General features: G+C 65.2%; 37 protein-coding genes. 18 read left to right on the top strand and 19 right to left on the bottom strand.

What is annotated here, in order from left to right; translation table 11 throughout:
* Nucleotides 1-190 precede the first annotated feature (190 nt).
* A complete protein-coding gene (locus AKL29_RS04500) occupies nucleotides 191-2752 on the bottom strand; it encodes a fused MFS/spermidine synthase (RefSeq protein WP_160321710.1) in 2562 nt (853 codons plus the stop codon).
* Between the two features lie 185 nt (nucleotides 2753-2937).
* Nucleotides 2938-3249: a hypothetical protein gene (locus AKL29_RS04495; protein WP_016847487.1), complete on the bottom strand. Its 312-nt coding sequence runs from the start codon at nucleotides 3247-3249 to the stop codon at nucleotides 2938-2940.
* Between the two features lie 436 nt (nucleotides 3250-3685).
* Between AKL29_RS04495 and AKL29_RS04490 the strand changes: the two genes are divergently transcribed.
* The 5 genes from AKL29_RS04490 to AKL29_RS04470 all read left to right on the top strand — a co-directional run bounded on the left by AKL29_RS04490 (nucleotide 3686) and on the right by AKL29_RS04470 (nucleotide 7435).
* Nucleotides 3686-4024 (top strand): hypothetical protein, encoded by a 339-nt coding sequence (locus AKL29_RS04490; protein ID WP_050383271.1) that lies wholly within the window; start codon nucleotides 3686-3688, stop codon nucleotides 4022-4024.
* A 159-nt stretch (nucleotides 4025-4183) separates the two neighbouring features.
* Nucleotides 4184-4729, top strand: a complete 546-nt coding sequence (gene mobB, locus AKL29_RS04485; protein ID WP_152977427.1) for a molybdopterin-guanine dinucleotide biosynthesis protein B — start codon at nucleotides 4184-4186, stop codon at nucleotides 4727-4729.
* A 54-nt stretch (nucleotides 4730-4783) separates the two neighbouring features.
* On the top strand, nucleotides 4784-5053 hold the full coding sequence (locus AKL29_RS04480; protein WP_028332714.1) for a sulfurtransferase TusA family protein: 270 nt from the start codon (nucleotides 4784-4786) through the stop codon (nucleotides 5051-5053).
* Nucleotides 5054-5377: 324 nt separating this feature from the next.
* The gene (locus tag AKL29_RS04475; RefSeq protein ID WP_028332713.1) at nucleotides 5378-7033 is read left to right on the top strand and encodes an OFA family MFS transporter; all 1656 of its coding nucleotides are present in this window, start codon (nucleotides 5378-5380) and stop codon (nucleotides 7031-7033) included.
* A 153-nt stretch (nucleotides 7034-7186) separates the two neighbouring features.
* A complete protein-coding gene (locus tag AKL29_RS04470) occupies nucleotides 7187-7435 on the top strand; it encodes a hypothetical protein (protein WP_028332712.1) in 249 nt (82 codons plus the stop codon).
* 81 nt (nucleotides 7436-7516) lie between these two features.
* Here the strand turns inward: AKL29_RS04470 and lon are convergent, their stop codons facing one another.
* From lon to corA, 3 genes are all read right to left on the bottom strand, one after another.
* Nucleotides 7517-9895, bottom strand: a complete 2379-nt coding sequence (gene lon, locus AKL29_RS04465; protein WP_028332711.1) for an endopeptidase La — start codon at nucleotides 9893-9895, stop codon at nucleotides 7517-7519.
* Nucleotides 9896-9906: 11 nt separating this feature from the next.
* Nucleotides 9907-10314, bottom strand: coding sequence for an Hsp20/alpha crystallin family protein (locus AKL29_RS04460; protein ID WP_028332710.1), 408 nt, complete (start codon nucleotides 10312-10314; stop codon nucleotides 9907-9909).
* A gap of 151 nt (nucleotides 10315-10465) precedes the next feature.
* Nucleotides 10466-11482, bottom strand: coding sequence for a magnesium/cobalt transporter CorA (gene corA / locus AKL29_RS04455; protein ID WP_050383269.1), 1017 nt, complete (start codon nucleotides 11480-11482; stop codon nucleotides 10466-10468).
* Between the two features lie 254 nt (nucleotides 11483-11736).
* Here corA and AKL29_RS04450 point away from each other — a divergent pair, with 254 nt between their 5' ends.
* Together AKL29_RS04450 and AKL29_RS42705 are read left to right on the top strand one after the other, a co-directional pair.
* The gene (locus AKL29_RS04450; RefSeq protein WP_152977426.1) at nucleotides 11737-12018 is read left to right on the top strand and encodes a hypothetical protein; all 282 of its coding nucleotides are present in this window, start codon (nucleotides 11737-11739) and stop codon (nucleotides 12016-12018) included.
* A gap of 1 nt (nucleotide 12019) precedes the next feature.
* Entirely contained in the window at nucleotides 12020-12184 is a 165-nt protein-coding gene (locus AKL29_RS42705; RefSeq protein WP_157345484.1) for a hypothetical protein, read from the top strand.
* Nucleotides 12185-12480: 296 nt separating this feature from the next.
* Here AKL29_RS42705 and AKL29_RS04445 read toward each other — a convergent pair whose 3' ends face one another.
* The 6 genes from AKL29_RS04445 to AKL29_RS04420 form a co-directional block, all read right to left on the bottom strand.
* Entirely contained in the window at nucleotides 12481-13242 is a 762-nt protein-coding gene (locus tag AKL29_RS04445; protein ID WP_028332707.1) for a slipin family protein, read from the bottom strand.
* Nucleotides 13239-14663 (bottom strand): NfeD family protein, encoded by a 1425-nt coding sequence (locus AKL29_RS04440; protein ID WP_038377250.1) that lies wholly within the window; start codon nucleotides 14661-14663, stop codon nucleotides 13239-13241. Before AKL29_RS04440 ends, AKL29_RS04445 begins: the two co-directional genes overlap by 4 nt.
* Nucleotides 14664-14762: 99 nt before the next feature.
* The gene (gene dapA / locus AKL29_RS04435; RefSeq protein ID WP_050383267.1) at nucleotides 14763-15692 is read right to left on the bottom strand and encodes a 4-hydroxy-tetrahydrodipicolinate synthase; all 930 of its coding nucleotides are present in this window, start codon (nucleotides 15690-15692) and stop codon (nucleotides 14763-14765) included.
* 7 nt (nucleotides 15693-15699) lie between these two features.
* Entirely contained in the window at nucleotides 15700-15954 is a 255-nt protein-coding gene (locus AKL29_RS04430; RefSeq protein WP_028352033.1) for a hypothetical protein, read from the bottom strand.
* A 174-nt stretch (nucleotides 15955-16128) separates the two neighbouring features.
* Nucleotides 16129-16404 carry a hypothetical protein gene (locus AKL29_RS04425; RefSeq protein ID WP_028332704.1) on the bottom strand — a complete coding sequence of 92 codons (276 nt, stop codon included), beginning with the start codon at nucleotides 16402-16404 and terminating at the stop codon, nucleotides 16129-16131.
* A gap of 13 nt (nucleotides 16405-16417) precedes the next feature.
* Nucleotides 16418-16882, bottom strand: a complete 465-nt coding sequence (locus AKL29_RS04420) for a hypothetical protein (protein ID WP_050383266.1) — start codon at nucleotides 16880-16882, stop codon at nucleotides 16418-16420.
* A gap of 484 nt (nucleotides 16883-17366) precedes the next feature.
* On the opposite strand from AKL29_RS04420, the gene AKL29_RS04415 reads away from it, so the two are divergent.
* The 7 genes from AKL29_RS04415 (at nucleotide 17367) to AKL29_RS04385 (ending at nucleotide 25792) form a co-directional block, all read left to right on the top strand.
* A complete protein-coding gene (locus AKL29_RS04415) occupies nucleotides 17367-17456 on the top strand; it encodes a K(+)-transporting ATPase subunit F (RefSeq protein WP_016846764.1) in 90 nt (29 codons plus the stop codon).
* 119 nt (nucleotides 17457-17575) lie between these two features.
* Complete coding sequence (gene kdpA, locus AKL29_RS04410; protein ID WP_028332702.1) at nucleotides 17576-19279, top strand: potassium-transporting ATPase subunit KdpA; 1704 nt, start codon at nucleotides 17576-17578, stop codon at nucleotides 19277-19279.
* A gap of 22 nt (nucleotides 19280-19301) precedes the next feature.
* Complete coding sequence (gene kdpB / locus AKL29_RS04405; protein WP_028332701.1) at nucleotides 19302-21413, top strand: potassium-transporting ATPase subunit KdpB; 2112 nt, start codon at nucleotides 19302-19304, stop codon at nucleotides 21411-21413.
* A gap of 12 nt (nucleotides 21414-21425) precedes the next feature.
* Complete coding sequence (locus AKL29_RS04400; protein ID WP_050383265.1) at nucleotides 21426-22031, top strand: K(+)-transporting ATPase subunit C; 606 nt, start codon at nucleotides 21426-21428, stop codon at nucleotides 22029-22031.
* Nucleotides 22032-22070: 39 nt separating this feature from the next.
* On the top strand, nucleotides 22071-24782 hold the full coding sequence (locus AKL29_RS04395) for a sensor histidine kinase (RefSeq protein WP_028332699.1): 2712 nt from the start codon (nucleotides 22071-22073) through the stop codon (nucleotides 24780-24782).
* Nucleotides 24779-25468: a response regulator gene (locus AKL29_RS04390; protein WP_028332698.1), complete on the top strand. Its 690-nt coding sequence runs from the start codon at nucleotides 24779-24781 to the stop codon at nucleotides 25466-25468. Before AKL29_RS04395 ends, AKL29_RS04390 begins: the two co-directional genes overlap by 4 nt.
* 84 nt (nucleotides 25469-25552) lie before the next feature.
* Complete coding sequence (locus AKL29_RS04385) at nucleotides 25553-25792, top strand: DUF6496 domain-containing protein (protein WP_028332697.1); 240 nt, start codon at nucleotides 25553-25555, stop codon at nucleotides 25790-25792.
* Nucleotides 25793-25901: 109 nt separating this feature from the next.
* On the opposite strand, the gene ku is transcribed toward AKL29_RS04385, so the two are convergent.
* A complete protein-coding gene (gene ku, locus AKL29_RS04380) occupies nucleotides 25902-26789 on the bottom strand; it encodes a non-homologous end joining protein Ku (protein WP_028332696.1) in 888 nt (295 codons plus the stop codon).
* 115 nt (nucleotides 26790-26904) lie between these two features.
* Here ku and ligD point away from each other — a divergent pair, with 115 nt between their 5' ends.
* Nucleotides 26905-29547, top strand: a complete 2643-nt coding sequence (gene ligD / locus AKL29_RS04375) for a DNA ligase D (RefSeq protein WP_050383264.1) — start codon at nucleotides 26905-26907, stop codon at nucleotides 29545-29547.
* 175 nt (nucleotides 29548-29722) lie between these two features.
* On the opposite strand, the gene AKL29_RS40300 is transcribed toward ligD, so the two are convergent.
* Complete coding sequence (locus AKL29_RS40300) at nucleotides 29723-29887, bottom strand: DUF3309 family protein (RefSeq protein ID WP_082190472.1); 165 nt, start codon at nucleotides 29885-29887, stop codon at nucleotides 29723-29725.
* 168 nt (nucleotides 29888-30055) lie between these two features.
* Between AKL29_RS40300 and AKL29_RS04370 the strand changes: the two genes are divergently transcribed.
* Nucleotides 30056-30364 carry a polyhydroxyalkanoic acid system family protein gene (locus AKL29_RS04370; protein WP_028332694.1) on the top strand — a complete coding sequence of 103 codons (309 nt, stop codon included), beginning with the start codon at nucleotides 30056-30058 and terminating at the stop codon, nucleotides 30362-30364.
* Between the two features lie 9 nt (nucleotides 30365-30373).
* Here AKL29_RS04370 and treY read toward each other — a convergent pair whose 3' ends face one another.
* Genes treY through AKL29_RS04340 form a run of 6 tightly spaced genes read right to left on the bottom strand, consistent with a single transcriptional unit; the run spans nucleotide 30374 to nucleotide 44392 of the window.
* Nucleotides 30374-33154: a malto-oligosyltrehalose synthase gene (gene treY, locus AKL29_RS04365; protein WP_050383263.1), complete on the bottom strand. Its 2781-nt coding sequence runs from the start codon at nucleotides 33152-33154 to the stop codon at nucleotides 30374-30376.
* A gap of 4 nt (nucleotides 33155-33158) precedes the next feature.
* Nucleotides 33159-34910: a malto-oligosyltrehalose trehalohydrolase gene (gene treZ, locus AKL29_RS04360; RefSeq protein ID WP_050383262.1), complete on the bottom strand. Its 1752-nt coding sequence runs from the start codon at nucleotides 34908-34910 to the stop codon at nucleotides 33159-33161.
* Nucleotides 34907-36979: a glycogen debranching protein GlgX gene (gene glgX / locus AKL29_RS04355; RefSeq protein WP_050383279.1), complete on the bottom strand. Its 2073-nt coding sequence runs from the start codon at nucleotides 36977-36979 to the stop codon at nucleotides 34907-34909. Before glgX ends, treZ begins: the two co-directional genes overlap by 4 nt.
* A 3-nt stretch (nucleotides 36980-36982) precedes the next feature.
* Nucleotides 36983-39130, bottom strand: coding sequence for a 1,4-alpha-glucan branching protein GlgB (gene glgB, locus AKL29_RS04350; RefSeq protein ID WP_050383261.1), 2148 nt, complete (start codon nucleotides 39128-39130; stop codon nucleotides 36983-36985).
* Complete coding sequence (gene treS, locus AKL29_RS04345; protein WP_050383260.1) at nucleotides 39127-42432, bottom strand: maltose alpha-D-glucosyltransferase; 3306 nt, start codon at nucleotides 42430-42432, stop codon at nucleotides 39127-39129. The genes glgB and treS overlap by 4 nt, the downstream gene beginning before the upstream one ends.
* A 10-nt stretch (nucleotides 42433-42442) precedes the next feature.
* Entirely contained in the window at nucleotides 42443-44392 is a 1950-nt protein-coding gene (locus AKL29_RS04340) for an alpha-1,4-glucan--maltose-1-phosphate maltosyltransferase (protein WP_050383259.1), read from the bottom strand.
* 203 nt (nucleotides 44393-44595) lie between these two features.
* On the opposite strand from AKL29_RS04340, the gene malQ reads away from it, so the two are divergent.
* Nucleotides 44596-46542, top strand: a complete 1947-nt coding sequence (malQ, locus tag AKL29_RS04335) for a 4-alpha-glucanotransferase (RefSeq protein ID WP_050383257.1) — start codon at nucleotides 44596-44598, stop codon at nucleotides 46540-46542.
* A gap of 18 nt (nucleotides 46543-46560) precedes the next feature.
* Complete coding sequence (locus AKL29_RS04330; protein ID WP_050383256.1) at nucleotides 46561-48369, top strand: glycoside hydrolase family 15 protein; 1809 nt, start codon at nucleotides 46561-46563, stop codon at nucleotides 48367-48369.
* Nucleotides 48370-48450: the final 81 nt, after the last annotated feature.

The raw sequence follows: 48450 nt of genomic DNA, 5'->3' as shown, positions 1-48450 counted from the left end.
ATGCGCAGCGCCCCTCGATCGGGTGAGACGTACATATTGAACATCTGAGTTGGGTCGAATGCCAAGCGGAATATTTTCTTATCGCGGGATTGACAGGTTTTGCTGAGTTGCCCGTCGGGCTGTCTTGCCGCACCAAACTAACCATCGACGTCATTCCGGGGCGACGCCACCGGAATGACGGGGGACTTCATCACTCGCTTAGCTTGCGGTCCAGGAAGTCGACATAGGAATTGTCCGGGTCCAGTTTGACGGCCAGGCGAAGCGCTGCCCGGGCGGCGGACTTGTCGCCGTCGGCCGTGGCCTTGTGCTCGTCCAGGATCGCATTGGCCACCGTGCGCGCGGTGTCGAGACGGGCCTCGTCGATGGAACGGTCGGCAAGATAGTTTTCCACCGGCTCGCGGAGGCGCTTCAGTTCGTCCACGCTGACCGAACCCAGCGGATACCAGTTGTAATATTCGAGACGTGGCCGATCATCCGTGAGGCTCGGCACGTCCCCGACAAAGGCCGCGAGTTTTTCATCGGCGGCGATGAACGTCGCCAGGAATTCCTCGGGCGAGCCGAGGCCGTTTGCCGTCAGGTCTTCAGCCACCGCGGGCTTCGACATGCGCATGGCGAGCTCGCGCGGATCGATGTTCAACGGTTCATCGGAGGCGATCGCCACGCCTTCCATTCTGGACGGCAGCCACAGCGAGACATGCTTGAACTGGCCCATCATGGCCTTGAGTATCATCTTCGGAAGAATGCCGCGGTTGAAATCCAGCGGCACCCATTGCGCGAGAACGCCGCCGGGACGCATCTTCTGCTTTGCCAGCGCATAGAATTCCTCCGTGTAGAGGTTGATGACGCCGGCATCATGGGGCGGTGGCGGCTCGAGCGTGATGACGTCAAATGTCTCCTTGGTCCCCAGCAGGAAGTGGCGCCCGTCCGCGACGATCTGATGGACTTTGGGATTTTGATAGAACTGCTTGTTGATCGGCACGAAGTGGGGCGCAAATTCGAACACGGTCGATGCCAGATCGACCGCGTCGATCGATTGCAATTCCTCGTGGGTGCTCACCGCTCCCACCGTGGTTCCGGTCCCGATGCAAATGACGACAGCCGCTTCAACCGGGCCCTGGTGCAGCAGAATGGGATAGTGCCCCATCGCGGCCATGTAGCGTCTGCCCTCGGGACGGTTGTTGGCATAGCTCTTCGAATTCACCACCAACTGCTGATAGGTGCCCGCCGCCTTCTCGCGATACTCGACCACCGCAAACGTCGCTTGCCGGGTTTCCCGCAACTCGAGCACATTGGCGCCTTCGATCGCGGTCAGGACCCGCTCCAGATAGTGCGGGGTGAAGAGCAGCAGCGCTACGGCGATGACGCTCGCGGCGATCGTCCCTTGCCGCCACAGGCTCCGTTCTCTCAGAAGATCCGGCTGCGACATGGTCGTCGCGACGAACAGCAGGACGTTCACGGCAATCAGCGCGGTGAGCGCGCCCTGGCTACCCAGATACGGGATCAGCAGAAACCCCGCCGCCAGCGAGCCCACGACGCCGCCAATCGTGTTCAGGGCGTAGAGCGTGCCGATCCTGCGGCCGAGCGCGCTCATCTGCATCACGGTCAATTCGCTGGCCAGCGGAAAGCTGATGCCGATCAGCGTGGTCGGCAGCAACAGGGCAACAGCGCAGACCAGGAAGAATGAAACGTCACCTCCCAACAGCTCCTGCACCGGGACTGGAAGCAGGCCCGATACGACGGGAGACAGCGCTACTCCCATGGTCCGAGCCTTGCCGAGTATTCCGACGGTCAGCGTGGCCGCAACCGCGATCAGCAGCTGCGTCACGGCGAAGTATCGCAGCAATTGATCCTTGCGGGGGGCGAGCAGCCTGGCGCAGATCAGGGCGCCGATCACGAGCCCCAGCAAGTAAACGCCGAGCATGCCCGAGAAGGCGTAGACACTCGAGGTGCTGACATTGGTCAGGAATCGGAACCAGACGACCTCATAGGCGATCGATACAAAACCGGAGCACGCGAAAATCCAGATCAGGATCGACGTCCTGTCACTCGCGGTCGTGGCGGTTTGCACCGGTGCCTGTGCCGCGACCGGCAAGAGCGGGCTTGCGCCGCGCGCAACTAACAGGGCAACGACGCCGACGCAGACATACAACGCTGCCGCAACCAGGCTCGATCCCGCGATGCCCCAAAGGCCCATCAGCACAAAGCCGACCGCCAGGGTGCCGATGGCGGCGCCCAGGGTGTTGAACCCGTAGAGCAGACCGATGCGATTGGCGAGATCGGTTTGTGTGCGGGTCAGGAATTTCACCAGGAAGGGCAGGGTCGCGCCCATCAACATCGTTGGCAGCGACAGGATGGCGAGCGACACGGCGACCATGAGAGGCAGCCGGAAGGAAGACTCCAGGTCCAGCATCGGTGACAGCCAGCCCACCCATGTCGGCCAATGCGACAGGAACGCGGTGACCGCGAGAGAAACGAGGGCGAGGGCGAGTTCGAGCAACCCGTAGATTTTCAGGGGGTGGCTGACGACGTCGGCGATCCGGCCTCCCAGGGCGCTGCCCAGCGAGAGGCCGAAAAAGAAGCTTGCCACCGTGACGCTGACGGAGACGGTCGCGCTTCCCAGCACGAATTGCAGTTGCTTGAACCAGAGGACCTGCAGGATCAGCGATGCCGCGCCCGATGCCAAAAAGATCGCCGTGACCAGAACCCGGCTTTTCAGGCTTACGGCATCTCGAACGCCACCACGATTGTGCACTGGACCGGTCTCCCGTTGAACGGGAGAACAGGTAAGGCAAATGCTCTTAATTATTGCCTTATGGCGGAGCGGCGCTGCGAGGCAGCCGGATCGCGTTGAGATTGCTAGAAAAATTGCCGTTTGGCGGATTCTTGCCGGGCCGAACGATCGCGCTGTGAGAGGGCCTTCTGCGTTGCCGATCCAGCTCAGTGCCGCATGGCCGTCTCCACGAACTCCAGCACGGAGCGCGGGACCTCTTCGTATTCGACGAAACGGCGCCGAAGCTCGTCGGCAATGTCGGTCGTGACGTCGCGCGACCATCCTTCGTTGGTATTGAAGGCCACGATGCGGACCGGGCGGCTGTACTGGTCATCCAGGAGACGCCGGATCAGCGTTTTCCGGTCAGTGCCTTCTTCGTCGGTTTCGCTCCAGGCACGGCCCAGTCGGCCAAAATCGTTCAGCACCAGATAGGTGTCGTGATCGATTGAATGCGGCACAATCGAAGGCGAGCGAGGCATACACAGTCCTCCATGGTGCACATTATCGTGTTCCGATCGCCCTGCGTATTGGAAATTTCGAGGTAAATCCGCTGGATAGCGGGATTGCGCGTGACGTGAGCGGGGGCTGCAACATGCATAGGAGCAAACCGTCCCGTCGCTGGTTATCTCCCATCACCGACATGGGCCCTGTTGTGGATGTCGGTGGTTGAACGACCGATGGGGCTCCCACCCGCTCGAGGAGCGGAGCGATGTTAAGAAGGCTTCGTTTTAGGAATACAACGCTGGAAGAAGTGCTGGCAGTCGATACGCAGCGGCCGCGGAAGAGGCTACGGATGCGTGACCAGCCCCCGAGAGAGAGCCGATCGGCAAGGCTGGCCAAGCCGGGGCGGGCGGTCGGTCAACGAACCGACTGACCCTGCGGATAGCGAGCCGAGCGCAACTTGCGCGGCGGCCCGTGAACTGGTTCGCCGATTGCGGCGACCAATCGATCATGGCACTCGACACCGTCAATTTTCGCAAGATTGCCGCGCTCGTCGCGGCGGCCGGCACCTTGTTCTGGCTCTACACCTTCTACGCCATCGCCCATGTGCCGCCTGGCGACGGCACCGGCTTCCAGCGGCTGGCGGTGTTTCCACTCGGCATGGTGTTCGGCCTGTTCTTCCTGCCGGCCTGGCTGCTCGTCGCCATCGGCCGATTGCCGAGATTCACCGCGGCGCTTGCGGTCTGCGGCCTGATCGCGTTCGCGGTGCTTTGGGCACAGCTGCTGCAGGAGTTTCCGAGGGCGGTCCTCTAGCGAGCCAGTCGATCCTCATCCGCCGGCAAGCCTGGCATGACATTGCTTCAAGGCTGATATAAGCAGCGTTGGGCGCAAGTCGCGGCTTTCCGTCGTCACGGCTGGTCCCGGCCATCCATGTCGGGCGGAACCGCAGGCGTGGATACCCTAACGATTGGCATGTCTTCGGAGACGCGTATGAAAGTGATTGGCCTCGCGGGCTGGAGCGGTGCCGGCAAGACCACCCTGCTGTCGCGGGTGATCCCCTGCCTGCTGGGCCGCGGCCTGCGTGTCTCCGTGATCAAGCACGCCCACCATGAATTCGATGTCGACGTGCCCGGCAAGGACTCCTGGGTGCACCGGCAGTCCGGTGCGATTGAGGTGCTGGTGTCCTCGACGCGGCGCTGGGCGCTGATGCACGAGCTGCGCGGCGCCGATGAGCCGAGGCTGCCGGAGCTGCTCGCCAAGATGGCGCAGGTCGACCTGGTGGTGGTCGAAGGCTTCAAGCGCGAGCCGGTCAACAAGATCGAGGTGTACCGCGCCGCCAACGGCAAGCCGCTGCTGTTTCCCGACGACCCGCGCGTGGTCGGGATTGCCAGCGACGTCGCCGTTGCAACCACGCTGCCGGTCGCGCATCTCGACGACATCGAGGACGTTGCCGAATTGATGCTGCGCGCCGCGATCCCCGTCGACGACGTGCTCGGGTCGGCTCCGGCCGAAGGCTGAAGCGGATGAGGAGGCGGCGTTGACGACGCAGGACGGCTTCGCCATGGTCGAACCATGACGACGACGAAGCTCGATCTCACCGGCCTGAAATGCCCGCTGCCGGCGCTGAAGACGCGCAAGGCCCTCAGGAGCGTGACGGCGGGAGATTTCCTCGAGGTGCATTGCACCGATCCGCTTTCGGTGATCGATATCCCGGCTCTCATCCAGGAGACCGGCGACAAGGTCGAGATCACCGAACGAAGCGACGCCCGGATCGTTTTCTTGATCGAGAAGATCAATGGAGCGATAGGCAATTCGAATGCTGCGTTGCCGCGTACCAGCTAGATGCAGCTTGATATCTACCTTTTGCCTATCGACACCTATTTTCCATTCTGCGCGAATTGATAATGTCCGCCGGGTTGTGGTGATGGAGTTGTGCTCGAGTGTGGGCGCATCGACGGACAACGACTGGGCCTGTGTCCAGATCACGGGCTGCACGGCCGGCATATCCGGTCGTATTGGGGGTTAGCATTTCCGGAATGTGCGTGGTTGGTCCCGACGCATTGAGGAAATGTGCGGAGCTGCCGGCTGACGCTGGCCGCAAGGGGCTGAGACGGGATCGAAGACGCAGATGCGCCTGTCGTAATGGCGGCTGCAGGGGAGGTGTCAATGACCACAGTGAGCAGCGCCGGACGCGTATCCGCGTCAGGTGCAGGTTTCCTCGACAAGGAACATACAATCGCGACAGCCGGCTTCAACCGCTGGCTGGTGCCGCCGGCCGCGCTCTGCATCCATCTGTGCATCGGCATGGCTTACGGCTTCTCGGTGTTCTGGCTGCCGCTGTCGCGCGCGATCGGCCTGACCGCGCCGAAGGCGTGCCCCGACATCTCGCTGGTGCAGGAGCTGTTCACCACCACCTGCGACTGGAAGGTCGCGAGCCTCGGGTGGATGTACACGCTGTTCTTCGTGCTGCTCGGCGTCTCCGCCGCGATCTGGGGCGGCTGGCTCGAGAAGGTCGGTCCGCGCAAGGCCGGCTTCGTCGCGGCGCTGTGCTGGGCCGGCGGTCTCGTCATCGGCGCGCTCGGCGTCTACACGCACCAGCTCTGGCTGATGTGGCTCGGCTCCGGCGTGATCGGCGGCGTCGGCCTCGGCCTCGGCTACATCTCGCCGGTGTCGACGCTGGTGAAATGGTTCCCCGACCGGCGCGGCATGGCGACCGGCATGGCGATCATGGGCTTCGGCGGCGGCGCGATGATCGGCGCCCCGCTCGCCGACAGGCTGATGAACTACTTCAAGACCCCGACCTCGGTCGGCGTCTGGGAGACCTTCCTCGCCATGGGCGCGATCTACTTCGTGTTCATGATGATCGGCGCGTTCCGCTATCGCATTCCGCCGGCCGGCTGGCAGCCCGAGGGCTGGACGCCGCCGACGAAGGCCAACGCGATGATCTCGAGCAAGCACGTCCATCTCGACAACGCGCACAAGACGCCGCAATTCTGGCTGATCTGGTGGGTGCTCTGCCTGAACGTGTCGGCGGGCATCGGCGTGATCGGCATGGCCTCGCCGATGTTGCAGGAGATCTTCGCGGGCAAGCTGATCGGCCTGCCCAATGTCGGCTTCAACCAGCTCGATGCCGGACAGAAGGCGCAGATCGCGGCGATCGCGGCCGGCTTTGCCGGATTGCTGTCGCTGTTCAACATCGGCGGCCGCTTCTTCTGGGCGTCGCTGTCGGACAAGATCGGCCGCAAGAACACCTACTACACGTTCTTTATCCTCGGCATCGCGCTCTACGCGCTGGCGCCGACCTTCGCAGCGATGGGATCGAAGCTGTTATTCGTGCTCGGCTTCGGCATCATCCTGTCGATGTATGGCGGCGGCTTCGCCACCGTGCCAGCCTATCTCGCCGACATGTTCGGCACCCAGTTCGTCGGCGCCATCCACGGCCGTCTGCTGACGGCATGGTCGACCGCCGGCATCATCGGTCCTGTCGTGGTGAACTACATCCGCGAGTTCCAGCTGGCCGCCGGCGTGCCGCGCGACCAGCTCTACAACACCACGATGTATATCCTGTGCGCCATGCTGATCGCGGGCCTGATCTGCAACTACCTGATCAAGCCGGTCGATCCGAAATGGCATATGAGCGACGCCGAGGTCGCCAAGCTGCAGGATGCGAGCGCCAGCGCCGCGGCGGCCGGCCCACACGGTTCCTACGGAATCGGGTTCGGCGGGCTCGACGCCAAGGCGGCGCTGTTCTGGCTGTTCGTCGGCATTCCGCTGGCGTGGGGCGTCTACATGACGCTGCTCAGCGCGGTCAAAATCCTCTGATCGCAGTTCAGGCCGCGCGCGGGACATCTGGCATCCCGCGCGCGGCCTGAAGCGTTTTCGAGCGAAGTGGATGCCGGTTCGCGCGAAGAAGACGCGTCAAACAAGAAGCTCTACGCCGTTCAATTCAACAGATAATCAAGGAACTTTTCAGTCATGTTTCGTACCGCAAGCTGTCTTGTGGCCGCCCTGCTTCTCGCCGGCTCGCTGCACACCGCGTCAGCCCAGACCACCGAGGCCAAGCCGTCGAAGGTCAAGCTCACCATGCAGAAGCTGAAGGACATGAAGGCGAAGTGGAAGGCCAACAAGCCAAAGCTGAAGGTCTGCCGCGCCGAGGTGAAGTCGAAGGGCCTGACCGGCGACGACCGCTGGTTCTACATCGAAGAATGCATGGGCAAGAGCTGAGCGGCACCGCTCCGCTATCTGCAACGCAAGAGGGCGTGACGGCGATCGCTGTCATGCCCTCTTGTTGCGTTCGAGACGCGATCACTCCGCGGCGGCGGGCGTCGTCTTGGCGGCCTCCAGCGCGGCTGCGATCGCTTCGTCGACCCGTTCGAGCCAGATGAACTCCAGCTTGGCGCGGGCGCCGGCGGGGATGTCGTCGAAGTCGCGCTTATTGCGCGCCGGCAGCATCACACGGGTCAGGCCGGCGGCCGCGGCCGCGACCACCTTCTCCTTGATGCCGCCGACCGGCAGCACGAGGCCGCGCAGCGAGATCTCGCCGGTCATCGCGGTGTCGCTGCGCACCGTGCGATCGGTCAACAGCGAGGTGAGGGCGGTGAACATCGCAACGCCCGCGCTCGGGCCGTCCTTCGGCGTCGCGCCGGCGGGAACGTGGACGTGGATGTCGCTCTTCTCGAACACGCCGGGGTCGATGCCGAGCTGGGACGCCCGGCTCTTCACCAGGGTCAGCGCGGCCTGCACGCTCTCGCGCATCACCTCGCCGAGCTGGCCGGTGAGGATCAGCGCGCCGCGGCCCGGCGTGCGCGACGCCTCGATGAACAGGATGTCGCCGCCGACCGGGGTCCAGGCCAGTCCGGTGGCAACGCCCGGGATGCTGGTGCGCATCGCGATCTCGTTCTCGAACCTCGGCTGGCCGAGCAGCGAGACGATGTCCTTCGGCGCGATGGTGACGTGGCTGGTGCTGCCCTCGGCGATCTGTACCGCGACGTTGCGCAGCACCTTGCCGATCTCGCGCTCCAGGTTGCGCACGCCGGCCTCGCGGGTGTAGCTGCGGATGATCAGCCGCAGCGCATCCGGATCGATCTCGACCTGCTCGGCCTTGATCCCGTTGGCCTCGAGCTGGCGGCGCACCAGATAGCGCTTGGCGATCTCGAGCTTCTCGTCCTCGGTGTAGCCGGCGAGGCTGATCAGCTCCATGCGGTCGAGCAGCGGGCCGGGGACGCCGTCGAGCATGTTGGCGGTGGCGATAAACACGACGCGCGAGAGGTCGAACGGCACTCCGAGATAATTGTCGCGGAAGGTGCTGTTCTGCTCGGGGTCGAGCACTTCGAGCATCGCGGCCGACGGATCGCCCTGGATGCCGCGCCCCATCTTGTCGATCTCATCCAGCATCATGACGCAATTGCGCGCGCCGGCCTTCTTGATCGCCTGGATGATGTTGCCGGGCAGCGCGCCGATATAGGTGCGGCGATGGCCGCGAATCTCGGCCTCGTCGTGCACGCCGCCAAGGCTGACACGAACGAACGGCCGTGACATCGCGCGCGCGATCGATTGGCCGAGCGAGGTCTTGCCGACGCCGGGCGGGCCGAGGAAGCACAGGATCGGCGCCTTGCCGCCGGGCGCGAGCTTGCGCACCGCCAGATATTCGATGATGCGGCTCTTGATCTTCTCGAGGCCATAATGGTCCTGGTCGAGGATCTTGCGCGCCTCCGCGATGTCGATCGGCTTCTCCTCCGGAATGCTCCAGGGCAGGTCGATCAGCCAGTCGAGATAGCTGCGCACCATGCCGGATTCGGCCGCGGCCTCCGGCATCCGCTCGTAGCGGCGCAGTTCCTTCTGCGCCTGGCTTTCGGCCTCCGGCGGCATCTTGGCCTCCGCGATCGCCTTGGTCAGTTCGGCGACTTCCGCAGCCTTGCCGTCGCCTTCGCCGAGCTGGCGCTGGATCGTCGCCATCTGCTCGCGCAGGATCGCCTCGCGCTGCCGCTCGTCGAACACGGCCTTGGTCTTCTGCCCGATCTCCTGGCTCAGCCGCAGCACCTCGATGCGCTCGGCGAGGTGACGCGACACCTTGTCCATCCGCGCCACGAGATCGATGGTTTCCAGGATGTCCTGCTTCTCCGACGGCTTGATGTCCATGTAGGACGTCGCAAGGTCGGCAAGGGTTGCCGGCGAGGTGGTGCCCTGCAGTGCGGCGATCAGCTCCTGCGGCACTTGCGGCAGCAATTGCGCGGCCTCCAGCGCCTGGCGCTGCAGATTGAGGAAGCGCGCCTCGATCTCGGGCGAGGTGGTGGTCGGCTCCGGGATTTGCAGCACGCGGGCCGCGAGGAACGGCGTGCCCGGCAGATAGTCGAGCACGCGCATGCGCTGCACGCCCTGGCAGACCAGATGGTGGGTGTCGTCCGCACCGGTGATGTAGCGCACGATGTTGGCAGTTGTGCCGACGCGGTACAGCCCGTCGGGGCCGGGATCGTTGGTCTCGGGATCGCGCTGCAGCAGGATGCCGATCGGCCGCTGCTCGCGCACCGCCTGCTGGGCCGCGGCAATCGAGGTCGCGCGGGCGATCGTGATCGGAATGATGACATCCGGAAACAGCACGGTGTTGCGCACCGGGACGATGATCAGCGCGTCGCTCGGAATCGGCGTCGAAGTCGATGCTGGGCTTGAAATGTCTGAGGCAGCCATGTCGAAATCCTTTAGCTCGACTTTCCGAGCCGCAGGCCGACGCAACCATGCGCGGCAAAGCGGCTGATGGTGTAGCGGCCTGTCGGCAGCGCGATGCGGCGCTCGAACCGGCCCTGCGGCAGTTCGAGGCGCAGGATGCGGGCGTTGCGGAGTTCAGGGGGCAGGGTGCGGCGGCCGGAGATCACCAGCGTGCCGCCGTCGAGCGCGGCCTCGACCTCGTCGGGATCGACCCCCGGCAACGCGACCAGGATCAGGATTTCATCCTCGGTCTCGATCACGTCGGTCGGCGGTTCCCAGCTCGGCTCGGTGCTTCCCGCGCGCGGGTGCAAATTGAGGAAGCTCTGGTGCAACCGTTCGGCGCGGGCGAGCGCCTCGATCGCATCCGACAGCATCCAGTTGATCTGATCCTTGGGCCGCATGGGCACTCTCCACGTCGCATTGGGAGGCGAGGTTACCGGTCTTGCCGCCGACCGTAAACCGGCCCCTCGCGCGGTTGATCGAGGGTAAAATTGTCCGAAATCTCGCGAATTGCGGCATGGCTGCGATGCAGCTCGATGTTCTGATCGCTGCCTACAGCCAGCCGGAACGCCTGAACCGCCAGAACAGCGCGCCGCATGCGACCAGCATCAGGCCCATTACGACGAAATAGCTGTACTCCCATTGCAGCTCCGGGATGTACTTGAAATTCATGCCGTAGATGCCGGCGACGGCGGTCGGCACGGCAACAATCGCAAGCCATGAGGCGAGCTTCTTGGAGATTGCCGTTTCCTGCGCCTGACCGACTAGCAGGCTTGCTTCAAATGCAAAGGCGAGCACCTCGCGCAGCGAGTCAATTCGCTCCTGGATCGTGCGCACATGGTCGGTGACGTCGCGGAACAGCGGGCGCATCGTCTCGCGCACCATGGGGAGGTTGTCGCGTTCGAGTCTGCGGCAGACCTCCACGAGCGGCCCGACCGCATTGCGCAGCCGCAGCAGGTCGCGTCGCAGCAGATAAAGCCGCTCGATCTGTGCCCGCGTCATCGCGCTCGCAAGCACCTCCGCTTCCATTGTCTCGACCTCTTCCTGGATCGTCTCGAGAGCCGGCGAGTAGTTGTCGACGATGAAATCGAGAATGGCATAGAGGATGTAGTCCTCGCCGCGGGCAAGAGCGCGGGGGCAGCTCTCGCAGCGTTCCCTGACCGGCGTATAGGACGTCGAGGCGCCGTGCCGGACCGAGACGATGTATCCCTCGCCGACGAACAAATGCGTTTCGCCGAACGCGATGCTCTCGCCGTCGAGCTGCGCGGTGCGTGCCACGATGAACAGCGCATCGCCATATTGTTCGATCTTCGGCCGCTGATGCGCGTGATCGGCGTCTTCGATCGCGAGGTCGTGCAGCTGGAATTGCCGCTGCAGGCTGCTCAATAGCGTCATGTCGGGTTCGTGCAGGCCGATCCACACAACGTGATTTGGCTTGTTGCGCCAGCTCGCGGCCTCATCGATTGCGATATTGGCGATGCGTCGTCCCTCGACGTAGACGCTTGCCGCGATCACGCCGTCGGAGGAAACAGGCCCGGAGGTTGCGACATTTGGCGATACGAGGTTCATGGTCTCAGCCCTCGGTTATCGAACCCGCTTGACGCTACTTGTCGCCAAAAGGCTAGCACTGAATGCGCGCTGGTCAACACGCAGAGGCGTTGGGTTCCGGCTGGCGCCGGACGGCACAGGCGATCCCATCGCGGGGCTACCCGTCCTTATGCGGCTCCTATGCCGCACCGCGGCGTGCCCTCTCGAATTCCTACGGCCTTCCCCGCATCTTTTGCCGTGATGCGGTGCGCTCGCGCGCGCCGCCAAACGGGAAGGTGGCACATGACCTTGCTCCATTACCACGATGCCCGGCCGCACGGTTCGGCCGGCGCCATGTCCTTGATGCTGCGGCGGACCGTCAGGCGGATCGGCCTCGTCTTCAGGACTGTTCACCGCGGATCGCCGCCGCCAAGATTCATCGGCTCCGCAATGAGCTGCTGCTGCATCGCGGCCACGAGGATTGGGCGCGGACCAACCTCAACGTCGGCATGCTCGGCGGTGACGCCGAGAGATATCCGCGGGCGCCGGTCGTGCTCGGCGAGAAGTGGGACTACTGAGATGCGCGCAGTTTCGTTCATCGCTGCCCTGCCGCGCCGCGCCGCAGAAGGGCTGCTCGCATTCCTCGCCTGGATCGGCGAGGAGCCGATCAGCGGCTACCGGCCCGAGGCGCATTACATGCGCGGTCCGGGACCTGCGTGGCGGGCCAAGCATCGCGGGCGTTAGAACGAGATGACTTTACCCGGAATCGGCGACGGACTCCGCTTCACCTCGCCCCGCGTGCGGGGAGAGGCGTAGGCCGCCTTCGGCGGCCGTTCTCAAGAACGCCGAAGCAAGGCTTCGGCTATGACGCATCGTCAGATGCGTTCCGGGTGAGGGGGAGCCCCCGCAAACGTAGCTATCACCGTGTAAGCGGAGACGGCCCCTCACCCCAACCCTCTCCCCGCAAGAGCGGGGAAAGGGAGCGCGGTGCCGTCGTAGTCGCTACACAGCCCAATCTCATCACGCTTTAGCAGACCAGTTCACGTCGCTTCACGTCGCGGCGCCAGATGATCGAGCAGGTTCATCGGCAGCGGGAAGACCACGGTGGAGGAGCGCTCGCCGGCAATGTCGTGCAGCGCTGCGAAGTAGCGCAGCTGCATCGCCTGCGGCTCCTGGGCGAGGATCCGGCCGGCCTCGACCAGCTTCTCGGCGGCCTGTTGCTCGCCCATCGCGTTGATCACCTTGGCGCGTCGCAGCCGCTCGGCCTCGGCCTGCTTGGCGATCGCCCGCACCATCGTCTCATTGAGATCGATATCCTTGATCTCGACCCCGGTGACCTTGATGCCCCAGACGTCGGTTTGCCTGTCGAGGGTCTCCTGGATATCGGCGTTCAACTTGTCGCGCTCCGCCAGCATCTCGTCGAGCTCGTGCTTGCCGAGCACCGAGCGCAGCGTGGTCTGCGCAAGCTGGCTGGTCGCAGCCATGTAGTCGCTGACCTTGATGATGGCGCGCTCGGGATCGACGATGCGGAAGTAGAGCACGGCGTTGACCTTGACCGAGACGTTATCGCGGGAAATCACGTCCTGTGGCGGCACCACCTGCACCACCACCCTGAGATCGACCTTCACCAGCTGCTGCACCACCGGAATCAGGATGATGAGCCCCGGACCCTTCACCCCGGTGAAGCGGCCGAGCGTGAAAATGACGCCGCGCTCGTATTCGCGCAGCACGCGCACGGCCTGGGTCAGGAATACGATGATCAGCAGCGCGATCGCCGCATAGGTGAAATAATCAAGCATCATGCTGTACCTCCTTCGCCGGGAGAGGCCGGCGCACGCCGTACCACCAGCGTCAAATCGATGATGTTGGCGACCTCGACCGTGTCTCCCGCGGTGAATGTCTCGGTGCTGCGCGCTTGCCAGCGTTCGCCGTTGGTGAAGACGTGACCTGTGGTCTCCGACCAGTCGAGCACCTCGGCCGATAGCCCGCGCATGGCTTGCGCACCGATCCGCACCGGGCCCTTGCGCGCGCGGCGCAGCGCGCCGAGCACGACGAGAATGAGCCCCGTGAACATCGCGGCGACGATGCCGATGACCGGCCATGACAGCCGGTATCCGGGCGCCTCGATCCGAAACAGCATGGCTGCTCCAAGCACGAAGGCGACGATTCCTCCGAGGCCGATCACGACGGTCGGGTTGAAGGCCTCGATTGCGAGCAGCGCGATCCCGACCAGCATCAGGGCGAAGCCGGCGTAGTTGATCGGCAGCATGTTGAGTGCGTAGAGGCCGAGCAGCAGGCAGATCGTCCCGACAACCCCCGGCGCCACGGCACCGGGCGACATGAACTCGAAGATCAGGCCATAGATGCCGACCATCAGGAGAATGAATGCGATGTTGGGGTCGGTGATGACCGCAAGCGCGCGCGCGATCCAGGTTGGATCGATGGCCTCGATCGCGGCGTCCCTGGTCGCCAGGCGTTGCGTCTTGCCGCCGGGGAGCTCGATCGTCCGGCCATCGACCTGCCTGAGCAGGTCGGCCGGGTCGCGCGCGGTGAGATCGATGACGTTGGCTTGCAGCGCGGCGTTGGCGGAGAGGGTGGCGGCATCGCGCACCGCCTTCTCGGCCCAGTCGGCATTGCGACCGCGCAATTCGGCGAGGCTGCGGATGAAGGCAACGGCATCATTCGTCGCCTTCGCGGTCATGGCATCCTTGGTTTCGGACGGATGGCCGCCGTCCTTCTGGTCCTTGCCGCCCTTGTCCGGGGTGCCGCCCGGCAGCCCCGGTATCGGGCCGCCAATCTGCACCGGCGTCGCGGCGCCGATATTGGTGCCGGGCGCCATGGCCGCGAGATGGGTCGCATAGAGGATATAGGTCCCGGCGCTCGCGGCATGGGCGCCGGATGGCGCAACGTAGCCGACCACGGGAACGGGCGAGGCCAGCACGTCGGCGATGATCTCACGCATGCTGGTGCTGAGACCGCCTGGGGTATTCAAACGCAGGATGACAATTTCGGCGCGACGCTCGGCAGCCTTGGCCAGGCCGTCCTTGACGTAGCTGGCTGCTGCCGGCCCGATGGCCCCGTCGATTGAAATGGTCAGAGCAAGACGGCTGTTGTCCGCGGCCGGACCGGGACGGATGGAGATAATCAGCGCGACCAGGACGGTCGCAACAACGAGGGCCGCCTTGAAGGTGGTGTGCACGGCAAGCACTCCCTTGCCGTGCATATGGGGCGCCGTTTCGGAACCTCAAGTTGGCGTCGTGTCACGGGCACCGTGCGCTGATCGCATTGTGCATTGCGATGGCATATGTCGGGTCGGCAAATCTCAATGCGCGGCTGCGAGGTACTCGTCGGCAAGCTCAGCCATCGCCTGCGAGACCTCGGCCTTTGCCGACCCGTTCAATTGCACGATCGGCAGCCGCGTCGCCGGCTGCATGAATCCCAGAAGCGCCAGCGCGAACTTCAATGCGGCGGGATGCTCGCGCTCCAGCAAGGTCGCAAGCGGCACCAGGCGCTGGTGCAACTCCCGCGCCTGATACAATCGTCCCTCGCGGAAATGCCTGTGAACGGCCACGTATAGATCGGGCGCGACGTTCGTCACGACCGAGATGCAGCCATCGCCACCGGTGGCGAGCCAGGCCAGCGAGGAGGCATCGTCGCCGGTCAGCATCCGGAATGTCGCCGGCAGGCGTGAGCGCAGGCGCGCCAGCCGGGCAACGTCACCGCTGCCGTCGCGTAAACCCACGAAGCGCGGCGATGCGGCGAGCTCGAGCAGCGTCTCGTCGGCAAGGCCATTGACCGTGCGCGACGGAATGTCGTGCAGGATGACAGGCAGCGTAGTGGCCGCGGCGACGGCGCGGAAATGCGCCGCCGTGCCCTGTGGCATCGGCTTGTTGTAATAGGGCACGACCGACATGACGGCGTCGGCGCCGGCCGCTTCCACGGCCCGGGCCAGCGTGACGGCATGACCGGTCGCATTTGATCCGGCGCCGGCGATGATGCGGACCCGCTTGCGCGCGACGTCGGCCGTGATGCGGACGAGCTGCGCGCGTTCCGCAGGCTCCAGCGTCGCGCTTTCACCTGCGGTCTCGCCGACCACCAGCGCGGTGGCACCCGCCGCGATCTGGCGCTCGCACAGCCGGCCGAACGCGTCCGCGTCGATCTCGCCCCGATGGTTGAAGGGGGTCGGAAGATCGGGGATGAAGCCCGACAGCCATCCGGCCAGGTCGGCTTTTGCAGCCGTTTGCCAGGTCATGGGTGGCTCATGCCACGCGGCTTGCGGGGAAGCTCGCGGTCTCGCCGCGCATATCGAGCTCGATCTCTCGCGACAACTCGACGATCATTTCAGGATGCTGGCCGTTCTCGAACAGCGCGTATTTGAGGGCCTGGGCGCGGTTGACGAACAGGCCGCCATAGAGGCCGTTCTGTTGCTGGGCGACCCACTGGCCGCGATGGTTGCGGCCGATGAAGACGACGGTGGACGCGGCGCTACACGAGGGAGGTTCGACGAGTTTCACGGTGGTGGTCCTTCTTGTTGTTTCTGACGCGTTTTCCTCACGCGAACCGGTATCCGGTTCGTTCGAACACGCTTCAGTCACGGTCACGCGATCAATGTCTGATTTGCCGGATATGAAATCGAGCGCGAAGGACGACCGACTTCATAGGAGCGGCATAGGATTTGTGGGGATGGTCTAGAGGCGCTGGACGATGCCGGTGCCGAGCGCGCACAGCGCGACATAGGCGGTCATCTCGTCCCAGTGGTTGAGGTTTGCGGCAAACGGCATTTCGCGCTTGGCGATCCCGGCAAAGGCGCAGATCACGGCCGACATCCACAACAGCGTGACGAGGCCCTTGCCGAAGCCGGCGCCGGCGAACACGGCAAAGCCGATCATGATGGCAAGCCGGAAGCCGAACCGGACCATGACCTGGACCGACTGCAGCTGCCGCGGCAGTTGTTTGGTGTCCACGGCCGCGCCGCCATCAGCCGATATTGTCGACGAACAGCGGCTCGTACAGCGCCCGCGTGTCGCGACGCACCGTCGGCACGCTGGTTCGGCTATCGGGTGCGGAGATCCGCTGCGCCTCGACGAAGGCGCTGAGGATCGCAAGCGCAAGATCGGTGTGGTGAGTCTCGATCGACTGGTCGAGCCAGTCGGGCAGCTCGCGTTCGCGCGACAATGCGCAATGCCACTCGCCCTCGTCATAGACCAGGCGGCGGATCTGCCATTGCGGCAGTTCCAGATCGAGCAGCGCGATCGCGGCGTCGGTCCAGGCGCCTGACTGGATCAGCCGCTCGACCCGGCGGGTCTTGCCGCTCTGTCCGACCGAGGGAAAGCGCCGGCAGGTCTGGCTGATGATGTCGGCCATGAATTCGGCTGTGACCGCATAGGCGTCGCGCAGCCGTTCGCCGAGATCGATGGAGGTGTTTTGGGAAAGCACTGACATGGCGTCATCTCGTCTTGCGCGGCCCGGGGTATTGGCCGCAAGCCAAAAATGGCCGGACCGCCATTTGAAAACGAGATGAGGCGGGGGACGGAGATATAGGGATTCCATAAAGACCAAGCTGTCGTCCTGGCGGAGGACCCATTGCCACCGAATCTGCTTGTGAGATCAGGTTGGGGCCCCAGCCATCGCAAAACTCGGCCCTGTGGTTATGGGTCCTGGCTTTCGCCGGGACGACTGCGGAGAGCGCCTGCCACCTTTATAGGATTCCTATAACGTCCTTATTCGCCACCTCTCGAAAACCTATGCCCCGGATGGCACCTCACGGCCATCCGGCGCGGAGCGCTTATACGGTCGCCCACCGCGCCTCCTCGGACGCATAGGAGTCTCTCATGATGGACATTCTCATGGCGGCGCTTGCGGTCGGCTTCTTTGCGGCCGGCATCGGCTACGCCTACGCCTGCGAACGGCTATAGGGGAGGCGGCGATGATCTTCGATTACTCGCTCGCCGGCCTCGTCTCGCTCGGCCTGCTGTTCTACCTCACTTACGCATTGCTGCGGCCCGAACGCTTCTAGGCGGCCCGCGATGTCAACGCTTTGCACAATTCTGTTAGCCGACGCGGTGCTAACCGGGCTGTTGCTCGGCTTGTTCGCGTCGATGCTGCGCTTCGCTCCCATTCGAAAGGTTTGACGCAATGACCGTCATCGGCTGGATTCAAATTATTCTGTTCTGCGCGATCGTTGCCGCGCTGGTCAAACCGCTCGGCTGGTACATGACCCGCGTGTTCAACGGCGAGCGCACCTTCCTGTCGCCCGTGCTGCGCCCGGTCGAGCGCGGCATCTACTGGGTCGGCGGCGTCGACGAGCGCCGTGAGCAACACTGGCTGACCTATACGGTCGCCATGCTGCTGTTCCATGTCGGCGGCTTCGCCATCATCTACGGCCTGATGCGGCTGCAGGCGGTGCTGCCGTTCAATCCGGCCGGGCAATCGGCGGTCGCCGAGGACCTTTCCTTCAACACCGCGATCTCCTTCATCACCAACACCAACTGGCAGAACTACGGCGGCGAGAGCACGCTGTCCTATCTGGTCCAGATGGTCGGCCTGACCCACCAGAACTTCCTGTCGGCGGCGACCGGCATCGCGCTGGCGATGGCGCTGATCCGCGGCTTCACCCGCTCGTCGATGCGCACCGTCGGCAATTTCTGGGTCGACGTCACGCGCTGCACGCTCTACGTGCTGCTGCCGATCTGCGTCGTCTACGCGCTGTTCCTGGTCTGGCAGGGCATGCCGCAGACGCTTGGCGCCTATGTCGACGCCACCACGCTGGAGGGCGGCAAGCAGACCATCGCGCTCGGGCCGGTGGCCTCGCAGGTCGCGATCAAGATGCTCGGCACCAATGGCGGCGGCTTCTTCAACGCCAACGCCGCGCATCCGTTCGAGAATCCGACCGCGCTGTCGAACCTCGTGCAGATGGTCTCGATCTTCGCGCTCGGCGCCGCCATGACCAACGTGTTCGGCCGCATGGTCGGCAACGAACGCCAGGGCTGGGCGATCTTCGCCGTGATGGGCATCCTGTTCGTCGCCGGCGTCACTGTGACCTATTGGGCGGAAGCCAACGGCACCTCGGCGCTGCACGCGCTCGGCCTCACCGGCGGCAACATGGAGGGCAAGGAGCTCCGCTTCGGCATCGTCGCGTCCTCGCTGTTCGCCGTCGTCACGACTGCCGCCTCCTGCGGCGCGGTCAATGCCATGCATGACAGCTTCACCGCGCTCGGCGGCATGATCCCGCTGATCAACATGCAGCTCGGCGAGGTCATCATCGGCGGCGTCGGCGCCGGCTTCTACGGCATGCTGCTGTTCGTCGTGCTTGCGATCTTCGTCGCCGGCCTGATGGTCGGCCGCACTCCGGAATATGTCGGCAAGAAGATCGAGGCGCGCGAGGTCAAGATGGCGATGCTCGCGATCCTGGTGCTGCCGCTGATGTATCTCGGCTGGACCGCGGTCGGCGTGGTGCTGCCGTCGGCGGTGGCCTCGATGGCCAACTCCGGCCCGCACGGCTTCACCGAGGTGCTGTACGCGTTCACCTCGGCCACCGGCAATAACGGCTCGGCCTTCGCGGGCCTCACCGGCAACACCCTGTTCTACAATCTGACGCTCGCTTCCGCGATGTTCGTCGGCCGCTTCTTCATGATCGTGCCGGCGATGGCGATCGCGGGTTCGCTGGTCGAGAAGAAGTCGATCCCGGCCTCGGCGGGCACGTTCCCGACCACCGGCGGGCTGTTCGTCGGCCTCGTCATCGGCGTGATCCTGATCATCGGCGGTCTCACCTTCTTCCCGGCGCTGGCGCTCGGGCCGATCGTCGAGCACCTCGCCATGAACGCCAACACCCTGTTCTGATCGAATTGTCCGGAGTGCAACCATGGAAACCACAAGACTGCAAAAGCAGGTGACGGCGTCGACCATGTTCGACCCGAAGATCCTGGTGCCGGCGATCCGCTCGGCCTTCGTCAAGCTCGATCCCCGGCTGATGGCGAAGAACCCCGTGATGTTCGTGGTCGAGGTCGTGGCCGCGTTGACCACGGTGATCTTCGTCCGCGACCTCGTCACCGGCAGCGCCAATCTCGGCTTCACCTTCCAGATCATCCTCTGGCTCTGGTTCACGGTGCTGTTCGCCAACTTTGCCGAGGCCGTCGCCGAAGGCCGTGGCAAGGCGCAAGCGGAATCGTTGAAGAAGACCCGCACCGAGAGCCAGGCCAAGCTGCTCACCGGCACCGACCGGACCTATCGCATGGTGCCCGGCACCTCGCTGAAGGTCGGCGACGTCGTGCTGGTCGAGGCCGGCGACAACATTCCGTCCGACGGCGAGGTGATCGAAGGCGTGGCGTCGGTCAATGAAGCCGCGATCACGGGTGAATCCGCGCCCGTGATCCGCGAGTCCGGCGGCGATCGTTCCGCGGTCACCGGCGGCACCCAGGTGCTGTCGGACTGGATCCGCGTCCGCATCACCGCAGCCCAGGGCTCGACCTTCATCGACCGCATGATCAAGCTGGTGGAGGGCGCCGAGCGGCAGAAGACGCCGAACGAGATCGCGCTCAACATCCTGCTGGCAGGCCTCACCATCATCTTCGTGTTCGCCACGGTGACGATCCCGAGCTATGCGGCCTATGCCGGCGGCTCGATCTCGGTCGTGGTGCTGGTGGCGCTGTTCGTGACGCTGATCCCGACCACGATCGGCGCGCTATTGTCGGCGATCGGCATCGCCGGCATGGACCGCCTGGTGCGCTTCAACGTGCTGGCGATGTCCGGCCGCGCGGTGGAAGCTGCCGGCGACGTCGACACGCTGCTGCTGGACAAGACCGGCACCATCACGCTCGGCAACCGCCAGGCGACCGCGTTCCGTCCGATCCGCGGCGTCGCCGAGCAGGACCTCGCCGACGCGGCGCAGCTTGCCTCGCTAGCCGACGAGACGCCGGAAGGCCGCTCGATCGTGGTGCTGGCCAAGGAGAAATACGGCATTCGCGGCCGTGACATGCATGAGCTTGCCGCGACGTTCGTGCCGTTCACCGCGCAGACCCGCATGAGCGGCATCGATGCAGGCTCCTCGTCGGTCCGCAAGGGCGCGGTGGACGCCATCCTCGCCTATGTCGACGGCGGCTCGCCCCGCACCGTCGCCTCGGGCAACACCGTCCGCGCGGTCGCGGCGACGATGAGCGCCGAAGCGCGCGAGATCCAGTCGATCGCCGACGAGATCGCCAAGGCCGGCGGCACGCCGCTGGCCGTCGCGAAGGACGGCAAGCTGCTCGGCGTCGTGCATCTGAAGGACATCGTCAAGGGCGGCATCCGCGAGCGCTTTGCCGAGCTGCGCCGGATGGGCATCCGCACCGTGATGATCACCGGCGACAACCCGATGACCGCGGCCGCGATCGCGGCAGAGGCCGGCGTCGACGACTTCCTGGCGCAGGCAACCCCCGAGGACAAGCTCAAGCTGATCCGCGACGAGCAGTCCAAGGGCAAGCTGGTCGCGATGTGCGGCGACGGCACCAACGACGCGCCGGCGCTCGCGCAGGCCGATGTCGGCGTCGCCATGAACACCGGCACGCAGGCCGCCCGCGAGGCCGGCAACATGGTCGACCTCGATTCCAACCCGACCAAGCTGATCGAGGTGGTCGAGATCGGCAAGCAGCTGCTGATGACCCGCGGCGCGCTGACCACGTTCTCGATCGCCAACGACGTCGCAAAATATTTTGCGATCATCCCCGCGATGTTCCTCGCGTTCTATCCGCAGCTCCAGGTGCTGAACGTCATGCACCTGGCGAGCCCGCAGAGCGCGATCCTGTCGGCGATCATCTTCAACGCGCTGATCATCATCGCGCTGATTCCCTTGGCGTTGAAGGGCGTCAAGTATCGCGCGGTCGGTGCCGGCGCGCTGCTCGGCCGCAACCTGATGATCTACGGCCTCGGCGGCATCATCATCCCGTTCATCGGCATCAAGGCGATCGACCTCGTCGTCGCCGCCCTGGGCCTGGCTTAAGGAGCCGCAATCATGTTGAGAGAAATCCGCCCCGCCATCCTCGTGCTGGTCCTGCTGACCGCGATCACCGGCCTTGCCTATCCGCTCGCCATCACCGGGATCGCCGGCGTCATCTTCCCGCGGCAGGCGCAAGGCAGCCTGATCGAGCAGGACGGCAAGGTGATCGGCTCCGCCCTGATCGGGCAGGAGTTCAAGGAGGACAAATATTTCCACGGCCGGCCGTCGGCGACGGTCGCGCCCGATCCGAACGATGCCTCCAAGACCGTGCCGGCGCCCTACAACGCGGCCAACTCCGGCGGCTCCAACCTCGGCCCGACCAGCAAGGCGCTGAACGACCGGGTCAAGGAGGACGTCGAGAAGCTGAAGGCGGAGAACCCGTCCGCCAGCGTGCCGGTCGATCTTGTGACAACGTCGGGCGGCGGGCTCGATCCGGACATCTCGCCGGACGCCGCGCTGTTCCAGGTGCCGCGGGTCGCCAAGGCGCGCAGCATGTCCGAGGACGCGGTGCGCGAGCTGGTGACGCAGAACACGCAGGGCCGCTTCGCCGGCGTGATCGGCGAGCCCCGTGTTAACGTTCTTGCGCTCAACCTGGCGCTCGACGCGGCAAAGCCGAAATAGGGGAGTAGGCTGCCCCTCGCAGGATGACTATATTGCGGTATGGCCAATCAGCGCGACCCTGACAAACGACCCTCGCCGGATGCGCTGCTGGAGGCGGCGCGCCGGGAGACCGATCGATCGGGACGGCTGAAGATCTTCATCGGCGCCGCCCCCGGCGTCGGCAAAACCTACGAGATGCTCTCGAGTGCTCACGCCCGCCTCAAGGCGGGCGTCGACGTCGTGGTCGGCGTCGTCGAAACCCACGGACGGGTCGAGACCGAGACGCTGCTGAAGGGCCTCGAGGTGCTGCCGCGGAAGCGGCTAACCTATCGCGACCAGACGCTCGAGGAGATGGACCTCGACGCATTGATCGCGCGGCGGCCGCAGCTCGCGCTGGTCGACGAGCTTGCCCATACCAATGCACCGGGCAGCCGGCATCCCAAGCGCTACCTCGACGTCGAGGAACTGCTGTCGCACGGCATCGACGTCTACACCGCGATCAACATCCAGCACATCGAGAGCCTCAACGACGTCGTCGCGCAGATCACCCATGTGCGGGTGCGCGAGACGGTGCCCGACTCGGTGGTCGATCGCGCCGATGCCATCGAGCTGATCGACCTGACGCCCGACGATCTGATCCAGCGGCTGAAGGAGGGCAAGGTCTATGTACCGAGACAAGCCGAACGGGCGCTGGAGCACTATTTCTCGCCCGGCAATCTCACCGCGCTGCGCGAGCTGGCGCTGCGCCGTACCGCCGAGCGGGTCGACGAGCAGCTGCTCAACCATATGCAGGCCAATGCGATTGCCGGACCCTGGGCCGCCGGCGAGCGCATCCTGGTCTGCCTGAGCGAGGATCCGCGCGCGGCCGGCCTCGTGCGCTACACCAAGCGCCTCGCCGACCGGCTGCATGCGCAATGGACCGCGGTCAGCATCGAGACGCGGCGCAGCCTGCAACTTTCCGACGAGCAGCGCGACCGGCTGGCCGACACCATGCGGCTCGCGGAATCGCTCGGCGGCGAGGCGCTGACGCTGCCAGGCGTCGGCCGCCGCATTGCAGACGACGTCATCAATTTCGCCCAGGCCAACAACGTCACCCAGATCATCATCGGCAAGTCGACGCGCTCGCGCTGGTTCGAGCTGACGCATGGGTCCGTGGTGCACGATCTGGTGCGCCGCGCCGGCAATATCAGCGTCAACGTGATTGCCGGCGACGAGCTGCCGGTCGGCAAGGCGGCGGTGCAGACCGCGCAGCGGCAGGAGCCGTTCAATCCGCGGCCCTATCTGATGGCGCTGCTGCTGGCGGCGCTCGGGCTCGGCGCGGCCAAGCTGATCCAGCCGTTCTTCGGCATCGAGAATGTCGACCTCGTCTTCCTCACCGCCGTGGTCGGCGCCGCCGCGCGCTACGGCCTCGGGCCGTCGCTGCTGGCGAGCGTCGCGGCCTCGCTGTGCTACAATTTCTTCTTCCTGCCGCCGGTCTATACCTTCACCATCACCGACCCGACCAATGTCGCGGCGTTCTTCTTCTTCATGCTGATCGCGCTCCTGGTCTCCAACGTCGCGGCGCGGGTGCGCACCCAGGCCGACACCGCAATCAGCCGGGTCCGCACCACCGAGTCGCTCTACGCCTTCAGCCGCAAGCTCGCCGGCACCGCGACGCTGGACGACGTGCTGTGGGCGACCGCCTACCAGATTGCGCTGATGCTCAAGGTGCGCGTGGTGCTGCTGCTGCCGGAGGACGGGATGCTGACCGTCAAGAGCGGCTATCCCCCGGAGGATCAGCTCGACCAGGCCGATCTCGCCGCGGCCAACTGGGCCTGGGGCAATGATCGCCCGGCCGGCCGCGGCTCGGATACGCTGCCGGGCGGAAAACGGCTGTTCCTGCCGATGCGCACCGGCCGCGGTCCGATCGGGGTGATCGGCATCGACGACGACCGCACCGGGCCGCTCTTGACGCCGGACCAACGCCGGCTGCTCGATGCGCTGGTCGACCAGGGCGCGCTGGCGATCGAGCGCGTGCTGCTGGTCGAGGACATGGATCGCGTCAAGCGCACGGTGGAATCCGACCGGCTGCGCGGCGCGCTCCTGACCTCGATCTCGCACGATCTCAAGACGCCGCTGGCCTCGGTGCTCGGCTCGGCCTCGGCGCTGCGCGACCTCGGCGCCAACCTGAGCGATGCGCAGAAGCACGATCTGCTCGCCACCGTGATCGACGAGTCCGAGCGGTTGAATCGGTTTATCGCCAATCTGCTCGACATGACCAAGCTGGAATCCGGCGCGATCGTGCCGAACACGGCGCGGCACGATGTCGGCGAGATCGTCGGCAGCGCGCTGCGCCGGGCGGGCAAGATCCTGGTGCATCACCGGGTATCGCTGGAGCTCGCGGCCGACCTGCCGATGCTGGAGCTCGACGCCGTGCTGTTCGAGCAGGTGCTGTTCAACCTGCTCGATAACGCCGCCAAATACGCCCCGTCGGACACCACGATCTCGATCCGCGGCGCGCGCGATCGCGACACCATCGCGCTGCAGATCCTCGACGAAGGCAACGGGATTCCCGCGGCCGAGCTCGAAAGCGTGTTCGACAAATTCTATCGCGCCGAGAAGGGCGATCATGTCCGTCCCGGCACCGGCCTTGGGCTTGCGATCTCGCGCGGCTTCGTCGAGGCGATGCGCGGCACGATCGCGGCGGCCAACCGCGCCGACCGTAGCGGCGCCGTCATCACCATCCGCCTGCCGATCCCCGCCGACACCAACGCGCTGGACACTGCTGCATGAACGCGACGCCGATCAAGGTCCTGGTCATCGACGACGAGCCGCCGATCCGCAAGCTGCTGCGGATGGGGCTGAGTACGCAGGGCTATGACATCCTCGAGGCATCCAACGGCAAGCTGGCGCTGGAGATGCTGGGTGAGGGACCCGCGCTGATCATCCTCGACCTCGGATTGCCCGACATCCAGGGCCATGACCTCCTGCGCATGATCCGCGGCCGCAACGAGAGCGTCCCGATCGTGGTGCTGTCGAGCCGCGGCGACGAGGCCGGCAAGGTGCAGGCGCTCGACCTCGGCGCCGACGACTACCTGACCAAGCCGTTCGGCATGGACGAATTGCTGGCGCGGCTGCGCGCGGCGCTGCGGCACCAGTTGCAGGTGCAGGGCGAGCGGCCGGTGTTCCGCTCCGGCGATCTCTCGGTCGACCTGGTGCGCCGGATCGTCAAGGTCGGCGACAGGGAGATCAAGCTATCGCCGAAGGAATATGACCTGTTGCGCGTGCTGGTTCAGCATGCCGGCAAGGTGCTGACCCACCGCTTCCTCTTGAAGGAATTGTGGGACGAACTGACCGACGCGCAATATCTGCGCGTCTATGTGCGCCAGCTTCGCCAGAAGATCGAGGCCGACCCGGAGCGTCCGCAATTCGTGCTGACCGAGACCGGCATCGGCTATCGGCTGCGCGCGGCGGACTAGGCACAAGCGCCGGACGGCTCACAACCCGCGATCTGGAACCATTGCTCGCGGCGAGGATTACTTTCCCTCACCGGGAGAGAAACCATGGCAAGGAAATATTCGCGGAAGGCATCGCGCGATGTCGAGGGCGCGATGAAGAAACGCAAGGCCGGCACGCTGCGCAGCGGCCGTTCCAAGAAGAAGGTGAAGAGCCGCAAGCAGGCGATCGCGATCGGTCTGTCCGAGGCGCGCGCCAAGGGCAGGAAGGTCCCGAAGAAGTCGTCCAAGAAGACGGCGAAGAAGCGCAAGACAGCCAAGAAGCGGAAGAGCTCGAAGAAGAAGTAGGGTTAGGCTGCCTGCTTCGTAACGGCCGGGCTTGACCCGGCCATCCACGTCGTTCTGACCAAGTCGATGGATGCCCGGGCAAGCCCGGGCATGACGAGTGAAATTTGCCTCACCCCGCCTTGCGTCGCCGCGCGTTTGACCTGTGCGTTTTCTTGGCGGCGCGGCGATGCGAGGTCGGGCGGCGCGCGGTGGAGCGCGAGCGCCTTGCGCCGCTCTTGCCGCCCTTGAGGCTCTGCTGCAGGGCGTCCATCAGGCTCACCACGTTGCTTGGCTTCTCCTCGCGCTCGGCGGCCTTGATCGGCTTGCCGGCGGCCTTGCGGCGGACCAGGGCCTTCAGTGCGGACTCATACTCGTCCTTGAATTTCGACGGATCGAAATGCGCGGCCTTGCTGTCGAGGATATGGCCGGCGAGCTCGATCATGTCTTTCGTGACCTTCGGGCTCTTGATGTCGTCGAAATAATCGTCGGCGTCGCGCAGCTCGTAGGGGTAGCGCAGGGTGGTGCCGAGCATGCCCTTGTCGAGCGGCTCGATCGCGATCACATGCTCGCGGTTGGTCAGCACGATCCGCGCCAGCGCGACGCGGTCCTGATCCTTCATGGCGTCGCGGATCACCGCGAACGCGTCGACGCCGGCCTTGCCGTCGGGCCTGATGTAGTAGGGGTGGTCGAGATAGCGCTTGTCGATCTCGCCCTCGGGCACGAAGCTGTCGATGTCGATGGTATGGTTGCTCTCGATCTGGACCGCTTCGAGCTCGTCCTTCTCGATCTCGACATATTTGCCCTTGCTGACCTCGTAGCCGCGGCCCTTCTGGTCGCCCTCGACAACGTCGCCGGTCTCGGTATCGACCATCTGCTGCTTCAGCCGGTTGCCGGTCTCGCGGTTGATCATGTGGAAGCGGGTCTTCTCGACCGCGGTCGAGGCCGGGTAGAGCGCCACCGGACATGACACCAGCGAGAGCTTGAGCGTGCCTTTCCAGTAGGCGCGAGGAGCGGCCATGATCGCCTCCAAACAGCTTGAGTTTGGAACTTGAACGGATACCGTGGGTTTTGGTTCCTGATGGCCGCACGGAGGCGGCGGCCGTCGTTTGCGCCGAGGTTTGCCGAGGTTTGTTGTGTCGCTGAGAAACCTGTCCACCTATCGCAAGAAGCGCGACTTCGAGAAGACCAGCGAGCCGTCAGGCGACGTCAAGGTCGCACCCAGCAAGCAGCGGCGCTTCGTCATCCAGAAGCACGACGCGACGCGGTTGCATTACGATCTGCGGCTCGAATTCGACGGCGTCTTCAAGTCCTGGGCGGTGACGCGCGGGCCGTCGCTCGATCCGCATGACAAGCGGCTGGCGGTGGAGGTCGAGGATCATCCGCTCGACTATGGCGATTTCGAAGGCACCATTCCCGAAGGCCAGTATGGCGGCGGCACGGTGCAACTGTGGGATCGCGGCACCTGGGAATCGGACGATCCCGAGCGCGGCTTCAAGAAGGGCGACCTGAAGTTCACGCTTGAGGGCGACAAGCTGCACGGCAGCTGGGTACTGGTGCGGATGAAGGGCGACCGCTTTGGCGGCAAGCGCACCAACTGGCTCCTGATCAAGCACCGCGACGAATATGCCGTTGACGGCAACGGCGAGGAGGTCCTCGACGAGGACCGTTCGGTCGCTTCCGGACGCTCGATGGCGCAGATCGCGGCCGGCAAGGGCCGGGCGCCCAAGCCGTTCATGCTGGCCAAGGGCAACGGCAAGGCCAAGGCGGACGCGGTTTGGCAGTCCAACCACGGCATGGCTGCGGACGCGCGCGCCAGGACCAAGGCGCCGGCGCCCAAGGACCGGCTGAAAGTGGCGCGGCAGGCGAAACCGAAGCAGGTATCGGAGATGCCCGATTTCGTCGCGCCGCAGCTCTGCGCCGCGGTGGAGTCTCCACCCAATGGCACGGGCTGGTGCCACGAGATCAAGTTCGACGGCTACCGCGTGCAGCTCCGCGTCGAAGACGGCGAGGCCGTGCTGAAGACGCGCAAGGGGCTCGACTGGACCGCCAAGTTCGCCGCGATCGTGAAGGAGGCTTCGAAGCTGCCCGACGCGCTGATCGATGGCGAGATCGTCGCGCTCGACAAGAACGGCACGCCGCATTTTTCGACGCTGCAGGCTGCGCTCTCCGACGGCAAGACGGATCGGCTGATCTTCTACGCCTTCGACCTGCTGTTCGCCGGCATCGAAGACCTGCGCCCGCTGCCGCTCGCCGAGCGCAAGACGCGGCTGAAGCAGTTGCTCGCGGCGCGCAAGGGCAAGAACCTCCTGATCCGCTATGTCGAACATTTCGAGCAGCGCGGCGAGGCGGTGCTCGAATCCGCGCGCAAGCTCGGCCTCGAGGGCATCGTCTCCAAGCGGCTCGACGGTGCCTATCGTTCCGGCCGCTCCGACGACTGGACCAAGGCAAAAATCCGCGCCGGCCATGAGGTGGTGCTCGGCGGCTGGAAGACCACCAATGGCAAATTCCGCTCGCTGATGGCGGGCGTCTATCGCGGCGATCATCTGGCTTTTGTCGGCATCGTCGGCACCGGCTTCGGCCAGGACACGGTCCGCCGCATCATGCCGGCGCTGAAGGCGGCGGAGGCGGACAAGAGCCCGTTCGGCGGCAAGGACGCGCCGAAGAAGACCCGCGACGTGCACTGGCTCAAGCCGGAGCTGGTCGCCGAGATCGAGTTCGCCGGCTGGACCGACGCCGGCAATATCCGCCAGGCCGCCTTCAAGGGCCTGCGCCAGGACAAGCCGGCGCACGAGGTCGAGGCCGAGCGGCCGGTTGTAACCAAAGTGGTGAAGCCGATGGCCAAGGGCGTGGCGAAGAAGGGCGCCGGGAAGGCGTCCAGCGAGGTGATGGGTGTCGTCATCTCGCACCCGGACAAGGCGCTGTGGCCTGATGCGGGCGATGGCGAGCCGGTGACCAAGCTCGACCTCGCGAACTATTTCGAGGCGGTTGGCGAATGGATGATTTCCTATCTCAAGGGCCGGCCGTGCTCGATCGTGCGTGCGCCCGACGGCATCAAGGGCGAGACCTTCTTCCAGCGCCATGCGATGGCCGGCACATCAAAATTGCTCAAGCTTGCGAAGGTCTCGGGCGACCGCAAACCCTATTTGCAGATCGACCAGATCGAGGGCCTGGCGGCGGTCGCGCAGCTCGGCGGCCTCGAACTGCATCCCTGGAATTGCGCGCCGGATGCCTATGACACGCCGGGCCGGCTGGTGTTCGATCTCGATCCCGCGCCCGATGTCGCGTTCACCGACGTGATCGACGCCGCCAAGGATATGCGGCAACGGCTGACCGCGGTCGGCCTCGAAAGCTTCTGCAAGACCACCGGCGGCAAGGGTCTGCACGTCGTCACGCCGCTGCTCGCAGGCAGCAGGGACAAGGTGACGTGGAAGGAGGCCAAGGCGTTCGCGCAGGCGATCTGCCAGTGGATGGCGCAGGACGATCCCGAGCGCTATCTGATCAACATGTCCAAGGCCAAGCGCACGGGAAAGATCTTCCTCGACTATTTGCGCAACGACAGGATGTCGACGGCAGTCGCGGTGTTGTCGCCGCGGGCGCGTCCGGGGGCGACGGTGTCGATGCCGCTGACCTGGTCGCAGCTGCGCGGTGATCTCGATCCGAAGAAATTCACGCTGCGCACTGTGCCGGCCTTGCTCGCGAAGACGAAGGCCTGGGATGGCTACGAGGACGCGGCGTCGTCGATCAAGTCGGCGATGAAGACGCTCGGCGCGCAGTAGAAACTGTTGGGCAAGCGCGCCGCTGGCTTGGTTCGTCATACCCCGCGGAAGCGGGGTATCCAGTACGCCGCGGCTTATCGGTTCAATCGCAAGCGTCTCTGGAATACTGGATCACCCGCTTGCGCGGGTGATGACAGTCATTGATGGGGATCATCGGGCGCAGTGGCGCCGCGCGCTACAATCGTCCCATCAGCAGCAGGATCAGCAGGATCACGATGACCAGGCCGAGCCCGCCGCCGCCGTAATAGCCGGTGCCGTAAAACGGTCCGCCGCCGATGCCGCTGAAGCCGCCAAGCAGCGCAATGACCAGGATGATGAGAATGATCGTTCCAATTGACATCTAGCGTCTCCTCAGCCCCGCGGGCCCGTCTCGTTTCTGCCCTTCGGGAAGGAAAACAACCCGTAACTGTGAAGGTTCCGGAGCTGGCGGTGCGATAAACCTGTGTGGTTCTTCCGTTTGCCTTGGAACAGAACTACATCAACGAAATCCACGGAGGAGTGCATCGCAATGTCGGCGCCGCTGATCGTTTCGATACCCCATAGCCTCGGCCGCGACGAGGCGATGCGCCGCTTGAAAACGGGCCTGTCGCGCGCGACGGCGAACCTGCCGGTCATGAGCGTCGAGGAGGAGCGCTGGGACGACAACCGGATGAGCTTTCGCGTCCGGGCGCTGGGGCAGGTCGCGGCCGGGCATGTCGATGTCGAGGATGCCCATGTGCGGGTCGAGGTGACGCTGCCGTGGCTGCTGCAACGGTTCGCCGAGGTCGCGCAGGCGGCGATCCGCAAGCGCGGGCAATTGCTGCTGACCAAGCGCTGACGCAGGACGTCAGGCGTGCGAGCGCGCCTGCTTGGCGGTGCGTTTCGTCCCCGCGACCCTTGTCTTGAGCACGGCAACCGGCAGATTGCCGAACAGTTCCGGGAGCTGAATCCTGGTTGCGCCATCCCTGAGCGCATATCCAGCTGCGTCGATTTCACCCTCAAAAGCTCCGGGGCGCGGCCAGCTGCGGCCGCCCTGCGTGAACGGGGCGAATGATCTTGCCACCGCAACGATGGCCGCCTCGCGGCCATGGCGTCGCGCGAAGGCAATGACGTGATCGCGGTGCGGGCCGCTGACGGCGAGCGGCACGTAGTCGCCGCTGGTGAACACATCGGCCATCTCGCTGCGGAGCCGTAGCAGATGCCGCGTCCATGCGAATTTGAGACGGCCGTCGCGCCAGTTTTGCGCCAGCGCATCCCAATCCGGCATCTCCAGTGCGGCGAGCATTCCTGCCCGTTCGGTAAAGTCGACCGGGCGGCGGTTGTCCGGATCGACCAGCGAAAGATCCCAGCTTTCGGTGCCCTGGTAGAAATCCGGCACGCCCGGCATGGTTGCCTTCAGCGTGATCTGGCTGAGCGAATTCAGCGCGCCGATCAACGCGGTCCGTTGCGCGAGCGTGTCCAGCGCTTGGAGAAATTCGGGTGAGGCCTTGCGATCGAGGATCCGCTCGATGAAGGCTTTCACGCCCGCCTCGTAAGGCTCGTGCGGATTGAGCCAGCTGGTTTCCTGCTTACCCTCGCGCGCCGCCTTCAGCGCGTACGCCTGGATGCGGGCGGCGAGCGACGCATCATCGGGATCCCAGGCACCGAGCAGGGCCTGATACAGCATGTATTCGAACGTCGCCGATGGCGCGCGCATCTCGCCGTCGAGCACCAGATGCGGCGCATTCATCACTTTCCAGCGCGCCACCGCGCTGGTCCATTCGCCAGGGATTTCCGCAAGCGCCATGATGCGGGCGCGGGCGTCCTCGCCGCGCTTGGTGTCGTGGGTCGCGGTCGCCGTCATGCCGTGCGGCCATTCGCGGGCGCGGGCCTGCATCATGGCGTGGAAGGTCTCGGGCGCGATCGCGCTCGCCGCCGGATCGCCGCCGACCTCATTGAGCGCCAGCAGCCGGTGATAGCGATAGAAGGTGGTATCCTCCAGCGACTTCGCCATCATCGGCCCGGTGAATTGCTGCACCTTCAGCGCGAAGCGCCGGACCCTCGGTGCGCCATGCGGCGGCCGGCCGGGCTGCAATAGGTCCATGGTTAAGGCATCGCGCAGGAAATCGAAGATGCCTTCGTCGGCGGCGAACCAGTCGGCGCGGGCGCGCTTGATGGTCTCGCTGATCAGCGTGCGGTCATGCGCGGCTGGTCCCGAGGCGGTGAGATAGGTTCGATAGACCGGAAAGTGCAGCACGTAGAGCTCGAGAGCCTGCCGCAGACTGTCGCCGGAGAAGTCGCGGGTCGAGTAGTGTCCGCTGGCAATGCGCGCGAGCAGCCGCGTCAGCACCGTGAATTCGCTGGTGAGCAGCGTCTCCAGCACGCGCTGCTTGGCCTCGCGCAACACCGGCGTCAGGTTCGGCGACTGGTTGCTGATCTGGCGCCAGATCTCGTTGAGCGGATCGAGGCCGCGACCGTCGACCAGTGCCTGGCTGATCGTGTTCATCCATTCATAGCCGGTGGTGCCGTGAACGCCGCTGAATTTCAGCAGCTTCTCGTCCTCGCCGAGGATCTTCTCGATCACCATGTAGAACGGCCTGGCCTTCGTGCCCTGCGCGGAGCGGACCAGACGGCGCAGCCGCTGGAAATACTGCGCGGGATCGCGCAGGCCGTCGATATGGTCGAGCCGCAGGCCCTGCAGCCGGTCTTCCGCGATCAGCCGCTTGACGAGGCTATGGCTCGCCTCGAAGGTAGCAGCGTCCTCGACCCGGAGGCCGGCCAGCGTGTTGACGTCGAAGAAGCGGCGATAGTTGATGTCGCTGGACGCCAGCCGCCAGTGGCCGAGCTTGTAGTGCTGGCGTTCCAGCAAATGATGCAGTGCCAGCGTCTGGGTCGGGCGGTCCTCACCGGCGCGATAGGCATCGAGGCCGCGTGCGATGATGTCGGCACCGCCCTCGATCGCCTTGATCGCCGCCTTCAGCGCCGGCGCTTCGGCGCGGTTGGGGTGACGCAGCCCCCGGTATTGCGCGGCGAGCTCGAGCATCGCGCGTCCGGTCGGGCTGTCTTCGGCGGCGGCCTCGCGGACGACGGTGCGCAGCACCTCGCCATAGCGCTCCGGCGCGATCGGCAGGCGGTGCTCGAAATACCAGGCCGAGAAGCTTCCCTCGTTCGCGTCATAGCGCAGCTCGATGTCGCCGCGCTCCAGCGCCTGGCCATAGGACGAGCCGAGGATCGGCAACAGCACGCCGCCGCGCGCACGATAGGGCAGCTGGTCCCAATCGATGTCGAAGGAGATCGCGTGCGGCGACACCGGTCCCCATTCCAGCACATCGAGCCACCACGGATTGTCGGCGAAGTGAACGCCGACATGGTTCGGCACGAAATCCAGGATCAGGCCGAGATCATGGCGCTTCAATGCATCGCTCAGCCGCGCAAAGCCCTCCTCGCCGCCGAGCTCCGGATTGAATTTGGTGTGATCGACGACGTCATAGCCGTGGGTCGAGCCCTTGCGCGCCTTCATGAAGGGCGACGCATAGACATGGCTGATGCCGAGCGCCTTCAGATAGGGCGTCACGCCGGCGGCGGCATCGAAGTCGAAATCGGCAGTGAGTTGCAGTCGGTATGTCGCGATCGGGATCGCCGGAGGCATTGTGCTATCCGATGTGCCAGCGCACCGCCCAGCCGGGGAGGTCGCTCGACAACGCGCCGCCCCAGATCGCAGTTCCCTTCGGCTCCGGTCCATCGGGGATGTCACGATCGGACAAATTGGCTGTCAGCCGCAGCGTGCCGCCGTCGCCCATCTGCCAATGCGCCGTCAGCAGGTCGCCCGCCACGATGGCGTCGCCGAAGCGGCACCCTCTGAGCCGGGGAACGATCTCCTGCCGGCGCACGGCGAGCAGGTCGCGCACCAGCGCAAGCCGCGCGCGCGCCGGATCATGGCCGATCGCCGCCCAGTCGAGCACGGCCGACCGCACGGTTTCGTCGGCAAGCGGGTCGGGAATGTCGTCGCCATATTTGGCATAGGCCCAGGCGAACTCCTTGCGCCGTCCGGCGCGGACGGCATTGGCTAGATCGCCCTTGAAATCGCAGAAGAACGGGAAGGGCGTCGTCGCGCCCCATTCCTCGCCCATGAACAGCATCGGCGTGGTCGGCGCGATCAGCGTTACCGCCAGCGCCGCCGCGACCGCCTCCGGCCTGGCAATGCTGACGAGACGATCGCCGAGCGGCCGGTTGCCGATCTGGTCGTGGTTCTGCAGGAAGTTGATGAAGCAGGTCGGCGACAGCATGCCGCTCGGCTCGCCGCGGGCCTTGCCGCCCCAGAACTCCGAGACTTCGCCCTGGTAGATGTAGCCGGACGACAGCGCGCGTGCGAGGTCCTGCTTCGGCGCCCGGTAGTCGCCATAATAGCCCTGGGTCTCGCCGGTCAGCAGCACGTGCCAGGCGTGATGATAGTCGTCGTTCCACTGGCCGCGGAATTTGCCGTGCGGCGGATCCTCGGCGGCATCGAGCAGGCTTGCAATGTTGTCGCCGTTCTCGAGCACGAGGTTGATGTAGCGGCCGGTCTCGGTGGCGAGCTTGCCGGCGGCGTTGCTGAAGTCATGGAGCACGGAGACTTCGCCGGCTTCGACGATGGTATTGACCGCATCGAACCGCAGGCCGTCGAAGCGATAGTCGCGCAGCCAGCTCACCACGCTGCCGATCGCAAACGCGCGCACCTCGGGCACGCGATAGTCGATCGCGCTGCCCCACGGGGTGTGCGCGTTACTGAAAAAGGACGGCGCATAGCGGCCGAGATAATTTCCCTCGGGCCCGAAATGGTTATAGACCACGTCGAGCATCACCATCAGCCCGCGCAGATGCGCTTCGTCGATCAGGGTCTTGAGGTCCTCGGGACGGCCGTAGGCGCTGTCGGGTGCGTACCACAGCACGCCGTCATAACCCCAGTTGCGCCCTCCGGCGAAATCCGCCAGCGGCATCAGCTCGAGCGCGGTGATGCCGGTCGCGACGAGATGATCGAGCTTGTCGATCATGGCGCGATAGGTGCCCTCTCGTGTGAAGGTGCCGACATGGGCCTCGAGGACGACGGCCTCATGCCAGGGACGGCCGCGCCAGTCCGTCGCGCGCCACTTGAAGGCGGCGTGGTCGATCACCTCGCTCGGGCCGAACACGTCGTCCGGCTGGAATGCGGAGGCGGGATCCGGCACATCGACTTCGTCATCGATGCGGAATTTGTAACGCGTGCCGGCGCCCGCGCCCGGGATCTCGGCGATATACCAGCCGGCGGCATCGCGCGTAAGCCGATGCGGTTTGTCGAGCAGGAGGTCGACGCGCTTGGCCGCCGGCGCCCAGAGCCGGAAGCGCGTGCCGTCAGGTGTCAGCTCGGCGCCGAAATGTTGTCTATTCATGTGGAGCCTGCAAATGCCAGCACCGAGCGCGGCGGTGCCCTGGTATCGGCGCCGGATGCGAACTGCTCAGCCGTTTGTTCGGCCTTGGTCGTGTTCAAGACCTGCCGCCAGCTCTTGTATTCCGCCATCCTCGGCATCCTGAACACGATCTCCTGCGGTGCGGCATTGAGCACGATAAAGATCGGCGCCTGTCCTGGTTCCATCGGCCCCAGCACATAGGCGAGGAATCGGCTCTCCGGGAATTTCCAGTCGGATTCCTTCATCTCCTCCGCTGCCGGCGTCAGCCAGAGCACGCCGTAGCTGCCGTCGGTGCGGCGGCCGTCGAGCCAGCGTTGGCAGCGGATCTGGCCGAAGCGCTGGCGCAGCGCAGTGAGGTGGCCGATGAAATCGATGGCGTCGTCGTCGGTGTCGAGGTTCTCCCAGCCGATCCAGCCGGTCTCGTTGTCCTGGCAATAGGCATTGTTGTTGCCACCTTGCGTGTTGGCGACCTCGTCGCCGGCGAGGATCAAGGGCGTGCCCTGTGCCAGCAGCAGGCAGGCCAGCGCATTCTTCCTGAGCTGGCGGCGCAGCGCGATGATGGCGGGATCGTCGATCGGGCCTTCATGGCCGCAATTGTTGCTGTGATTGTCGTTGGAGCCGTCGCGATTGTCCTCGCCATTGGCCTCGTTGTGCTTCTCGTTGTAGCTGAAGAGATCGGCGAGCGTGAAGCCGTCATGTACCGTGATGTGGTTGACGCTGGCGCGGGTCGCGCGGTTGTCGTGGTGAAACAAATCCGACGACGCGGTCATGCGGCCCGAGATGTCGCCGATCAGGCTGCCTTCGCCGCTCCAGTAGCGCCGCATCGCGCTGCGATAGCGATCATTCCATTCCGACCATTGCGATGGAAACGCACCGACCTGGTAGCCGCCGAGACCGAGGTCCCAGGGCTCGGCGACCATCTTGGCGGTTGCCAGCACCGGGTCCTGGCGGATCGCGGTGAGGAAGGGGTGGTTGCGATCGAATCCGTTCGGCCCGCGCGCCAGCGTGGTAGCCAGATCGAAGCGGAAGCCGTCGACATGGCAGACCTCGACCCAGTAGCGCAGCGAATCCATCACCATCTGCAGCACGCGCGGATGGGTGAGGTTGACCGAGCTGCCGCAGCCGGTGAAGTCGTCGTAGAAGCGCGGGTTCTCGCGGTTCAGCCAGTAATACGAGGCATTGTCGATGCCGCGGAAGCACAGCGTCGGGCCCATATGGTTACCCTCGGCGGTGTGGTTGTAGACGACGTCGAGCAGCACCTCGATGCCGGCATCGTGCAGCCGCGCCACCGTGGTGCGGAACGAGTCGAGCGCATTGTCCTGGGCGTAACGCGCCTCCGGCGCGAAGAAGGCGATGGTGTTGTAGCCCCAGTAGTTCGCCAGTTTCTTCTCGACCAGGATACGGTCATCAATCAGGCCGTGGATCGGCAACAGCTCGATCGTGGTGACGCCGAGCCGCTTGAGGTGGGCGATCATCGCCGGCGACGACAATCCGCCATAAGTGCCGCGCAGGTTCGGCGGCACGTCCTCGCGCTTCTGCGTCAGGCCCTTGACGTGAGCCTCATAGATGATGGTGTCTTCCCAGGGAATGTGCGGCCGGATCTCGCGGCGGCCCCAGTTGAAGGTCTCGTCGACCACGACCGCCTTCGGCATGCCGCGGGCATTGTCGCGCCGGTCGAACGAGAGGTCCTCGCGCGCGCTGCCGGTGCGGTAGGCGAAATGCGCATCGCTCCATACCAGCCGGCCGGCGAGCCGCTTGGCGTAGGGATCGAGCAGCAGCTTGTTGGCGTTGAAGCGATGGCCGCGCTCCGGCGCGTAGGGCCCGTAGACGCGATAGCCGTAGAGCTGGCCCGGCGAGACGTCGTTGAGATAGCAGTGCCAGACGTCCTCGGTGCGCTCCGGCATCTCGATCCGCTCGAGCTCGCGGCGGCCCTGGCCGTCGAACAGGCACAGCTCCACCTTCTCCGCATTCGCTGAGAACAGCGCAAAATTGGTGCCTCTGCCGTCCCAGCTTGCACCGAGCCGTGCGGACGTACCCCCGGTCAGTCGCATCAATCAGCTTTCCGGTACGAGGAAGATCGCAGCCAGCGGCGGAATGGTCAGGCTCAGTTCGGGCGTGGCGTCCTCCGATGCGCGCACCTCGCCGACATTGCCGACATTGGTGCCGCCGTAATGTGCGGAATCCGAGTTGAACACCTCGTGCCACTTGCCCGCGAAGGGCACCCGGACGCGATAGTCGCGGTAGACGCTGGGTGAGAAGTTCGCGATCACGAGGCAGCGTGCGCGCGCATCATTGCCCTTGCGGATCCAGGCGAACACATTGTTGTTGGCATCGTCGGTGATGACCCACTCGAAGCCGGCCTGGTCGCAGTCGAGCTCGTGCAGCGCCGGCAGCGCGCGATAGAGCCGGTTGAGGTCGCGGACCAGGTTCTGGATGCCGCTGTGCTTCGGTTGTTGCAGCAGATGCCAATCGATCGAATAGTCGTGATTCCACTCGCGTTCCTGGCCGAACTCGCAGCCCATGAACATCAGCTTCTTGCCGGGGTGGCCGAACATGAAGCTGTAATAGGCGCGCAGATTGGCAAAGCGCTGCCAGTCGTCGCCGGGCATGCGGCCGAGGATCGAGCGCTTGCCGTGCACGACCTCGTCGTGGGACAGCGGCAGGATGAAGTTCTCCGAGAAGGCGTAGTGCAGGCCGAACAGGATGTCGCCGTGATGGTATTTGCGGTGGATCGGGTCCTTGCCGATATATTTCAGCGTGTCGTGCATCCAGCCCATGTTCCACTTGTAGCCGAAGCCGAGCCCGCCATATTCGACGGGACGCGACACCTGCGGCCATGCGGTGGATTCCTCCGCCGCCGTCGTCGCCTGCGGAAAATGCGCGAACAATTCGGTGTTGAAGCGGCGCAGGAAGTCGATCGCCTCGATGTTTTCCCGGCCGCCATATTTGTTCGGGATCCAGCCGCCGGCGGGACGGCTGTAGTCGAGATAGAGCATCGAGGCGACGGCATCGACGCGCAGCCCGTCGATGCCATAGCGATCAAGCCAGAACAGCGCATTCGACACCAGGAAGTTGGTGATCTCGGTGCGCCCGTAATTGTAGATCAGCGTACCCCAATCGAGGTGACGGCCCTGCAGCGGATTGGCGTGCTCGTAGAGCGCGGTGCCGTCGAAATTGCCGAGCCCGTGCGGATCGTCGGGGAAATGCCCGGGCACCCAGTCGAGCAGCACGGCGAGCCCTGCGCCGTGGCAGGCGTCGATCAGCGCGGCAAAATCGTCCGGCGAGCCGAAGCGGCTGGTTGGCGCAAACATGCCCGTCGGCTGGTAGCCCCAGGAGCCGTCGAACGGATGCTCTGATATCGGCAGGAATTCGACATGGGTAAAGCCCATGTCGCTGGCATAGGCCGGCAGCTGCTCCGCCATCTCGCGATAGGTCAGCCACTCGTTGCGACCCTTGCGCCGCCACGATCCGAGATGGACCTCGTAGATCGACATCGGCGAGCTCAGCGCGTTGACGCGATCCGGCGCCGGGCGCGGATGCGGGATCCTGCGCTCGTCGATCACGATCGAGGCGGTCTTCGGGCGCACCTCGGCGGCGAACGCCAGGGGATCGGACTTCAGCGGCAGATGCTGGCCGTTGCGCCCGATGATCTCGAACTTGTAGTGATCGCCGACCCGCGCGCGCGGGATGAACAGCTCCCAGTATCCTGCACCGCGCACCCGCATCGGGTGGCGGCGGCCATCCCAGAAGTTGAAGTCGCCGACCACGCTGACCCGGCGCGCATTCGGCGCCAGCACCACGAAGCCGATGCCGTCGACGCCGTCGAGCGTCATCGGATGGGCGCCGAGCGTGTCGTAGACGCGCTGATGGGTGCCTTCGCCGAGCAGATAGAGATCGAAATCGCTCAGGATCGGCGGAAAGCGGTAGGCATCCTCCAGCTCGACGACGTTGTCACCGAAGCGGGCGCGGAGCTGGTAGCGCGTCGAGCCGTTCGGCAGGGGGCCTGCGAACAGGCCGGCGTCATGGATCCGCGCCAGCTGTGCGGTCTCGCCATGCTCGCCGATCGCCTCGACATTGCTGGCATCGGGCAGGAAGGCGCGCACGACGTTGCGATCCCCCTCGGGGTGAAGCCCGAGATAGTGGAAGGGGTCGGAGTGGCGGCCCTCGATGATGGCATAGGCCTCGGCGGGCAGTTTGCTCATGCAACCTCATGCGGCTGTTGCGCCAGGATCCTCAGCAGGCCGGTGAGCGGCACCCGCAGCCAATCCGGCCGGTTGGCCAGCTCATACTCGATCTCATAGAAGGCTTTCTCAAGCAGGAAAAAATTGAGCAGGCGATCGGCCGTCTTGGCGTCGGCGGGCCACAGCCGCTGGCCGGCCACCGTCTCGCGATAGGCCGCCAGCAGGGTATCCGCAGCCTGGTCGCGCCATTCGGCCAAGGCGAGGCTCAACCGGCCGCTCTCATCGGGGGAGACCTTGAGCGTCCGTTCCAGCGCGGCGGTCGCCGCATAGTCGATCGAACGGATCAGGCCGGCGACGTCGCGCGCCGGCGATGCCTTGCGCCGCCGCTCGGCGATGGTGCGGCCCGGTCCGCCGTCGAAATCGATGATGAAGACGTCGTCCTTGACCACCAGCAACTGACCGAGATGCAGGTCGCCGTGATGGCGGATGTTGAAGCCGTCGGTTTCTCGCGGCAGCAGTGCCTTGAGCCGCTCCGGCAGCGTGTCATGCTGGGCCTGCAACTGATCGGCCAGCAGCCGGTCGGCCTCCTTCAGGGAGCCGCGCCGCTGCTTCAGCGTATCGAACACGCGCTCGGCCCGCGCCATGATCTCGTCGGCCCAGCGCTGCAGGTCGTCGGGCTTGGTCGGCTCGGGCGCGAAGTCCGGCAGGTCGCGGTTGCTGGCGAGCGCCAGATGCAGCTCGGCGAGCCGCTTTCCGCTATGCGACATGTGGCGCAGATAGGTGGCCTGGTCGCCGTTCTCCACGGGGTGCTCGCTCACTGTCAGCAGGCGCTGCCGTTCGACCAGGCGGTCGAGGTGTGCGCCTGCGATGGTCCAGAGGTCGCCCTGGTTGACGACCATCGCATGCAGGACGGCGATGGCGCTGCGCTTGTCGCCCTCGATCAGCTCGGCGGTGCCGAGCAAGGCGGGGGTGTTCGGAAAGTTGACCACCTCGGTGAGGAAGCGGCCCATCTCGATCTCCGGATTGATGCCAACCTCGAGCTTGCGGTAGATCTTGGTGACATATTCGTTGTCGACCAGCGCGGTCGAATGCGGCTGGTCGTTCTCGAAGACCCGGATGCGCTCGGGCTGCCGCACCGGCCGGTCGGAGAAGCGGCTGGTCGGCCGGAATTCGAGCTTGAGGCCTTGCTCACCTTCGTCGACCGTGAGGTTTTCCCGCAAGTTGCGCAGGAACAGGCCGGTGAAGATCTGGTCGGTGGCGACATCGAGCAAGGTGCCTTCGCGCGCACCCTGGCGCACGGCGGCGAATGCGCGCGGATTGTAGCGCTCGCGGTCGAAGCGCACCCACTCGATCTGCATCGGCAGCACATAGCGGCTGGTGGTGCCGCGCTGCGTGGTCTCGAAGAAGGCGAGCCACGGCCGGTTGTCGCCGATGTCGCAGAACGGGATCGCGGCGACCAGCATCGGCTGGATCGCGCTCGCGGATCGTTCCGGATACCAGCGCGTGCGGGCGAGATGGCCGGGCAGCACGTCGTGCTCGAACACGCCGCGGGTGCGCGCCAGTGACATCCAGGTCGAATTCAGCGGCACCACCAGCGTCTCGAATTCCGGCACCGCGCGCGGCGTCACCGGCTCGGACTTGTCGCGCTCTTGCAGCTGGAACCAGTAGAAGCCGTACGGCGCGAGCGTGATCATGTAGGGCAGCTCGCCGATCGCGGGAAAGCGCGTGCGCCCGAGCATCTCCAGCGGAATGCGGTCCTTGAAGGCGGAGAGGTCGAGCTCGGTGGCCTGCGCCGACCGCGACAGATTGGCGACGCACAGGATCGCTTCGCCCTGGTACTGGCGCACATAGGCCAGCACCGAGCGGTTCTCCGGGCGGATGAAGGTCATGGTGCCGCGCCCGAAGGCGAGCGTCGACTTGCGTACCGCGATCAGCCGCTTGGTCGCCGACAGCAGCGACGACAGGCTGCGCGACTGCGCCTCGACATTGACGGATTCATAGCCGTAGACCGGGTCCATGATCATCGGCGCGTAGAGCCGCGCCGGGTCGGCGCGCGAGAAGCCGCCGTTGCGGTCCGGCGACCACTGCATCGGCGTCCGCACGCCGTTGCGGTCGCCGAGATAGATGTTGTCGCCCATGCCGATCTCGTCGCCGTAATAGATGATCGGCGTGCCCGGGAACGACAGCAGCAGCGAGTTCATCAGCTCGATCTTGCGCCGGTCGTTGTCCATCAGCGGCGCAAGGCGGCGGCGGATGCCGACATTGATGCGGGCGCGTGGATCGTTGGCGTAGGTCGACCATAGATAGTCGCGCTCGACGTCGGTGACCATTTCCAGCGTCAGCTCGTCGTGATTGCGCAGGAACAGCGCCCACTGCGCAGCGGCGGGAATGTCGGGCGTCTGCCGCAGGATGTCGGTGATCGGAAAGCGGTCTTCCTGGGCGATCGCCATGTAGATGCGCGGCATCAGCGGGAAGTGATAGGCCATGTGGCATTCGTCGCCATGGCCGAAATATTCCTGCACGTCCTCCGGCCATTGATTGGCTTCGGCCAGCAGGATCTTGCCCTTGGCATAGGCATCGAGCTCCTGGCGCAGCTGCTTGATGATGGCATGCGTCTCCGGCAGGTTCTCGTTGTTGGTGCCGTCGCGCTCGCACAGATAGGGAATGGCGTCGAGCCGGAAGCCGTCGACGCCGGTGTCGAGCCAGCGCTTCATCACCTGCACGATGGCGCGCACCACGCGCGGATTGTCGAAATTCAGGTCCGGCTGGTGCGAGAAGAAGCGGTGCCAGTAGAACTGGCCGGCCTCCGGATCCCAGGTCCAGTTCGACTTCTCCGTATCGGTAAAGATGATCCTTGTATCGAGGTATTTCTGGTCCGTGTCGCTCCAGACGTACCAGCTGCGCGCGCTCGAATTGGGCGGGCTGCGGCGCGCGCGCTTGAACCACGCATGCTGGTCCGAGGTGTGGTTGACGACGAGCTCGGTGATGACGCGCAGGCCGCGCTTCTTGGCCTCCTGGATAAAGCGCTTGAAGTCCTTCATCGTCCCGAAATCGGGATTGATGTCGCCATAGTCGCCGATGTCGTAGCCGTCGTCGCGGCCGGGCGAGGGATAGAACGGCAACAGCCACAGCGCGGTGACGCCGAGCTCCTGCAGATAGCCGAGTTTCTCCGTCAGCCCCGCGAAGTCGCCGATGCCGTCATTGTTGCTGTCGGCAAATGCCTTGACATGCAGCTGGTAAATGATCGCGTCCTTGTACCACAGCTGGTCCGCAGTATCGGTTGCGACCTTCTCCTGGGTATTGACGGAGGAGAATACGTTCATGACGGCTCCTTCAGGCGACACAGCGCAGCAGCAACGCGGGATCGCGCGCAGGATCTATACGTAGACGGATGCCTCCCCATTCGAGCGCGTGGCGCTCTCCGGTGACAAGGTCTTCCACTGCCGAGACGGGGCGGCGGGCATCGCCACGGCCGACCATGACGTCGCCGAGCGGCAGCCAGACCTCACGCAGCTCGGCTGACAATGCAATCGCGGCCGCGATCACATTGCCCTGATCGACCGCCTCCTTGATGAAGCCGATCACGCCGCCGTCATCGACACTGATAAAGCGCAAATTGGCGAATTGTTGCAGGGCCGGATTGCCGCGTCTGATCCGGTTGAGAGCCGCGATATAGGGCTTGATGTTCCCCGGCTGCTCCCAGTTGCGTACCCTGATCTCGTACTTCTCGGAGTTGAGATATTCCTCGCGGCCGGGGACCGGCGTGTGTTCGAGCAATTCGAAGCCGCTGTAGATGCCATAGCTGCTTGAAAGCGTCGCGGCGAGCGCGAGACGCGACTTGAACATCCAGGATTCGCCGCTTTGCAGGTGGAAGGGCAGGACGTCCGGTGTGTTGACGAAGAAATTCGGCCGAAAGAAGTCACGCTCGGGATAGGAGGCCAACTCGCCGAGATATTGTTCGAGCTCGAAGCGCTGCGTCCGCCAGGTGAAATAGCTGTAGGACTGTGTGAAGCCGAGTTTGGCGAGGCCCTTCATCAGTTTCGGGCGCGCGAAGGCTTCCGCAAGGAACAGCACGTCCGCGTCGCGCTCCCGCACCTCGCGGATCAGCCACTCCCAGAACGCCAGCGGCTTGGTGTGCGGATTGTCGACCCGGAAGATCCTGACGCCCTGTTCGACCCAGAACAGCACGACGTCGCGCAGCGCGCGCCACAGGGCGCCGGCGTCTTCGGATCCGAAATCCGGGTTGACGACATCCTCCCAGCGCTGCGGGGGATGCTCGGCGGTGCGCATCGATCCGTCCGGGCGCCGCTTGAACCACTCTGGGTGCTCGGTCAGCCAGGGATGATCGGGGGAGCACTGCACGGCGAAATCGAGCGCGACCTCGAGGCCATGCGCCTGGCTTGCCGCCACGAAGGCGCGGAAGTCGTCGAGCGTGCCGAGTTCCGGATGCACGGCGTCGTGGCCGCCCTCGGCTGCGCCGATCGCATAGGGGCTGCCGGGATCGCCCGCCTGCGCGGTCGTGGCATTGTTGCGGCCCTTGCGGTGCTGCCGGCCGATCGGGTGGATCGGCGCGAGCAGGACGACGTCAAAGCCCATCGCGGCGATGTCGGGAAGCCGCGCGATGCAGTCGTTGAAGGTTGCATGCATGCCCGGTGTCTTGCCCTGGCTGCGCGGAAACATCTGGTACCATGCGCCGCTGCGCGCCCGCGGGCGGTCCGCGGTCAGCGCGTAGAGCTGCGATCGCATCAGATCGCGGCGAAACTGGCTGCCGGCCATCGCCTCCCGCAATTCGGGCGCGAGCAGCGCACCTGGTTCGCCGGTCTGCAGAAAGATTTCGCACTGCCTGATGATGACGGCCGCCGCCGCCGGGCTGCCGGCCTGCGCCTGGGTCAGCATGCCCGCGCCCTCGAGCGCGTCCAGCGTGTGATCGCTGCCGTCGCGCGGCTTCTGCTCGAAGCGATGCCGCCAGCTGGCGAATTCATCGGTCCAGGCCTCGATCGCGAAGGCGTAGCGGCCGGGCCGGTCGGGCACGAAAGCGCCGCCCCAGCGGTCATCGCTGTGCGCCGTCATCGGCGCGACCTGCCATTCGCTGTCGCCCTCGCGCCGCCACACCAATGCCGCCGATATCACGTCATGTCCGGCACGGTAGATGTCGGCCCACACCTCGACAGGTTCGCCCACAATGCGCTTGACCGGAAAGCGGCCGCCATCAACCGACGGATAGACATCGGTGATATGAAAAGTGCCATGGGCACTCTCGACAGGCCGGAGGGTTTTGTTCACGGTGATGCCGCCATTAAAAATGCAAATGACGTCCCGGCGCCGGGAAGGAGGCGCGCCAGACCCATATAGAAAGCCGCTCGCCGGGCAATGGTTCCCGGTGGGAACGCCGGATAGGGTAGAGCGTTGAACATCAACTATCCCTTTCCCGTATCTGTACAATTTAGCAACGATCCACCAACCGTTGCGAGCAGGCAGCGTGCCGAATGGACCTTTACGCCAAAGCCCAAACCCTGGGAATCCAGACCGAGTATATCGATGGCAGCGGTCACCGCCGTGTGACAACCCCCGAGGCGCTCACGGCGATCCTCGACGCGCTGCCGCCGCAGGCGCCCCGTCGGATCATCGCCGATCCCGTGGTGGTCAGAGGCGGCCAGGCTGCGCAAACGCAGCTCTCGGAAGCTGCCCGGCTTCCGGTGCAATGGAAGCTTGCGAATGGCGCCGGGGTGCTCGCGCAGGGCGAGGCGCGTGAGCGAAGTGTGACGTGGCCGTCGGGTCTGCCCGAAGGCGTGCACCGGTTGCAGCTGTCCGACGCATCTGGCAGCGAGGAGCTGCCGCTGCTGGTGGCGCCGCAGGGCGCCTTCGGCGGCGAGTTCGACCGCTGCTGGGTGATCGCGGTGCAGCTCTACGGCGTGCGGTCAGCGCGCAACTGGGGCATCGGTGACTTCACCGACCTGCAGCACCTGCTCGAATTGGCCCACCGGCTCGGCGCCGACGGCGTCGGGCTCAATCCGCTGCATGCGCTGTTCGACGATCGGCCCAGCGATTGCAGCCCGTACTCGCCGAACAGCCGGCTGTTCCTCAATGCGCTCTACATCGACGTCGAGCAGATTCCCGAATTCCGTGTCGATGCCGAGACCAAGGCCGCGCTGGCACCGCTCCGCAGCCACGACATGGTCGACTATGTCGGCGTCGCGGCGCAGAAATGGCCCGCGCTGCGCGCGGCGTTCTCGGCCTTCAAGGCCAATCCCGGCCTCGGCCGCTGGCAGGACTTCGAGGCCTATCGCAACGAGCAGGGCACGCTGCTGTCGCGCTTCGCCTGCTTCGAGGTGATGCGGCACAAATTCAACACGCCGTGGTGGGAATGGCCGGACGAATGGCGGCAGCCGAGCGATGCAGCTTGTGCCAGATTGCGCCGCTCGCGCGACTCTGCCGCTGAGGTCGAGTTCGTCGAATTCGTGCAATGGACCGCGGACCGTCAACTCGGCGCCTGCCAGGCGCTTGCGCACAAGCTCGGCATGCGGGTCGGGCTTTATCTCGACGTTGCCGTCGGCGTGCAGTCGGACGGGTTCGACGCCTGGAATGAGCAGATCGCGATCTCGCGCCATCTCGGCGTCGGCGCGCCGCCGGACCCGCTCAACACGGCGGGCCAGGACTGGGGGCTTGCCGGCTTCAATGCCGCGGGTCTTGAACAGCGCTCGTTCGAGCCGTTCAGGCAGATGCTGCGCGCCTCGATGCACCACGCCGGCGCAATCAGGCTCGACCACGCGTTCGGGCTTAAGCGGCTCTATCTGGTGCCGCGCGGCTTCGGCCCGGCCAATGGCGCCTATGTGCTGATGCCGTTCGAGGCGCTGCTGGCGGCGACCGCGCAGGAGAGCGTGGCGAGCCGCTGCGTCGTGATCGGCGAGGACCTCGGCACTGTACCTCCCGGGTTCCGCGAGCAGATGAACGGCTGGGGCATCTGGTCCTATCTCGTGATGATGTTCGAGACCGACGACCAGGGCGTCTTCCGCAACGCCGACTACTATCTGCCGAATGCGCTGGTGACCTTCAACACCCACGACCTCTCGACCTATGCGGGCTGGCGCTCGTTCAGCGACCTCAAGACCAAGCGTGCGCTCGGGATCGATCCCGGCGAGACCGACGAGGGGCGCTGGCGCGCGCTCGGCCAGCTCGACGACGTGCTGCGCCGGCACGACATCCACGCGAACGATTTCTATTCGGTGGCGAGCTTCCTGGCGCGGACGCGGTCGCGGATGATGGCGGTGTCGATGGAGGACCTGCTCGGCATTGTCGAGCAGCCGAACATTCCCGGCACCGTCTACGAGCATCCGAACTGGAAGCAGCGGCTCCCGGTCTCGATCGAGCATCTCGCGTCGGCAATCGACGTCGACGCCCTCAAGCACGCGACCCGCGAGCGCTCGCACACCTGACAACGCGGAGCGCAGCGCGTGGCCTCTCGTATCGAAGACTATGGACTGATCGGAGATTGCGAGACCGCCGCGCTGGTCGGCCGCGACGGCTCGATCGACTGGCTGTGTTGGCCCGCGTTCGATTCCGACCCCTGCTTCGCGGCGCTGCTCGGCACGTCGAGGAATGGCCGCTGGCTGCTGGCACCCGCTGGCGAGATCAAGCAGACCTCGCGGCGCTACTGGGACGATACGCTGATCCTGGAGACCCGGTTCGAGGCGGAAGGCGGCGCGGTCGCGCTGATCGACTTCATGCCGCCGCGTGGCAACGCCTCCGATGTGGTCCGCCTCGTTCGCGGCATCAGCGGCCGCGTCAAGATGCACATGGAGCTGGTGATCCGCTTCGGCTTCGGCGTCGATGTCCCCTGGGTGCGAAAGAATCCGGATGGCGACGGACTTCTGGCGATCAGCGGGCAGGACATGACCGTGCTGCGCACGCCGGTCGAAACCCGCGGCAAGGATCTGACCACGTTCGCCGATTTCGAGGTCGGCGAGGGCGACACCGTGCCGTTCGTCCTGACCTATGGACCGTCCTATCACCCGGTGCCGGAGCCGATCGACCCTGAGGCTGCGCTGAAGGACACCGAGGAATATTGGCGGGAATGGTGCAGCCGTTCGACCTATGACGGCAGCTATCAGCGCGCCCTCGTGATGCGCTCGCTGATCACGCTGAAGGCGCTGACCTTCAGGCCGACCGGCGGCATCGTCGCGGCACCCACCACGTCGTTGCCGGAAAAGCTCGGCGGCGCGCGCAATTGGGACTACCGGTTCTGCTGGCTGCGCGACGCCACCTTTACGCTGCTGGCCCTGATGAATTCGGGCTACACCGAGGAAGCGGCAGCCTGGCACAACTGGCTGCTGCGGGCCGCAGCCGGCGCGCCGGCCAACATGCAGATCATGTACGGCATCCTGGGCCAGCGGCGCCTCCTGGAATGGGAGGCCGGATGGCTGTCCGGCTACGAAGGGGCGCAGCCGGTACGCGCCGGCAACGCCGCGCATGCGCAGCTTCAGCTCGACGTCTATGGCGAGTTGATCGACGCCTTCCATCAGTCCCGCATGGCCAAGCTGAAGCTCGACGAAGAGAACTGGTCGCTGGAGTGCACCGTCGTCACCCATCTCGCCGATGTCTGGGATCAGCCGGATCACGGCATCTGGGAACGCCGCGGCACTCCCAGACACTACGTGTTCTCCAAGGTGATGTGCTGGGTCGCCTTCGACCGCGCCATCAAGAGCGCGGAGCGGTTCGGCTTCAAGGGGCCGCTGGTCAAATGGCGGGTGCTGCGCGAGGCCATCCATCGCGACATCTGCCAACGGGGCTTCGACCCTGAGCTCAACAGTTTCGTCGAGAGCTATGGCTCAAAGCTGCTCGACGCCAGCCTGCTGCTGCTGCCGTCGGTCGGCTTCCTGCCGCCGGGCGACCCGCGCATCCGTGGCACGATCGAAGCGGTCGAGCGGCACATGATGCGCGACGGGTTCGTGCTGCGGCACGATCCGCGCGAGGTGTCCGATGAGGTCCAGCCCATCGAGGGCGCGTTCCTGGCCTGCAGCCTGTGGCTAGCCGACGCTCATGTGCTGGCAGGAGATGTCGACAAGGCGCAGACCATGTTCGACCGCGTGGTCGCGGTCGCCAACGATCTCGGACTGTTGGCCGAGGAGTTCGATTCCGGCGCCGGTCGGCAGACCGGCAATTTCCCGCAGGCGCTGACCCATATCGCGTTGATCAACACCGCGCACAATCTCAGCGCTGCCAGGGCCGACGCCGAGAAGCCTGCGGTGCAGCGTTCGACTTAAGCGCGATGAAGTGAAATTGAACCTGCGGCCACGGCGATGCTGCCTCCCTCTCTCCTGCTTGCAGGCCGCCGCAGCCGCGTG

Source organism: Bradyrhizobium pachyrhizi (assembly GCF_001189245.1).
GTDB lineage: Bacteria > Pseudomonadota > Alphaproteobacteria > Rhizobiales > Xanthobacteraceae > Bradyrhizobium > Bradyrhizobium pachyrhizi.
Note: the sequence above shows the minus strand (reverse complement) of the source record. Positions and strands in the feature narration are given on the sequence as shown.

What these genes read in the sequence shown, in the direction of transcription:
- treZ (WP_050383262.1), bottom strand. Translation starts at nt 34,910, where the DNA reads ATGAATAGACAACATTTCGGCGCCGAGCTGACACCTGACGGCACGCGC.
- AKL29_RS42705 (WP_157345484.1), top strand. Translation starts at nt 12,020, where the DNA reads ATGCGCGCAGTTTCGTTCATCGCTGCCCTGCCGCGCCGCGCCGCAGAA.
- AKL29_RS04495 (WP_016847487.1), bottom strand. Translation starts at nt 3,249, where the DNA reads ATGCCTCGCTCGCCTTCGATTGTGCCGCATTCAATCGATCACGACACC.
- AKL29_RS40300 (WP_082190472.1), bottom strand. Translation starts at nt 29,887, where the DNA reads ATGTCAATTGGAACGATCATTCTCATCATCCTGGTCATTGCGCTGCTT.
- lon (WP_028332711.1), bottom strand. Translation starts at nt 9,895, where the DNA reads ATGGCTGCCTCAGACATTTCAAGCCCAGCATCGACTTCGACGCCGATT.
- kdpB (WP_028332701.1), top strand. Translation starts at nt 19,302, where the DNA reads ATGGAAACCACAAGACTGCAAAAGCAGGTGACGGCGTCGACCATGTTC.
- AKL29_RS04415 (WP_016846764.1), top strand. Translation starts at nt 17,367, where the DNA reads ATGATCTTCGATTACTCGCTCGCCGGCCTCGTCTCGCTCGGCCTGCTG.
- treY (WP_050383263.1), bottom strand. Translation starts at nt 33,154, where the DNA reads ATGCCTCCGGCGATCCCGATCGCGACATACCGACTGCAACTCACTGCC.
- AKL29_RS04420 (WP_050383266.1), bottom strand. Translation starts at nt 16,882, where the DNA reads ATGTCAGTGCTTTCCCAAAACACCTCCATCGATCTCGGCGAACGGCTG.
- mobB (WP_152977427.1), top strand. Translation starts at nt 4,184, where the DNA reads ATGTCTTCGGAGACGCGTATGAAAGTGATTGGCCTCGCGGGCTGGAGC.
- treS (WP_050383260.1), bottom strand. Translation starts at nt 42,432, where the DNA reads ATGAACGTATTCTCCTCCGTCAATACCCAGGAGAAGGTCGCAACCGAT.
- glgX (WP_050383279.1), bottom strand. Translation starts at nt 36,979, where the DNA reads ATGCGACTGACCGGGGGTACGTCCGCACGGCTCGGTGCAAGCTGGGAC.
- AKL29_RS04390 (WP_028332698.1), top strand. Translation starts at nt 24,779, where the DNA reads ATGAACGCGACGCCGATCAAGGTCCTGGTCATCGACGACGAGCCGCCG.
- AKL29_RS04470 (WP_028332712.1), top strand. Translation starts at nt 7,187, where the DNA reads ATGTTTCGTACCGCAAGCTGTCTTGTGGCCGCCCTGCTTCTCGCCGGC.
- AKL29_RS04460 (WP_028332710.1), bottom strand. Translation starts at nt 10,314, where the DNA reads ATGCGGCCCAAGGATCAGATCAACTGGATGCTGTCGGATGCGATCGAG.
- corA (WP_050383269.1), bottom strand. Translation starts at nt 11,482, where the DNA reads ATGAACCTCGTATCGCCAAATGTCGCAACCTCCGGGCCTGTTTCCTCC.
- AKL29_RS04440 (WP_038377250.1), bottom strand. Translation starts at nt 14,663, where the DNA reads ATGCACGGCAAGGGAGTGCTTGCCGTGCACACCACCTTCAAGGCGGCC.
- AKL29_RS04480 (WP_028332714.1), top strand. Translation starts at nt 4,784, where the DNA reads ATGACGACGACGAAGCTCGATCTCACCGGCCTGAAATGCCCGCTGCCG.
- glgB (WP_050383261.1), bottom strand. Translation starts at nt 39,130, where the DNA reads ATGAGCAAACTGCCCGCCGAGGCCTATGCCATCATCGAGGGCCGCCAC.
- AKL29_RS04400 (WP_050383265.1), top strand. Translation starts at nt 21,426, where the DNA reads ATGTTGAGAGAAATCCGCCCCGCCATCCTCGTGCTGGTCCTGCTGACC.
- AKL29_RS04445 (WP_028332707.1), bottom strand. Translation starts at nt 13,242, where the DNA reads ATGATGCTTGATTATTTCACCTATGCGGCGATCGCGCTGCTGATCATC.
- malQ (WP_050383257.1), top strand. Translation starts at nt 44,596, where the DNA reads ATGGACCTTTACGCCAAAGCCCAAACCCTGGGAATCCAGACCGAGTAT.
- ku (WP_028332696.1), bottom strand. Translation starts at nt 26,789, where the DNA reads ATGGCCGCTCCTCGCGCCTACTGGAAAGGCACGCTCAAGCTCTCGCTG.
- kdpA (WP_028332702.1), top strand. Translation starts at nt 17,576, where the DNA reads ATGACCGTCATCGGCTGGATTCAAATTATTCTGTTCTGCGCGATCGTT.
- dapA (WP_050383267.1), bottom strand. Translation starts at nt 15,692, where the DNA reads ATGACCTGGCAAACGGCTGCAAAAGCCGACCTGGCCGGATGGCTGTCG.
- AKL29_RS04475 (WP_028332713.1), top strand. Translation starts at nt 5,378, where the DNA reads ATGACCACAGTGAGCAGCGCCGGACGCGTATCCGCGTCAGGTGCAGGT.
- AKL29_RS04370 (WP_028332694.1), top strand. Translation starts at nt 30,056, where the DNA reads ATGTCGGCGCCGCTGATCGTTTCGATACCCCATAGCCTCGGCCGCGAC.
- AKL29_RS04395 (WP_028332699.1), top strand. Translation starts at nt 22,071, where the DNA reads ATGGCCAATCAGCGCGACCCTGACAAACGACCCTCGCCGGATGCGCTG.
- AKL29_RS04385 (WP_028332697.1), top strand. Translation starts at nt 25,553, where the DNA reads ATGGCAAGGAAATATTCGCGGAAGGCATCGCGCGATGTCGAGGGCGCG.